Raw genomic sequence first — 57,671 nt, forward strand, 5'->3', positions numbered from 1 at the left:
CGACCGGTGTGCGGGTCAGTCTGGTGACCGATCCGGCCCGGGGACAGGAGATCGAGCGGCCTCGAACGGACCCGAACGGACCCGAACGGCGGGACCGGCCTTCGCCGCCACCCGCGCCGATACGGTTCGGTGTCAGCAGATCGAGGAGAACCTGGTGACCGAACGTGCCGCCACGTACGCCGAGGTGTTCGCGGTCCGCGAATACCGCCACCTCTTCACGGCGTACCTGTTGTCCCTGGTCGGCGACCAGCTCACGGCCGTCACGGTGGCGTATCTCGTCTACACCGGCACCGGCTCGGCGGTGCTGGCGGCCGCCGGCTACGCCAGCTCCTACCTGGCCTGGCTGACCGGCGGGCCGCTGCTGTCCGGCCTGGCCGACCGGTTTCCGCGGCGGCGGGTGCTGATCGGGTGCGACCTGGCCCGCGCGCTGCTCATTCCCCTGGCCGCGCTGCCCGGCGTCCCCGCTGCCGCCCTGGTGGCGCTGCTGTTCGTGGTGAACCTGCTGCGCCCGCCGTTCGTGGCCGCGCGGGCGGCCCTGCTGCCCGAGGTGCTCGACGGTGACCGGTACCCGGTGGCCAACGGCGTGGACAACACCGCCGCGCAGATCGTCCAGGTGGTCGGGTTCGCCGCCGGCGGCGGCCTGGTGGCGGCGCTGTCGCTGCGGGGCGCGCTGCTGGTCGACGCCGCGACCTTCCTGCTCTCGGCGGCGCTCATCTGGATCGGCGTACGCCCCCGCGGCGTCCCGACCCGACCCCAGGGGCCGACACGGGGCGGCCCCTGGGTCGGGTTGCGGGTCGTCTTCACCGACCGGCGGCTGCGGGCGTACGTCCTCGTCCTCTGGGTGGCCAGCGCCTTCACCTACGCGGCCGAGGGGCTGATGGCCCCGCTGGCCCGCCAGTACGGTGGGGGGCCGGAGACGGTCGGACTGCTGCTGGCGGCGGCGCCGCTGGGAACGGCGGCCGGCGCGGTGGCCCTCACCCGTTTCTGCCCGCCAGGCACCCGCCCCCGGCTCATCCTGCCGCTGGCGGTGTTCTCCGCGGCGACGTTGACCCTGGTCGCGCTCACGCCTCCCCTGTGGATGGTGCTGGGCCTGCTGGTGTTGGTGGGTGCCGGCAGCGCCTGGGCCATCCCGCTGAACGCCCTGTTCGGGCGGGCCGTACCGGTCGAATACCGGGGGCGCGCGTTCGGTATCGCCATCACCGGCCTGAGCGGACTGCAGGGCGCCGCGATGGTCGTGGCGGGCCTGGCCGCCGACCACTGGACGCCGACGTCGGTGGTGGGGGCGAGCGGTCTGCTGGGGGCGGTGGCGGTGCTCGCCCTGGCACCGCTCTGGCCACGCCGGCGCTCCGCACCGCCGCTCGAACACCTTCGAATGACCTCGACCGCCCCGGAGGGTTCCACCGCCCCCGCCCAAGCGGCCAACCTGAGGTGACCGGGCGGGCACGGGGCCGGCCCCGGCCAGCGGAGAGGAGAAGCTCATGCGCGGCGTCTGCAAGCGTGGTGTCAGCTGGACCTGATCGCCTCCGGCCTCAGGTACGTCAGGCCCCGTCCACCTGCCGGTGGGCGGGGCCCCGTCATGTGCCGGGTGGCCGCGCGCTCCACTGTGGTCGGTAGTCTTGTCCGGCACTGACATACTTGCCTCTGGTGCACCGGCAACGGCTACGTGACTCCTTGACGTGAAGGGCGCATGACCGCCTCCGACTTCGGCGTCGACCCCACCACCGCGTCCTGCCCCGCGCAGTACGTGGCGCTGTTGCGCCGTGTCCGCGACCAGTCCGGCCTCGCCTACCGGGCGATCGCCCGTCGCGCCCAGCGCAACGGACAGGTGCTCCCCGCGAGCACCCTGGCGACCATGCTGGGCCGACCGACGCTCCCCCGCCGGGACCTGGTGGTGGCACTGCTACGGGCCTGCGACGTGCCGGACGAGCGGGCGTCGGCCTGGTTGACGACGTGGGCGCGGCTCGCCGCCGCACGACCGGCGGGCCGCGGCGCCGCCCCGGGCGAGCGGACCATCGCACCGCGCACCGGCGCCCCGACGCCCCGCAGCGCCACCCCGCCACCCGACCCCGGGAACCCGGTCACCGACCCCCACCGCGGGTCACCGGTGCTGCGGCTCGTACCGGGCACCGGCGTGCCCCGCAGCGAACCGGCCCGACCCGGCCGGTCACGGGTCACCGGAGCGGGTGGGCCCGACGCGGAGCGGGCCGTGCCACGCGCGCAGCCGTGGCCGTCTCCCGATCAGGCGGCCGGCGGCACCCGGCCACCCGTACCGTTCCAACTGCCACCGGCACCACCCCTGATCGTGGGACGGGACGGGGAAACCGGGCAACTGCACGCCGCGACCGCCCAGGACGGCGCCGTCTGCGTCGTCGACGGCGCCGGCGGGGTCGGCAAGTCCGCGCTCGCGCTGCACGTCGCGCACCAGATCGCGGCGCGCTACGACGGCGGCTGCCTCTACGCCGACCTGCACGGCGCCAGCGCCGGAATCGCCCCGGCCGAACCCGCTGACGTGCTGGCCCGATTCCTGCGCGCGCTGGGCGCCCCGGCCGTGCCCAGCTCGGTGGAGGAAGCGAGCGCTCTGTTGCGCACCTGGGCCGCCGACCGCGGCATTCTCGTCGTCCTGGACGACGCCGCCTCCGCGGCGCAGATCCGCCCGCTGTTGGTCAGCGGCCCCGGCTGCGCCACCGTGGTCACCAGCCGGTGGACCCTCGCCGATCTCGACGCGACCGCCCGGATCCGGCTCGCGCCGTTGCCCGACGACGCGGCGCTCGCCCTGCTCGGCCGGCTCGGCGGCGCGGCGCGCGTCGCCGCGGAACCGGACGCCGCGGCCCAGGTCGTCCGGCACTGTGCCGGGCTTCCCCTGGCGTTGCGGATCATCGGCGCGCGCGTCGCGGCCCGACCCGACGCGCCGCTGGGCGGTCTGGCCGAACGGATGGACGACGAGGGACGCCGCCTCGACCTGCTGGAGGTCGGCGATCTGTCCATGCGGGCCAGCCTGCACCTCGGGTACCAGGCGTTCGCCGACGCGCCGCAGGACGAGCGCCGCCGGACCGGCCGCCTGTTCCGGCTCGCGGCGCTGCCCGACTGGGCCGACGCCACCGCGTACGGCTGCGCGGCGCTCGCGGACCTGCCGGTCCCGGTCGCCGAGCGGGCACTCGAGGCGCTGGTGGACGCGCACCTGCTCGAGTCCGCCGGCGACGGCCGCTACCGGTTCCACGACATCGTCCGGCTCTACGCCCGGGAACGCGCCCAGCACACCGACGACCCCGCCGATCGGGAGGCGGCGCTGAGCCGGCTGACCGGGTGGCTGTTCGCCACCACGGCCACCGCGGCGCGGCTGCTCTACCCGCAGGAGAAGCTGCCGTCCGCCCCGAGCGGCCCGGGCCAACCGTTGGCCGACACTGCGGACGCGTGGGCCTGGTTCGAGCGCGAGCACACGAACCTGCTCATGATCGCCCGGCAGCAGGTGTCGGCCGGCCAGACGCTGACCGAGGTACGCGACCTCGCGCTCGTGGTCGTCAAGTTCATCGACTACTCCGGGTACACCGCCGAGCAGCAGCAGTTCGGCCAGCTCGCCGTCGAGGCGGCACAGCGGCTGGGTGACCGCTCGGGCACGGCGATGGCGTTGAACATCGTGGCCGTGGCGCTGCTCCGGCAGGGTCGGCACGACGAGGCGATCCCCCTGCTGGCCCGAAACCTCGCCGTGCAGCGCGAGCTCGGCGACCGGGCGCGGGAGGCGGCCTGCCTCAACAATCTCGGCAACGCGCTGCGCGACAAGGGTGACCTCGACGGCGCGCTGCGGCAGCTGCGGGCGGCCCTGGCCATCCGGCGCGAACTCGGCGACCGACACAAGGAGGGCAGCGTCCTCGACAACCTCGCCCTGGTTCACCAGCGCCGAGGCGAGTTCCAGCAGGCGGTCGACCACCATCAGGCCGGGCTGGCGATCGCCGCCGAGGGTACGGATCCGCTCTGGGAGGCGCAGGCGCTGGTCAACTTCGCGGAAACGCTGCAGCTGGCCGGCGGGCACGAGGCAGCGGTCGGGCGGGCCACCGAGTCGCTGGAGATCTGCCGACGCTACCGGCACCAGCGGGGCATCGGCCTCGCCCTCCGGGTGCTCGGCGACGCGTACGCGAGTCTGGGGCGTGCGGCGGAGGCGCGCCGGCACTGGCGGGAGGCCCTTGCCCGGCTCGACGGCCTGGACCGGGAGGCGTGCGCCAAGCTGCGGGCCGCCCTCGGCGGCGACGGAGCGACCGGCGGGCCGCACCCGTCCTGATCTCACCCGCAGGCGGCCCGGCTGGTCGCCAGCCGGGCCGCCCGATCAGTCGTCCGGTCAGCCGCCCAGACTCGCGGCGGCCGAGGCGATCGCCGAGGCGAAGTAGCTCACCTGGGTGTAGACGCCCGGGTAGTAGGGCCGGGCGCAGCCGTTGCCCCAGCTGACGATGCCGACCTGGATCCAGGCGTTGCTGGCGTCGCGGCGGAACATCGGGCCGCCCGAGTCGCCCTGGCAGGTGTCCACACCGCCGCTGGTGTAGCCGGCGCAGATCTCCTCAGCCGTGATGATCTGGCCGCCGTAGTAGGAGTTGCAGGTGGAGTCGCTGACGAACGGCACGGTCGCCTTCATCAGGTAGCGCTGCTGCGGGCCGCCCTCGTAGGTGGCGCCCCAGCCGGCGACGGTGAAGGTGCCGTTGTCGTACGCCGTGGTGTTGGCGATCTTCAACGTGCTCAGCCCGGTGACCGGCGTGGCCAGCCGGATCAGGGCCCAGTCCTTACCGTTGCCGTTGTATCCCGGGGCGCGGTAGACGTAGTTCGACCTGACGGTGATCCGGCTGGACGACTGTAGGTCGACCACGCCGAGGGTCGCCGTGATGCTGGTGTTGGTGCCCGTGGCACCCACGCAGTGCGCGGCGGTGAGCACCAGCCGCGCGCTGTACAGGGCACCGCCGCAGCCCATCGAGAGCCGCACCATGAACGGGAACTCGCCCTGGGCGGCACGGGTGCCGCCGACGACATACGGCGAGACGGTGCTGTCGGACGCGGCGGCGGGTGCCGCCAGGGTGAGACTGCCCGCGGTCACCGCGGCGAGCGCGGCGGCCAACAGGCCAGTGAGGGTGCGCCAGCGAACCATGTGTTCCTCCGCATCAGGACCGGCACGCCTCGTGAGCGCACCTGATTCGAGACTGCGGACATCATATTGATACCGATGAATGAGAAGCGACATACCCTCTGGGTCGTATCCGCGCGTTATGTCGCCGCACCCGGCCCTTCTGCCGACAGGCGATTTCGTTGATACGAGGGATCCGCGTCGGGTCAGGTGGCAACATGCCATCCGACGCCGTGCCGCCCCGTCCGTTCCGTTCCTCGCCCTACTGGCCTGTGGTCAGCCATCCACTGCTGCGCCGCGTCCTGCCCGGACTGGCCGTGTCCGCCCTCGGCGACGGCATGGCGTTGATCGCGGTGACCTGGCTGGCGATCCAACTCGCACCGCCGCCCCAGCGCGGAACCTGGGTAGCCGTCGCGGTGGCGGCATACACCCTGCCCAGCGCGGCCGGCACCGTGCTCTTCGGCCGGCTGCTGAACGGCCGCAGCGGCGCCCAGCTCGCCGGCTGGGACGCGATCCTGCGCGCCGCCGCTCTCGCGGCCATCCCGGCCGCCCACCTCTTCGGGGTGCTCACCATCGGCTGGTACGTGGCGCTGCTCGCCGCGTCCTCGCTGCTGCACTCGTGGGGCGCCGCCGGGCGCTTCACCCTGATCGCGGAACTCCTCCCCCAGCGGCACCACCTGCCCGCCAACGCGATGCTCGCCATCATCGGCCAGGTCGCCACCGTCGCCGGGCCACCACTGGCGGGCCTCCTGATCAGCTGGGTCGGACCGGTGTGGGTGATCGCCGTCGACGCGGTCACCTTCGCCGTCCTGGCCGTCACCTACCGCCTCGCGATTCCGGCCACCGGCAGAAGAGAGCAGGCAGGCGAGCGCTTCTCCCGTACCGCGGGCTTCGCCGTCATCCGCCACGACCGGACACTGCTCGGCCTGCTGGCCCTGACCTGCGGATTCTTCTTCCTCTTCGGGCCGTTCTACGTCGCCATGCCGATCCACGTCGTGGCGGATCTGCACGCCGCCGCACCGACGCTCGGGCTCTACTACACGGCGTTCGGTGTGGGCGCCCTCGTCGGCGGTCTCGCCACCGGCTACCTGCGCCGCTGGTCGCTGTGGTCGACCACCGTCGGCATCGTCATCGGCTTCGGCGCCGCCATGCTGCCCCTGGGCCTGAACGTGCCCATCGCCCTGTCGCTGCCGGCCTTCGCCCTGGCCGGCCTCGTCTGGGCGCCGTACCTGTCCACGTCGATGGCGCTGTTCCAGCGGAGCACCACCGCGACGAGACTCCCTCAGATCCTTGCGGCCAGAGGCGCCGTCACCGTTCTGGCGGTGCCGCTGGGCACCATGCTCGGCGGCCCGCTGACGGCCACCATCGGCGCCCGCGAGACGTTGCGTTTGTGTGCCGCGGCGACCATCGTCCTGGGCGTCGTCGCCGCCGGGCTCACCATCGCGTCCCGCAAGCCGCCAACCGGCGACGATCCGCCCTCGGCAGACCCTGGGCCGCAACGACTGCCTCATCCTGATGCTCCGATCGGTTCGGAAGCGATCAGACCTTGATGCGGTCAGCGGAGGCACGCCCGGCCCTTGGTCGTCCAGACAGCGGCTCGATTACATTGACGGCCATCGCTTGTTTCTCTACGTTCGCTGTCATGATTATCAATGTTCGACGACTGGCGGCGATGCTGGCCGCCTTCGTGACGGTCACCGTCGTCGGCATGCCCGACGCGGTCGCCGCAGCCGTCCTGCCCATCAACGACCTCGGCACCGGCAGCTACCTCGGCTTCCAGGGCGGGCTGTATCCGGCCGGCCGGAACACCATGCCGGACAGCCACCGCGCCGCCGGGGTCACCCGAGCCCTGCGCGTACGCCCGCTCGACACCAGCGGCATGCCGAGCGCCAACGGCAAGTACGTGCTGCTCTCCATCGGCATGTCCAACACCACCCAGGAGTTCTGCTCAGGGGATGCCAACGGCAGGTGCGCGCCGTACTCCTTCATCGGTCAGGCCGCCGCGGACCCGCAGGTCAACCACGACAAGCTGGCCATCGTCGACGGCGCCGCGGGCGGCCAGACCGCCGGCACCTGGGACGCGCCGACCGACGCGAACTACGACCGCGTCCGGGACACCAGGCTGGCACCCCTCGGCCTGACCGAGCGGCAGGTCCAGATCGCCTGGGTCAAGGTCGCCAACGCCAACCCGTCGGTCTCCCTGCTCGCGACCAACGCCGACGCCTACCAGCTCGTGGCCCAGCAGGGCAACATCCTCCGGGCGTTGAAGAGGCGTTACCCCAACCTGCAGCAGGTCTTCTTCTCCAGCCGGATCTACGGCGGCTACGCCACCACCACCCTGAACCCTGAGCCGTACGCGTACGAGACCGGCTTCGGCGTCAAGTGGGTGATCCAGGCGCAGATCACCCAGATGTCGGGAGGCGGCACCGATCCTCGCGCCGGCAACCTGGATTACAACAGCACCACGGCGTGGGCGGCCTGGGGCCCGTACCTCTGGGCCAACGGCCTCCAGCCCCGCTCGGACGGGCTCGTCTGGGAACGGTCGGACTTCGGCTCCGACGGGACGCATCCGTCCACCTCAGGGCGGCAGAAGGTGGCCAGCCTGCTGCTCCGCTTCTTCAAGACCTCTCCCCACACGACCTGCTGGTTCACCGTCGGCGGCACCTGCGCCTAGAAAGACGGCTTATCCACCACGCCGCACCTCTGAACGGCATGTCCACGAAGGACATGCCGTTCATGAACCGGCCCGGCAGGTCACACGCGTGCGTTCTTACCCGGCCACCACGGGTGTGACCAGCCGGCCGCGATCATCAGTGCACCGACGGCGAGTAGCGCCGGTCTGTGCCGGCGCGCGCCGAGGGCGGTCACCGCATCGCCCGCGAGTCGCAACAGTTGCGCGGACGGTGGCATGTGCCGCCGCATCCAGCGTCCTCGCCGGGTCCCGGCGAGTGCATCGAGATCCGCCAGGCTGAGCACGGCCATTGAACCGGCCACCGGAAGTGCGACACGAACCGCGACAGCCGCCTTCGGTCGCCTCCGCCACAACAGGTAGTTCGACACCGCCGCCGCCGCGACGTCCGCCGCGATCTTGACCGGGTGCACCTGGTGAATCAGCACCCGATCGGCCAGTCGCATGTCGCCACCCTTCCACCCGCATTCGTCAGAGTTCAACGAGACTCCGGGCGTGGACGTGGCGTGACCTGTCGCGGCCGGCGCCGTTCAGGTGTTCGCCCAGGCTGGCGGGCGACACTCCTACGGCCGATCCGGAGGGACCCGGCGGCGCTGACTCCGTGGGCGGCGCTCCTCCTCCGCCACGAGGGCCTGGATTCGGCGCATGGTTGCGCCCGGCGCCAGAATCGCCTCCCGCCACCGGTCCAGCGTCCTGGACAGGTCCCACACCGTCGCCCGCAGCTCCTGCAGTTCCCGCTGAGACGCCGTCAGCTCTTCCCGGACGGCCAGCGCCTCGTTCTCCAACTCGGCGACCCGGGTCCGCAGCGGCTGCACCAGGGCCAGCGCGGCGTCGGTCAGCGCTCCGGCCGTGTCGGCCTTCAACTTCCGCCGCTGCACGGCGATCGTGGCGAGCACGCCGATGCCGCTGGCGCCGCCGAACAACCCGAGCGTGGAAATCAGGACCTGCGCCCAGTAAGGAGAGCCGGGAGTCTGCCCGATGATCATGTCTTCGCCTCCGGGCACAGGTCGAGGCCGGCGTGATGCATGCGGATGATCCACCGCAGTGACCGCACGATCTCCGCCGAACGCAGCCAGGAGCCGATTGCCACCGCACCGACGAACGAGGCCGCCACCAGCGCCTGCTGGCCGGCGACCACCAGTAAGGAGACGACGTACATTGCGGCGATCGCGCCCAGCATCAGCACCGCGGCGAGTTCGATGCCGAGCCCGGTGCCGAGTTGCCCCGGCCAGAACATGCCGAGCAGGCCCGCGACGCCAACCACGATCAGGCCGAACTCCCAGCAGACCCGGATGGCGTCGGGCATCGCCACCTCCACTGACTGCGGCCGGACGCGCAGCACGATCAGCAGGACGCCACACACCGGCGCGGTGACGAGGACGGCGAACTCGAAGACCCGCTGGCTGGTCCGTTCATGGATGTTCCCCACGATGTGCTCCTCTCCCGCCGGCGCGTCCGTTGCGACCCACGGACAGCAGATGACCGTCGTATCCGACCGGCCCTCACGACGCCGTCGGCGCGAGGAACACGAGGCCGGGAGGCCGCCGAGGGCTGGCCGGCGGCCACGGTGCGGACATCGGAGCGACCCTGCCTGCGGTCGCGCATGGCGGCAGAGGCCCTCCACCGCACTGCCGCTCCCTGCCACACAATCAAACATATGCCCAGGTCAGAGGCCTATGGACGGTCAAGACGGGCGGGACGATCACCACAGCGCTCACCACACCGCCTGTCGGATTGTCGACAGTGCCGCAAACGGTCGAGATCGATGAGTTGTCGCTGCCGCCAGCGGCTATGGTCGCCCCCGGTCAGCCCAGGCGTGCAGGGCGTCCCGATGGGCTGCGCCGTCCAGGTTGAGGGCCGCCTCGATCAGCGCAAGATGGGTGAACGCCTGCGGGTAGTTACCGAGCGCCGTGCCGTCGGCGGCGAGCTGCTCGGCGTAGAGGCCGAGCGGTCCGGCGTACCCGCGGAGTCGGTCGAAGACTCGCCGGGCCTCGTCCCGCCGGCCGGCGAGCACCAGCGCCGAGACCAGCTCGAAGCAGCAGAGCAGGAAAGCGCCCTCCTCGCCCGGCAGCCCGTCGTCCACCGCGTACCGGCGGACCAGCGCCGGCGCGACGGCCAGCTGCACCTGGATCCGGTCGACCGTGCCGATCACCCGCGGATCGTCGCCGGGCAGGAACCCGACCACCGGGATACGCAGCAGCGCGGCGTCCAGCTCACGCGACCCGTACGCCATGACGAAACTGCCCAGCTCGCGGTCGTATCCTCGCTCGCAGACCTCTGCATGCAGCGCCTCGCGCACCGTCTGCCACCGCCGCACCGGCGCACCGCGGTCGCCGAAAAGCTCTGCGAGGCGGATGCCGCGGTCGAGGCAGACCCAGGTCATCACCTTCCCGTTGACGTAGTGCCGGCGCGGCCCCCGGATCTCCCAGACGCCGTGATCCGGCTCCCGCCACCGGTCCGCCATGGCGTCGACGTGCCGGCGCAGCAGCCGCCACTGGTCGGCGGTCAGCTCGCCGGTAAGTTGCTGGTACGCCAACGCGGCGTCCAGGACGTGCCCGTACGTGTCGAACTGGACCTGGTCGGCGGCCTCGTTGCCGATCCGCACCGGGGCCGAACCGGCGTACCCGGACAGGTGCGGCAGCACCTGCTCGCCGGTGGTCACGCCGCGGATGCCGACCAGCGGTGCCAGGGTGTCCCCGGCCCCGGAACACACGTCGAGCAGGAAGTGGAGGTAGCGCCGCCCCTCCTCGGCGTGGCCGAGCCGGAACAGCGCCAGCAGCAGCAACGCGGCGTCCCGGTGCCAGGTGTAGCGGTAGTCCCAGTTCCGTACCCCGCCGATCTCCTCGGGTAGCGAGGTGGTCGGCGCGGCGAGCAGCGCGCCGGTCTCGTCGAAGGACAGGCCCCGCAGTACCAGCGCGCTGTGCCGCACCAGGTCGGCGCCGAAGCCGGCGTAGTCGCTGCGCGCCGACCAGTCCCGCCAGGTGCGGCAGGTCCGGTCGAGCAGCTCCTCCGGCGCGGCCGGGCCGGACAGCTCGCCGTAGCCGATCACCACGGTGGCCGTCGCCCCCTCGGTCAGCTCGATCTCGCCGTGCAGGGTGCCACCGTCGGCGGCGAGGGGCAGGGTGGCCCGCACGGCGAGCGGGACGCCTCGCGCCTGCCAGCGGTCGTCGGCGGCCGCCCACTCGGCGGCGACCGCGCCGTAGTCGGGGCGCGGCTGCACCCGGACCGCCAGCCGTACCGTGCCCCGCTCGGCCGTCACCCGGCGGACCAGCAGCTTCTCGGCGCGGATCGGCTGCTCGGGGTCGCCCGGCCGGATCGCGAGGAAGTCCTGCCCGACGGCCGTGCCGGTGGGCGCCGCGTACCGGCTCTCCAGCACCAGCGTGTCGGGCAGGTAGCGGCGGACCGGCTCCGGGCAATCGGCGACGGAGAGCGCGAACGCTCCGCCCCGGTGCCGGTCGAGCAGCCGCGCGCACACCGCGTCGCCCTCGGCGTACGGCAGGCAGAACCAGTCGACCGCACCGTCCGGCCCGACCAGCGCCGTCGTGTGGGTGTCGGAGAGGAAGGCGTACGAGTCGATGGGCGGGAAGGTCATACCAGCTCCGGCAGCACCCGGGCGCTGAACACGTCGAGGAACGCGTCCTGGTCGAGCCCGACCTGGTGCAGGTAGATCTCGTCGACGCCCAGGTCGGCGTACGCCCGCAACCAGTCCACGTGCCTGCCGGGCTCACTGGAGACCAGCACGTGCGCGCGCATGTCCTCCGGCCGTACGTACGTGGTGGCCTGGTCGAATTGGGCCGGTGTGGCCAGGTCCCAGCCGAGGTCGCTGCCGAGGATGGCGGTCCGCCACTGCTCGTGCGCGTTGCGCAGCGCGGTGGCCTCGTCGGCCGCCCAGGACAGGTGTACCTGAAGCAGCACCGGCCCGGCCCCGCCGCCCTCCCGGTACGCCTCGATCACCTGCCGCACCGCGGTCACCTCCTGGTTGATGGTGATCAGGCCGTCCGCCCAGCCCGCCGCCCAGCGGGCGGTCTCCGGTGTGACGGCGGCGGCGTAGACCGGCGGCGGCTGGTCCGGCCGGGACCAGAGCATCGCCTGGTCGACGGTGACCAGGCCCCGGTGGTCGACGCATTCACCGGCGAAGAGCGCCCGGATCACGTCGACGCACTCGCCCAGCCGGGCGTTGCGCTCCGGTTTGCTGGGCCACCGATCGCCGGTGATGTGCTCGTTGAGCGCCTGCCCGCTGCCCACCGCCAGCCAGAACCGGCCCGGGAACATCTCGGCCAGCGTCGCCGCGGCCTGCGCCACGATCGCCGGGTGGTACCGCTGCCCGGGCGCGTTGACGACCCCGAGCGGCAAGTCGGTACGGGCCAGCGCCGCGCCCAGCCAGGACCAGGCGAAACCGGACTCCCCCTGCTCGGCCCCGAACGGCGCGAAATGGTCCGAGCACATGGCCCGGGAGAAACCGACGTCCTGGGCTGCCTGGACGAGGCGAAGCAGAGCGCTCGGCGGGAACTGCTCGTGCGAGGCGTGGAACCCGAAGGCGGGCATGCGGTTCCTCCTGGCCGACGTCGGACACCCCCGGACCGGCGACTACCCGGCACGGCGGCGGGTAGTCGGCCGGATCTGCCGGAGGGAGGGGCGTGGTGACGAAACCGTTCGTCAACTGGTCCGGGAGCCTGACCTTCACTCCCGCGGAACACGCCGAGCCGGGCGACGAGGACGAGGTGCGCCGGCTGATCCAGCGCGCCCGGGAGGCCGGCACCACGATCCGCCCGGTCGGCTCGGGCCACTCGTCGAGCCCGCTGGTCCGCACCGACGGAATGCTGCTCAGCCTCGACCGGATGGCCGGCGTGATCGCCGACGAGGGCGGCCGCGCCACGGTTTGGGCGGGAACCAAGCTGGCGACGCTGGGCGAGGGCCTGTACGACGCGGGACTGGCCATGGACAACCTCGGCGACGTCGACTACCAGTCCATCGCCGGCGCCACCGCCACCGGGACCCACGGCACCGGACTCGGCTTCGGCAACCTGTGCACCCAGGTCGCCGGTGTACGCCTGCTCACCGGCACCGGCGAGGCGCTCGACGTCTCACCCGAGCGGAACGCGGAGCTGCTGCCGGCGGCGCGGCTCTCGCTCGGCGCGCTCGGCGTGGTCACCCGGGTCACCCTCGACGTGCAGCCCCGCTACCAGCTGCGCCGCCGGGCGTGGTGCGCGCACGTCGACTGGACCCTGGACCACCTGGCCGAGTTGCAGCACACCAACCGCAACATGGACTTCTACTGGTACCCGCGCAGCGACCTGACCCAGATCCGGACCATGAACCGCACCGACGAGGCACCAGACGAGCGGGCCTGGGCCGCGCGCCGGGTGCCCGGATCCACGCCGTGGGACGCGCCGCGGGAGATCCAGGTCGGCCCCACCCACCGCACCATTCCCCAGGCCCGGCAGCTGCGCTTCGAGGAGATCGAGTACATGCTGCCCACGGAGGCCTTCCCCGCCTGCTTCGCCGAGGTGCGCCACCGGATCACGCAGCGGCACCGACGGATCGCCGGCTGGCGGGTGCTGGTGCGCAGCATCGCGGCCGACGACATCTGGCTGAGCAACGCCTACGGCCGCCCGACCGTCACCATCGCCTGCCTGCAGAACACCGGCCTGCCGCACGAGGAGTACTTCCGGGACATGGAGGCGGTCTTCCGGCAGTACGGCGGCCGCCCGCACTGGGGCAAGAAGCACTGGCTGACCGCCCGGGAACTGCGACCGCTCTACCCCCGGTGGGACGACTTCCAGGCCGTACGGCGACGCCTCGACCCGGACGGCGTGTTCCTCGCCCCCGATCTGGCCCGCCTGCTGGAGGAGGAGTGATGCCGGAGATCGGCGCGCACGTATGGGTCGTCCCCGGCGGGCACATCCCGTTCCCCAGCCACGGGCGGGAGCCCGACTTCACCAGCTTCGACCAGCTCTGCGTGCTCAACGCCACGGACACCGAGGCCGAGCTCAGCCTCGACCTCTACTACGAGGACACCGACCCGGTCGGGCCGTACCGGATCATGGTCGGGGCCCGGCGGATCCGGCACGTCCGGATCAACGACCTGATCGACCCGGAGGCCGTCCAGCTCGACCGGCCGTACGGCTGTCTGTTGCGCTCCACGGTGCCGGTGGTCGCGCAGTTCCTCCGCCAGGACACCCGGCTGCCGGGCCTGGTGGCGCTCACCGGCACCATGGCCTACCCGGCCCCGCCACCCGGTTAGGTTCGGGCCCGTCCCGCGCGGGTACCCGCGCCCATGCCGTCCTCCGCCAGCCTGCGATCCGCGGCCGGCCCGGTACGCGGCCGGGCCGCCGGCGTCGGCCGGGACAGCTGGCGACGGCTGCGCACCTACCTGATCGTCGCGGTGCAGGCCGGGCTCGCGGCGGCGCTGTCCTGGGTGGTGGCCCGGCAACTGCTGGGCAACCCGGAGCCGACGTTCGCCCCCGCCGCCGCTGTCGGTGTGATCGCCGCGGCGCTCGGCGGCCGGGCCCGCCGGACGATCGAGCTGGTCGCCGGGGTGGTGCTCGGCATCCTCGTCGGCGACCTGCTCATCCTCCTGGTCGGTACCGGCCCTTGGCAGACCGCGGCGATCGTCTTCCTGGCCGTCACCACCGCGGCGGCGTTCCGCGGCACCGGCGCGCTGATGACCCAGGCCGGCGGCACCGCCGTCCTGATCGCCACGCTGACCCCCGCCACGCCGGACCTGGAGCTGCCCAGGACGATCAACGCGCTGGTCGGCGGCCTGGTGGGCATGTTCGTGGTGCTGGTGCTGGCCCCGCTCAACCCGCTGCGCACCGTCCGCCGGGTGGCGGACCCGACGCTCGACCTCTTCGCCCGGCAGATCACCGCCTCAGCCGAAGCACTCGCCCGCGGCGACGCCCCCCGCGCCGACGAGGTGCTGGACCGGATGCGCGACGCCGAGTCGGAACTTGACCGGCTCGACGAAGCGATCAGCGCCGCGCACGAGGTGGTCCGGCTCTCCCCCGTCCGCTGGCGCCGCCGTCGTACGCTGGACGCCTACCGCCGGGGCGCCGAGCATATGGACCGGGCGTTCCGTAACAGCCGAGCCCTGGTCCGCCGGATCGGCACCACGTTACGCAGCCGGGAACCCGTTCCACCCGACCTACCCGCCGCCGTCGAGCGGTTCGGGGAAGCGATCCGGCTGCTGCACCGGGAATTCCTCGACGCCCGGGAACCCGTACAGGCACGGGAACGGGTGCTGGCGGCGGTCCGCCACGCCGGCGCCGCCTGCCGGCAGGACATCGGCTTCTCCGGGACGATCGTCGTCTCCCAGCTGCGAACCGCCGCCAACGACCTGCTCCGCGCCACCGGAGTCCCTCGGGACGAGGCCCGCCGTCTGGTCCGGCGCGCCGCCGCCAACCAGTAAGCGTCACGCCTGGTCGACACCGCCCCACTCGGCCCGGATCAACCCGGCACGAACCAGACCGTGGCGTCCGGCGGCAGCAGGAAGGCGCGCTCGGCCGGTGGGACCGGTCCGCTGGTCAGCAGCACCCGGCCGACGCCGGTCAACCGGGCCGCCCGGTCGCCGACATTGACCGCGCAGCCGAACCCGTCGCCGCGGCGGAACGCCACCACGTCCGGCCCGGTGTCCCACCAGGTCAGCTCGTCGGCCGCGCCGTTGCTCAGCGCTCGGCGCAGCCGGATCGCCGTCCGGTAGAGCGCCAGGGTGGAGGCGGGATCGGCCGTCTGCCGCTGCACGCTCCAGGCGCCCCAGCCGTCGGGCTGCGGCAGCCACGGCGGGTCGGCGCCCTCGGGCGAGAAGCCGTACGTGCCACCGCCCGCCGTCCACGGGATCGGCACCCGGGATCCGTCCCGCCCGCGCACGGTCCGCCCGGAGCGTTCCCAGAGCGGGTCGCGCAACGCCTCGTCGGGCAGGTCCACCTGGGGCAGCCCCAGCTCCTCACCCTGATAGACGTAGGCGGCGCCGGGCAACGCCAGCATCAGCAGGGCGGCGGCCCGGGCCCGCCGCAGCCCGCGCTCCCCGCCGCCGTAGCGGGTCACGGTCCGGGCCGCGTCGTGGCTGTTCAACACCCACGCCGGGAGGGCACCGACTCGGCGGTACGCGTCGAGCGTGCGCCCGATGGTGTCGCGCAGCGCCGGGGCGGACCAGTCGCACTCCAGCAGCTCGAAGGTGAACGCCTGGTGAAGCTCGTCCGGGCGGACGTAGCGGGCCTGCCGGTCGGCGTCGAACAGGCACACCTCGCCGATCAGCGCCCGCTCCCCCGGCACCGCGTCGACCATGGCCCGCCACTGTCGGTACAACGCGTGCAGCGGCGCCTGGTCGAAGAAGGGCATCAGGTGGTTGCGGCGGAACTCGGTGTGCTGTCCGGGGCCGGCGTCGACCAGGTCGGGGTGCTTGAACAGGGCGTGCGCCATGTCGATGCGCAGCCCGTCCACACCCCGGTCGAGCCACCACCGGACGATCTGCGCGTATTCCGCCGGCACCCGCGGGTCGGCCCAGTTCAGGTCGGGTTGCTCGGGGCTGAACAGGTGCAGGTACCACTCGTCGGGCCCGCCGTCCGGGCTCGGCACCCGCCGCCACGCGCGCCCGCCGAACGCTGACCGCCAGTCGCTGGGCGGCCGGTCCGGATGGTCGTCGTCGACGGGACGGAAGACGTACCGGCGGCGGGCGGCGCTGCCCGGCGGTGCGGCGAGCGCCGCCCGGAACCAGGGGTGCCGGTCGGAGGTGTGGTTGGGCACCAGGTCGCAGACGACCCGCAGGCCGAGCCGGTGCGCCTCGGCGACGAGCGCGTCGACGTCGGCGAGGGTGCCGAAGAGCGGGTCAACGTCCCGATGGTCCACGATGTCGTATCCACCGTCGACCATCGGGGACGGGTAGAACGGGGTCAGCCAGACGGCGTCCACGCCGAGGGCGGCCAGGTGGGGCAGGCGGGCGGTCACCCCGGGCAGGTCCCCGGTGCCGTCGCCGTCGGAGTCGGCGAAGCTGCGGACGTACACCTGGTAGCAGACGCCGCCGCGCCACCACGGCTGCCCCGGCGTGGACCGGGTCACTGGCGGACCAGGGTGAAGCCGCCGGGCAGCACGGTGACCCGCGGCTGGGCGTCCGGGCTGGTGTGCCGGGAGCGGAGCACCCCCGCCGCGTCGTACGCCTCGACGGTGGCCGGTCCGGTGCCGCCGGCGGTGACCGCCACCGTCCGGGCGGTCCGGGCGGCGCTGCGCAGCAGCGTCGTGCGTTGCCCGTCGCCGGCCAGGGTGAGCCGCGAGACCAGCGGTTCCAGCAGGACCGCGTCGACGCTGGCCGGGTCTCCGGCGGAGGCCACGGCGGCCAGTTCGGTGGCGTGGGCGGCGAGCTCGCGGGGCAGGGTGACCGGGAGCAACGCGCCCGGGGCCGGGGAGTTGCCCTGGGCGCCGACCCGGGCGTGGTCGACCTCGCCGAGCGGTCCGGCGTCGCTGCGCCAGACGGTCCGGGCCGGTGCGCCGGGGCGCAGGTCCACCACCGGCAGCACCAGCCGCGGCTGGTCGGCCGGGGGGAGCTGCCAGCGCAGCCCGGCCCCGGCGGGCAGCTCGACGTAGCTGCCGCTGATCAACGATTCGCCGGTCCACGCCGACTGCGGGGTGACCACGGTGGCGCTACCTTGGCGGGCGGCGTCCTCGGCCTCCAGCGTCAGCGTGCCGACCCGTTCGATGATCTCGGTGCGGCGGGCGAGCGCGGCCAGGCCCGGCCGGGCGTCCAGGGCGAGCATGCTGAGCAGGGTGTGGATGGTCGACTCGGCGCCGGAGTTCCGGTTGACCTGCCCGTCGCCGTTGATGCCGTCGATCGCCCGGCCGGTGTGCGGGTCGTAGCCGGGCGTCCCGGCCGGGTTGGCGCCGAACCACCAGGCGGCGGTCAGCGCGGCGAGTTGCGCGAACCCGGACCGTCCGGTGGCGTCGGCGACGGCGAGCAGCGACTGCACCCGCGAGTCGACGCCGTAGGCGATCTGGGTCCGGTCGGTGCGGGTGGGCAGCCGGCCGTTGTCCGGGCCGCCGGAGGTGAGCAGCCACGGGGTGAAGACGGCGGCGTCGGTGACGGCGGGACCGAGCAGGGTCCGGTCGTCGAGGGCCTGCGCGGCCCGGGCGAGCGCGGCGGGCATCTGGGCACCCCAGCCGTGCCAGACCGAGCGGGACAGCGCCCAGGGGCGCACCGCGCCGAACGGCCATTCCCGCACGTCACCGTCGGCCAGGGCGGCGATGCCCTCGGCGAGTTGCCGCAGCGCCCGACGGGCGGTGGCGCCGCCGCCGGCCTCGACGTAGGCGGCGAGGCCGAGGACCGCTTCGGCGGTGGCGTCCGCGCCGTCGACGATCAACCAGGCCGGGGTACGTTCCCCGTCGATGAGCTGCCACTGCTGGTAGCGGACGAGCACCTGGCGCTGCACGGCTGCGATGGCCAGGTCGAGGCGGGTACGCAGGAACCCGGCGAACTCCGGGTCGGTGTCGCGGAACGCCGCGTACCCCTCGCCGAGCGCCCAGATGGTCCGGGCCAGCCAGTACGACGCGTCGCTGTCGGACGGGTCGGGCAGTTCCTTCGGCTCGGCGCTCGGGTTGAGGGTGCCGTCCGGCTGCATCCACAGCACCACGTTGCCGGCGTACGGGCCGTCGGCTGTCTGCAGGTAGGTCAGGCCGCGCAGGAGCTGGTAGGCGGCGTCCCGGCTGGCGGCGGCCCCGGTCAGCCGCCAGTGCCGCAGGTAGACCACGGCGGCTCGGGAGATGTCGTCGGCGTTGTAGGCGCCCTGCCCCCAGGTGTCGGTGTCTGGGTCGTACGCGCCACCGCCGACGCGGCGGAACGCGCCGTCCGGCCCGGGTTCGGCGTAGGTCCACAGCGCCCCGATCGCCGGGGTGTCGGCGAGCCGGTAGGTGGTGTGTCCGGGCTGCTGGGGCGGCGTGACGTCCTGCCGGAGGAAGTCCAGGTGGGTGAGGTTGGTCAGCGGGCTGGTGCTCGGGGTGCGGTCGGGAGCGGCGGCGCTGGCCGGGTTGGCGGTCAGCAGCGGGCTGGTGACGGCAAGGCCGCCCAGCAGCAGCGATCGGCGTTTCACGGAACCTCCTCGGTCAGGGACGGGCGGTCGGTGGTGGGGGGTGTGTTACGCGGATCGTCCGAGGTGGACGGTGCGGTCCTCGTGGGCGGAGCGGGCGGCCGCGGCGGCGACGGTGACCGCGGTGGCGCCCTCGGTGACTCCGGCGGCGGGCCGGTCACCGGTGCGGACGCAGCGCACCAGGTCGTGCATGGCGGCCCGCACGCTCTCGGCGTAGACGTACGGTTTGGCGGCCTCGCCGCCGAGGTCGAGGGTGATCCGGCAGTGGTGCGGCAGCTGCCGTTGCCGGCCCCGTTCCCGGGCGTCCGCCGGGCCGGCGTGCCGGTGCACCGTCACCGTGACGGCCGAGTCCCGCAACCGGTGCCCCTCGACGGCGAGCAGGTCCGCGGCCCGGGCGGGCAGCTGCTCGACCAGCGCCGCCCCGGCGTCGTCGGTCCAGAGGTCGAGGGTGGCGTGGACCGGGATCCAGCCGGTCACCCGCGCCTCCGCGGTGCCGAAGTCGATCCGCATCAGTTGCCGCTCGCAGCGGTGGGCGTGGCTGAAGCCGTGCGCGAAGGTCGCCACCGCGCCGTCCGGATAGCGGGTGGTGGCGACCGCCAGGTCGGCCAGGTCGGCGCCGGGGCGGTGGCCGAGCATGCCCTGCACCGACTCGGGGGGCGCGCCGACGAGGGCGTCGGCGGCGTCGAAGAAGTGCACGCCGTGCTCGACGAAGATCCCGCCGCTGACCCGCTCGTCCCAGAACCAGTGCTCCGGGCCGAGGTCCTCGTCGCTGGCGTCGTTCTCGAAGGCGAGCCGCCGGACCGGGCCGAGCAGCGGGTCGGACCCGGGCGGCACGGCGAACCGGTGGTCGCGCAGCCGGGCCAGCGCCCGCAGCACGGGGTTGTAGCGCAGCACGTGGTCGACCACGAGGACGCGGCCGGTGGCGGCGACCGCGTCGCGGATGGCGCCGGCCTCGTCCGCGGTGATGGCCAGGGGCTTCTCGCAGAACACGTGCCGGCCGGCGCGCAGCGCCGCGAGGGTGGTCTCGGCGTGCCCGGCCGGCGGGGTGGCCACCACCACGACGTCCACGTCGTCGGCGGTGACCAGCGCCCGCCAGTCGGGCACCGGCCGGGCGGCCAGGATCCCGGCCAGCCGCGCGGCCCGGTCGGTGTCCGGGTCGGCGACCACGGTCACCGTCACCTCCGGCAGGTCGCGCAGGGCGCCGGTGAGGAAGGTGGCGAAGCCGCCGGCCCCGACGACGCCGAGGCGCAGCGGGGCGGGGCGGGTCACCGGAGCGGCCCCGGCGACCCGGTCACGCGGGGCGGCCGGGCCCGGCTCACTGGACACGGTCGAGCCGGGCGACGCCGATCTTGGCGTCGGCCATGCCGTAGAAGACGTAGCGGACCCCGTCCACCTCCTCGATCGCGGTCGGGAAGACCACGTTCGGGACGGTGCCGGAGCGCTCGTCCTCGGTCTCGGGCACCAGGATCGGCTCGGCGGTACGGGCCAGCACCCGGCCCGGGTCGGCCGGGTCGAGCAGCATCGCGCCGGCCCCGTACTCGACCTGCTGGGTGCTGGGGTCGAAGGTGTCGGGGATGTGGCCGGTCACCCCGTGGTGGATGAGCAGCCAGCCCTCCGCCACCCGGACCGGCGGCGGGCCGGCGCCGATCTTCAGCTCCTCGTAGGGGAACTCGGACAGGGCGACGCAACGGTGGTCGCGCAGCCGCACCAGCGCGGTGATGTCCGCGTACACCTCCTCGGCGGGGACGTAGGAGATCCAGATGCCGGGGCGCTCGTCGGTGATCCCGGCTGGCAGGTGCACCCCCTCGCCGGGGCGGAACCAGCCGAGGTCCCACATCGGTCGGTGCAACATCGCGTAGCAGGGGCGGCCGTCCGGGCCGGGCACCGGCTCGGGGAAGAACACCGCGTCCTTGTTCGGGAACAGGTTCAGGTCGGTGTCCAGGCCCGGCTGGTACGCGAACTGCACCGGGCCGAGCCGCCGCCAGTTCCGCAGGTCGGTGGAGACGGCCAGGGCCAGGCGCGGGCCCAGCGGGCCGTAGGCGACGTACGTCATCAGGTGCCGGCCGAGGCCCGGCACCCAGGTGGTACGCGGATCCTCGACCCCGGCGTTGTTCAAGCCCCGCTCCCAGCCCTCGTCGGGGGCGAGGACCACGCCACGTCGGGTCACCCCGGCCGGTACGCCGTCGTGGAACTCGACCTCGGCGAGCCCGACCCGGGACACGTTCCCCGCGGCGACCAGCCGTGGCAGCAGGTGCAGCGTTCCGTCCGGGGTACGTCCGCTGGCCGGGTTGAGCACCCCCTCGGCTTCCAGCGGCTCCCCCGCTTCGGGCGCCATGACGACGCCCAGCCGGGTGAGGGTGTACGGGACGGCGGTGGAGACAGTCAACGATTCAACCCTTTACGCCAGATCCGATGTTGGTCGAGGTGAAGTGCTTCTGGAAGGCGACGAACAGCGCCACCGCCGGGGCGGCGAGGACGCAGGCGCCGGCCAGGACCGCCCCGTACGGGTTGGCGGCCCGCGCGGCGACGTTGCTCAGGTAGTTGGCCAGCGAGACCGCCAGCGGCTGCATGTCGGTCTGTTTGGTGATCAGGAACGGCCAGAGGAACTCGTTCCACGGGCCGATGAAGGTCAGCAGCACCACGGTCAGCAGGGCCGGACGGACCAGGGGCAGCGCGACCGACCACAGGATGCGCAGTTCGCTCGCGCCGTCCACGCGGGCGGCGGCGAAGAGATCCGGCGGCAGTTGCAGGAAGAACTGCCGGAAGACGAAGACCGCCGTGGTGTTGATCAGGAACGGCAGGATCATGCCGAGGTACGAGTCGGCCAGCCCGTAGCCGCGCACGATCAGCACGTACAGCGGGACCAGCAGGAGCTGGAACGGCACCACCTGGACCAACAGGACCAGGTTGAACAGCGCGCCGCGGCCGCGGAAGCTGAGCTGTGCCAGCGCGTAGCCGGCGAGCAGGCCGAACACGACCGTGCCGAGGATGACCCCGCCGGTGAAGATGCCGGAGTTGACCAGCGACCGGAGCAGGTGGATCTCGGCGTTGATCTCCCGGTAGTTGCCCAGGGTGAGGCCGCCGGTGGGGAACGCTCCGGCCGGCGAGGTGTCCGGTTCGGCCTGCAACGACCCGATGAACATGTAGTAGAAGGGGAAGAGGAAGGCCAACGCGAAGGCGGTCAGCGCCGCGGCCCGCAGCACCCGCCCGAGGGTGCCGGTGCGGCGGCGGGCCACGGGCTCGACGGTGGGCGCGGTCTCGGGTGCGCCGAGGGTCCGGGTCGACATGTCAGGACCTTTCCAGCAGCCGACGGTTGATCATCGATAGGGCGACGACGCCGACGACGAGCAGCACCCCGATCGCCGCCGCCACGTCCGGCGCGCCCTGCTCGAGTCCGCGCTGGTACATCAGCAGCACCGGCGAGGTGGAGGCCCCGTTGGGACCGCCGCCCCCGGTCAGCAGGTAGGGCTCGGTGAAGAGGTTCGCGCCGGTGACGGTCGCCACGATCACCACCAGGGTGGTGGCCGGGCGGACCGCCGGTACGGTCACCGACCGGAACCGCTGCCAGGCGCTCGCCCCGTCCACCGCGGCCGACTCGTACAACTCCTTCGGGACGTTCTGCAGCGCGGCGAGGTAGAGCAGGATGAAGAAGCCGAGCTGCTTCCAGGCCACGAAGACCGCGATGAGCGGCATCGCCAGCGTCTCGTTGACCAGCCAGGACGGGTCCGGGGCGAGCCGGCCGAGGAGCGTGTTGACCAGGCCGTCCGAGCTGAACAGGAACAGCCACACCCCGACCACGGCGACGCTGGCCGTCACGTAGGGCACGTAGTAGGCGACCCGCAGGAAGGTGCGCCCCCGGATGGCCTGGTTGAGCGCCACGGCGAGGGTGAGCGCCAGCGCCGCGGTGAGCGGGACGTTGATCAGCAGGAAGACCAGGATGTTGCCGAACGCCTGCCGGACCCCAGGATCGCCGAGCACGGTGCGGTAGTTCTCCAGGCCGACGAAGGGACGCTCGACCTGGGCTCCGGGCGCGGCGAAGAAGTAGTCGTGGAAACTCATCCAGACGGCGAACCCGAACGGGTACGCGAAGACCAGCAGGAGGTAGGCCGCGTACGGGGCCATCAGGGCCAGCCCGACCGGGTGACGGCCGAGCAGGGCCGTCACCCGTCGGTGGCCGGGGCGCGGCTGCGTACCCCGGGTGAGGTGGACGGTCATCGCTGGCCGGCGAGCCCGTCGACCTTCTTCGCGGCGTCGCCGAACGCGTCGGCCACCGGCCGCTTGCCGAAGATCACCGACTCCGAGTACGCGTCCCGGAACGTCTGCCAGATGGTGATGGAGTTCGGCACGTTCGGCACCTCGACGGTGCGCCCGGCCTGCTCGGCGAAGGTCTGGTAGGCCGGGTTCTTCGCGAAGTAGTCCGGGTAGGTCGAGGGCAGGTCGGCCCGCAGCGGCATCTGGCCGGTGGCGTCCAGCAGGGCGCCGTCCTGCTCCTTGCTGGTGGCGAACTTCAGCACCTCCCACGCGGTGGCGCGGTTCTTGCAGGCCGAGTACATGGCGACGTTCTTGGCGTCGCTGAAGGTCTTGACCTCGGCCGCGGGCTTGCCTGCGGAGGTCGGCACGGGGGCCGCCCCCCACTTGACCTTCTGGCCGTACACCGCGATCGCCCACGGGCCGACGATGGCCATCGCGGCCTTGCCGTCGGCGAACGAGTCGCCGTTGTACTTCTCCTTCGGCGCGAGGCCCTCGTCGTAGAGCTTCTTCCAGAACTCCGCGACCCGCAGCCCTTCGGGCGAGCCGAACTGGGCCTTGCCGTTCTCGACCAGTTGCTTGCCGCCGGTCTCCGCGGCGAACAGCGGGTAGTAGTCGAACCACGACTGGAAGAACTCGCTGCTCGGGGCCGGGTAGATCGCGGCGGGCGCGGCGCCGGACGACTTGATCTTACGAGCGGTGGCGAGGAAGTCGTCGTACGTGGACAGCGGCGGGTTCTCCGCGTCCACGCCGGCCCTCGCGAGGATCTCCTTGTTGTAGAAGATCATCACCGGGTTGGACTTCCAGGGCAGCTGGTAGAACTTGCCGTCCGGGGACTTGTACTGGTCGGCGGCGGCACCGGTGCGCTGCTTGATGTAGTCGGCGGCGCCGTCGAAGTCGTCCAACGCGACCAGGCCGCCCTGCTTCTGGAACTGCGGCACGGCGGCCGGCGCCGTGTTGAAGATCAGGCACGGCGCGTTGCCGGCGGTGATCGCCGCGCCGATGACCTCCTCGGAGGACTTTCCGGCCGGAAGCTCCTGGGCGGTGATCTTCTGGTCGGCGTGCTGGCCGTTCCACGCCTCGACCATGGCCTTGCCCCAGGCCAGCTCCTCCTTGTTGTTCGACAGCCAGATGGTGATCGGCCCCTTGGCCGAGGAGTCGGCCTTGGTGCCGGAGCCGCCGTCACCGCAGCCTGCGGTGAGGCCGAGGGAGAGGACCAGGAACGCGGCGGGGACGGTACGTCTCATATCGGTCTCCGATCTCGACTGCCGTGACGCTGCAGCGACCGGGCCTGGGCGATGCCCGGGCGGCGGGTCACGGCGACTGGTGTGGTGTGGGTGGTGGTGCAGCGGTGGAGGCGCGGACGACGAGCTGCGCGGGAGGCATCTCGACGTCCGGGCCGCCGGTGCCGTCGATGAGGTCGAGCAACGTACGGGCGGCGACGCCGCCCCAGCCGGACGGGTCGGTCCGGACGCTGGTCAGTGCCGGGCTGATGTGGGCGGCCAGCTCGGTGTCGTCGAAGCCGGTGACCGAGAGCTGGCCGGGGACGTCGAGGCCGCGTTCCCGGGCCACCGCCATGCCGGCCATCGCCATCACGTCGTTGGCGTAGATGACCGCGGTCGGCGGGTCGGCCAGGTCCAGCAGCTGGTGGGTGGCCCGGGCTCCCCCGGCCGCCGAGAAGTCGGAGGGCACACAGGGGCCGGGCGGCAACCCGGCGTCCCGCAGCGCGTTCTCCCAGGCGTCCCGCCGCGCCGCGCCGTGCAGGAAGTGCTCCGGCCCGGCGACGTGCGCGACGTGCCGGTGCCCCAGCCCCACCAGATGCCGTACGGCGGCGGTGATCCCCGGCCGGTCGTCGACGAGCACCGCCGGGAACGGGCTGGCCACGTCGGGGCGGCCGAGGGTGACGGCGGGTAGCCGCAGCTCCTCCAGCAGGGCGATCCGCGGATCGGCGACCCGCAGGTCCAGCAGGAACACGCCGTCCACCCGCCCGTCGGCGGCCAGCCGCCGGTAGCCGTCCTTCTCGGCCCGCCGGTTGGTGACGACCTGGAGGACCAGCGCCTGGTTCCGCTCGGCGAGGACGCGTTCCACGCCGGCGATGAAGGCGGGGAAGAACGGGTCGGCGCCGAGCAACTCCGGCGGGCGGGCGAGCACCAACCCGACGGCGAACGCCCGCGAGGCGGACAGGGCCCGGGCCCGGTGGCTCGGGGTCCAGCCCAGCTCCTTCGCCACCGCCAGGATCCGCCGTCGAGTCTCCTCGGCCACCCCGGGCCGGCCGTTGAGGGCGAAGGAGACCGCGCCCTTGGAGACTCCGGCGGCACGGGCGACATCGGTGATCGTCGGTCGGCGTTGGGTCACCAGCTCGACCTCCCTCCCGTACCCGCTTGGGCGACCACGCAGGTCGCTAAACCGGTTTGGGAGATGCTAGACCGGTTTAGCGAAGGGATCAATGGCTGGCCTCGTTACACCTGCGGAACGGCGGACAGCTGCCCTTCCCCGGGCTGTGGGAGTTACGCCCAGTCGTGGCGGGCCGCGTACCAGCCCAGCTCCATCCGGGTCTTCACACCGGCAAGGTCCATCAGGTGGCGCAGCCGACGCTGCAGGGTCCGCAAGGAGACGTCGAGCTGGCTGGCGACGACCTGATCCGTGAGCCCGGCCAGCAGCAGCGCCAGGATCTTCCGGTCCAGCTCCGTCGGACCATGCGGATCCACTGAGGTGACATCGCCATCGGTCAGCCCGCCCAGCGCCGACACGTCGAGCGGGTGGGCGTGGCGCCACACGATCTCGAACAACGCGTCCATGGCGGACAGCAGGCCGCTGCGGTGCAGGAGTACGGCGCCGGGCTCGCCACCCGACTCGACGGTCAACGGCACCAGGCCCAGTTCGGCGTCGGCCAGCACGAGCTTGATCGGCAGCGACTCGACCACCCGCACCTGGACGCCCTTGCGCAGCGACGCGACGGTCTCGGCGATCATGCCGGGTTCGGCGAGCGCCGCTCGTTCCAGCACGACCCGATACTCCACCCCGCGGTCCATCATCACGGTTTCCAGGGTGTTGGTGCCGGGACGCACGGCGACGAACGGCGCAGTGACGAAGTTGCGCACCTGCGTCCGGGCGGCGTGCTGCACCTGCGCGAACCGGTGCCGGACGCCGTCGACTCCGGTGACCACCTCGATCAGTTCGCTGATGCTCCGGCCGGCCATCGCCACGCGGTGTTCCTCGGCGAGGGTGACGAGCGCCAGCTCGGCAGTGTGCAGGCCGTCCCGGCGTTCGCTGATCAGCGCGCCGAGCGCCACCGCGGGCGGCGCGGCCGAGAATTCGCCACCGGGCGTGCGCTTCACCAGCCCGTCCGCCATCAGTTGCGACAACGCCGCTTCGACCGCCGCTTCGGTCAGGCGGGTGGCATCCGCGAGGTCGACCGAGCTGGCGGATGACCGCCCGACCAATTGGCGGTAAACGGACTCCTCATCACTGGTCAGCCCCAACGCACCCAGCATCGGCGGACGCCTCCCCTCCACCCGTTGCTGGTGTATGAGTATGCGCCACCGTGATAGATCTTGAACAGCTCCCGGAATCGGGCGATCAGCCGGGGTGGGCCCCGGGACGTTGCCGTCCCGGGGCCCCTCGAACGGTCTCACCGCAGGCCGTACGCCCGGATGATTTCCTGCTTGATGCTGAACCCGGCATCGGTCGTGGCGCTGGCCCGCACCGAGACGAAGCCGCCAGGCTGCTTCGCCAGCTTGAGTGCGCCGTTCCACCAGCCGGCGTCCTTGCTGAGCGTCACCTGCTGCCAGGTGGCACCGTCGTCGTACGACACCTCGAGGGTCACCGAGGTGACGTTGCCCGTGCTGGGTCCGCCGCCCGCCTGGGGGATCGGCTTGAGGCGGATCTGCTCGGTGGTGCCAGCCTGCACGTCACCGTGCAGGTCGGTGTCGAGGCGGTACTCCATCTGCAGCAGGGCGAACGGTTCGAAGTTGTCCGCCTCGTTGGAGCTGGAGACGAAGTCCCACTCGGTGTGCGTACGGGTCGACAGCCGCCACTGCTCCGCCGGGCGGGACGCATCCAGCACCAGGCGGTAGGGCAGGGTGCCGGCCGGCACCGCCTTCCACTGCAGGGAGGACGAGTACTTGTTCTCGTGCAGCAGCCGCTCGCCCTGGTACAGCTTCAGATTGACCGGCACCGAGCCGTACTCCAGGTTTCCGCCGTGCTCCAGCCCATCCCCGGACGGGCTCCAGGCCTGCACGTTGATCGTCATGTTGTCGCGGTAGCGGCTGTTCTGCACCGCGAACGCCCGGTTGAACGCCGGCCGGATCGCCGGGGCGAACCAGTCCTGCCGGGTGGTGCTGCCCTTGGCGTACGTGTTGCGGTTAGCCGTGTCCGTCCAGGTGCCCTGAACGTGCGACTCGTGCCAGACCTGGCCCGGGGTGACCCACTCGGTACGGGTGGCGGGGTGCCACTCCCGCTCCGCGAAGCCGAGCGACGGGGTGAAGGTGACGTCGTACCGGTAGCCGCCGCCCTCCATTCCCTCGGTGACGCTGTAGTAGCGCGCGTCGATCTGGGCGAGGTCCTGCCGCGTCGGGTGGTAGCTGAGCGACCGGTCCGGCACCTGCCCGGAGTAGTCGCGGGTCAGGTCGTAGAGGTAGCTCGCGTAGGGCACCTGGTTGGTGATCACCGGCGACGTGCCGGTCTTGGCCAGCGCGACCAGTTGCGCTCCGGCGTCGCGGTGCACGGTGGCGACCGGGATCGGCGACTGGCCGACCGACTCGTTGAGCACGCCGACGCCGTCGTTGACGACCAGCAGCAGCTTCGCCCCGGCGGCCGCCGCGGCGGCGGTACGGTCCTTGGCGCTGACCGCGTCGCTGCGCGTCACCACCACGGCCTTGCCCTTCGCGCCGAGCGTGGCGTACTCGCTCGCCGCACCGGTGCCCGCGTAGACCATGGGAAGGGTTTCCCGACCGGCGGTGAGCGTGCTGCCCGGCTGGACGGTGACGTCCACCGGCGGCAGGCCCGGGACGTCCACGCTCAGCTGCGGCTCACCCTTGCGCCACCGGGTGACCATCGTGAACGACCCCTGGGTGACCTTGTCGGTCGGCGAGACGTAGAGGTCGTCGTACATGATCGGCACGATGAACCCGTCGCGGAAGCTGTCGCCGTTGGCGTACTTGACGGTGTAGTCGAGCTTGCGCTGCCGGTCCTGGCTGCGCTGCGGCGCGACGGTGTCCAGCAGGCGCGCCTTGCTCGCGTCCAGCACCACCTCGGCTCCGGAGCCGTCGAGCACGGTCTCCGGGTCCACCAACAGGGCCAGACCGAGCGAGTCGGCCCGCTCACCGGGCACGTCCAGCGTCGACTCGACCGTGTAGGTGCCCGGCGGCATCCGCAGCGTGGTCTCACCGTCGATGTTGTACACCCACGGGTAGAACTCGCCCGCCTTCTTGATCACGACGGTCGAGGCGGCGGGCTTGCCGTCCCGGCCGATCAGCTTGACCTTCAGGTCGTAGCGCTCGTCCTCCTTGAGCAGCCCCAGCGAGGTACGCGTGACGGCGGTGCCGGTGGCGGCGTCGGTGCCGACGAGGTAGCCGGTGAACTGGCCGGTCCCGGGCTTGGTCGGGTCCCCGGTGACCGGCACGGTCGCGCTCCCGCCCGCGGGCACCGTCACCGAGGTAGCGCCGAGCGAGAACGGGCCCGCACCGGTGATGGCGAGGTTGAGCGTCACCCCGGCGCTGCCCGAGTTGGTGAACGTCACCTGCTTGGTCACCGGGGCGTCGGTGGGCTCGTGCGGCCAGTCGAAGTTGCCGAAGAAGACCGAGCCGCTGGACCGGACGCCGGTGCGTACGGCGGCGGCGACGTCAAGGCGGCCGGTGCCCACCTCGTACGGCGTGTATCCCGCAGCCAGCCCCTTCGCGCTGCTCATCAGCGCCTCCTTGAGCTGCGCACCGGACCAGTCGGGGTGACGCTGGGCCAGGATCGCCGCGGCGCCCGACACGTGCGGGGTGGCCATGGAGGTGCCGCTGATCGTCCGGTACGGGCCGGAGCCGGTGGTCATCTGCTGCGAACGCGCGGCGGTGATGTCGACGCCGGGCGCGGTGATGTCCGGCTTGAGCCCGCCGCTGCGCACCAGCGGACCGGTGCTGGAGAAGTACGCCAACCGGTCCTGCTTGTCGACCGCGCCGACGGTCAGCGCGCTGGCGGCGGAGCTGGGCGTGCCGATGCTCTGCGGCCCGGCGTTACCGGCGGCGATGACGAACAGCGTGCCGTACTGCGCGGAGAGCGTGTCGACCGCGACCGCCATCGGGTCGGTCCCGTCGGAGAGCGTCGAGTCGCTCAGACTCATGCTGACCACGTCCGCCCCGGACTCGGCCGCCCACTGCATACCCGCGAGCACCCAGGAGTCCTGGCCGAAACCGTCGTTGCCGAGCACCTTGCCGACGATGAGGTCCGCGCCCGGCGCGACACCCTTGTACGAGCCGCCGGAGGCCGCGCCGGTGCCCACGATCGTCGAGGCGACGTGGGTGCCGTGCCCGTTGACGTCGGAGGTGTCCTCGCCCGGCACGAAGCTCACCTTGCCGTCGATCTGGTCGACCAGGTCGGGGTGACCGGCGTCGATCCCGGTGTCCAGCACCGCTACCTTCACCCCGCGGCCGTCGTACCCCGCGGCCCACGCCTCGGGCGCGCCGATCTGCGGCACGCTCTCCTTGAGGCTGGCGGTGACCCGGCCATCCAGCCAGAGCTTCGCCATCCCGGCGCCGAGCGCCGGTCTGGACCCGGAGGCGACCGGCGCGACGGTGGTCCAGAACGTGCGGGCCTGCTTCTTGTCCGTCGCCAGCGCCGCGGCACCGACCTGCCGCAGGTCGCGGACCAGCTTGGTGCCCTGCGGGACGGCCGGCTTGGCCGCGCGCGCCGTTGCCGGCCCGTAGGTGGCGATGAGTGGGACGCTCGCGGTGTTCGCGTCGTCGTACCCCATCTCGATGAGGTCGGTGACGTTGAACAGCCGCCGGTCCAGTTTGTTGCTGGTCAGCAGGGGCAGTGCCTCGTCGGGCAGGACGAACAGGTCACCGCCGCTCTGCTGGAGGTGAACGCCGCCGGTGGCGTTGTCGGGCCGGTCGACATCGACCGTTTCCGCGCCGCCGACGGAGGTGGTCACCGTGACCACGTCGCCGGTGATCAGGGTGATGGTGTGCGTGGACCTGGTGGCGCTCTTGGGGGCCGTACCGGGGCTTGCCGCGGTGGCGGGCGCCGGGATCGCGGCAAGGCCGCCGGCGATCAGTCCGGCCGCTGTCGCCGCGGCGAGCAACCGACGCCGGGCCCGGCCAGAACCAGCGGGCTGTAAGGGAAATGACATGCGAAAGTTTCTATCGCCGCCGTCGCAGCCCGGTGAATAGTTGGCGCTGGCGGAGTCGCGCCAGGGCGTTACTCCGCCAGCAGACAAACGCCGCTGCTGGACGGTGGAGGAATCATCGTCGCGCCACTTCCGCCGGGTCGGTGTCGGCGACCTTGCCTCGCGAACGGAGCAGTTGGATGCCGATGGGCAGGACGGAGACCACGACGATGCCGACGAGGATGACCTCGATGTTGGCCTTGACGAAGGTGATCTGGCCGAGGAAGTAGCCGAGGACGGTGACGCCCACCCCCCACAGCACCCCGCCGAGAAGGTTGAAGATCAGGAACGTCCGGTAGTGCATGCGGGAGACGCCGGCGATGATCGGGGTGAAGGTACGCACGATGGGCACGAACCGGGCCAGCACGATCGACCGGGCACCGTACCGGGCGAAGAACTGGTTGGCCCCCTGCACGTTCTCCTGCCGGAACAGCCGCGAGTTGGGTCGGCGGAACAGGCTCGGCCCGACCCGCCTGCCGAACAGGTAGCCCACCTGATCGCCGGCGACGGCGGCGACCGCCACCAGCAAGCAGAGCAGCCACAGCGGCAGGTGCAGGTAACGGCCGTCGGCGACGAGCAGCCCGGCGGTGAACAGCAGCGAGTCGCCGGGGAGGAAGAACCCGATCAGCAGACCGGACTCGGCGAAGACCACCGCCAGGATGCCGATCAGCCCGAAGCTGGAGATCAGCCACTCGGGGTTGAGGACGGCGGGACCCGCTGCGAGCAGCACTGACACGGGCACCTGCTTCCTACTTCTTGCTCATTGCTGAGCAGTTCGGATAATTCGCTCTCCGCTCGGCTGGTGCCGCGCTGGAGTCCTGGACCGGCAGTCTGGTCCGGTGGCGATCGGTCCGGTCCTGCAGGATCTGCTTCACCCGATGGTGGGGGGTGTGCAGGGCGATGTCGGGGTCGCTGGCTCTTTGCAGGATGTTGATCGCGGCGTTCACGTCTGCCTGCCACACCACCCCGCACGTAGTGCAGTGAAACCGGTCCCCGCTGCGTCGCCCGAAGGTGCCGCAGCGGTGGCAGGTTTGTGAGGTGTAGGCGGCGTTGACGGGAACGAGCGCAGAACCTCTGCGCTCCGACACGCTTTTCAGCGCCTCGGCGGTGACGCCTTTGGTCCACGCGGCGAGACGCCTGTTGATGTTCTTGGGTAGCTTCTTGCGTGCGGTGAAGCGTTTGGTGAGGTCCTCGGCGATCACCGTGTTCGCTTTGTCGACGACCTCGTGCACGGCGGTGAAGATCTCCGTACGCACCCGCGCCCGATGCCGAGCGGCCTGCCGGTCCCGCTTCACCGTGCCAAGGTTGTTGGCTCTGATCCGGTGGGCTTTCGCGTGGTCGCCACGCAGGGCGGCGGTGTTGGCGATCGAGCGGAGCTTCGCCCGCCGCCGGTTGCGTTCCTTCAACCGGTCCGACTCACGGGTGAGCAGGTCGCCGAGCTGTTCACCGTGGGGCTGCCCGTCGGAGTCGGTGAGGGCTTCGGTGTAGCCCTTGTCCACACCGACCCTCTGGTCGCCGCACGGCCGCTGCGACGACCGCATCCCCGCCGCGTCGATCTGATAGTGCACCTGCACCCGACCCCGGCGCAGGATCAGCCGCAACGTCCCCGTCGGCGCGACCGTCGTGGACAGCGGGATCTTGACCATCTTGCGAGGTTCGAGGCCGGGGATCGCCAGCCACAACCGGCCCCGCCCATCGACGAGGGTGTTGTAGTTGTCGGCGCGCACCACGATCTGATCGTGGATGCGGTTGCGGCCACGCTTCCAATGCTTGCGCATCTGCCGTGCCAGGAACGGATCAGCGGCCCACTGGTCGGCCTTCAGCGCGCCGAACATTCGCTTGCGCTCGGCCGGATCGCTCGTGCGTCGGATGATCGCCCGCCGGACCTGCACTTTGGCCGCCTCCAGGTTCGCTCCGATGTCGGCCATCGCGTCGCGGACGGTTTCCTTCCACGCATTCGCCAACACACCAAACAACGCGTGCGTGCCGTCAGCCAGCCACCGGTCCCGCACCTGCCGATCCCGCAACCCCGACCCCACACCTGTGATCGACCCGTACCGCTGCCACACCTCACTACGCACCCGACCCAACCGACGGGCCTGCTCCACCAGCGCGGCGTACTTCCCCGGATTCAGCCGAACCGAGTAGGCGATCCGGGTGACCTTCACCGATCATCCCCCACGGTCAGATCCGCCCCTCTGAATTCCTTCCCGTAGCGGCGCAGACCGTCCAGCCGGCCAGAGAAGGTGTGCACGACCGAGCGGCCCACCCGCTTAGCAAACACGCCGATCCGATACACAGTACCCACAACAGTCCATTGTCGACAGCTCTAGAAAGGGAAGCAACCACCAGTCGCTGCTCCATGAGGGGCAGGGAACGTGCGACTACTGACCGACGGTCGGACGCGGACGCCGCTGCTGCGCCCACCGGTCGTACGCCCGCCCACCGGCGTGGACGACGGCGACCGCGGCGGCGGCGATGAACACCGCGGCGAGAATGTCCGCCGGGTAGTGCACCCCCGCCCAGATCCGGGCGAACCCGACGACGGCGGCCAACACCGTCAGCGCTACCCCCCACCGCCGGGACAGAAACGCCCCCACCGCGAACGCCACCGCGAACGCCGCCGTGGCGTGGTCGCTGGGCAGCGACGGCCCCGCGGCGTGCGGGATCAACTGGTGCACCGAGTGGGTCTGGAACGGTCGCACCTCGGTGCTGACGGCGGCGACGACCTGCCCGACCACGAAGGCCACCGCGAGCACGGCCGCGACCCGCACGACGGCGCCCGGTCGGGCCCGAAGGGCCCGCAGCACGGGCACCGCCGCCACGGCGCCGAGGACGAAGATCAGCCACACCGCCGACCATTCGAAGATGTCGTCGATGGTGTCGCTGCGCCCGGCTGCGGCGTTGATCAGCTCGAACAGGTGGTAGTTCATCGCTCAACGCTTCCTGGTCAACCCGGCTCCCCCGCACGGCCGGCTGCCGCCAGCCTGCCCGCCGGCACCTGAGAGGAGCCTGAAACGGTCGGTCAGTGCGCGGTACGGCTGAGCGGCAGGAGGACGCGGACGGTCATGCCCGGCCCGGGCACCACCTGCACCGTTCCGCCGTGCGCCGCGATGATCTCCCGGGTGATCGGCAGTCCGAGGCCGCTTCCGCCGTCCGCGCGGGCACGGCTGTCGTCCAGCCGGACGAACCGGTCGAAGATGCGTTCCCGCTGGTCCTCGGGGACACCCGGCCCGTCGTCGCCAACCTCGACGCAACCCCACCCGCCACGTATCGAAACCTCCAACGAGACCTGGGAGCGCGCATGTCGGGCGGCGTTGTCGGTCAGGTTGCGCAGGGCCCGGCTGAGGTCGTGGGCATCGCCAGCGACCCGCACCGGGGCGAGATGGGCGCGGACGGTCAGGTCGGGCCGGCGGGCGGCGATCCGGTTCCGCTCGGTGTAGGCAAGGTCGTCCAGGTCGACGTCGTCGTGCCGGCGGGTGGGTCCGTGCTCGTCGATGCGCGCGAGCAGCAGAAGGTCGGACACGAGGCGGCCGAGGCGTTCGGTCTCGTCGCGCAGCAGCCCGACCAACTCCGGGGTGGTGCCGGTCAGCGGGGCCAGCGCCAGCCGGTCCAGGCCGGCCTGCAGGGTGGCCAGTGGGCTGCGCAGCTCGTGGCTGGCGTCGGCGACGAACCGCCGCTGGCTCGCCGCCGCCGTGTCCAGCCGGTCGAGCATGCTGTTCATCGTCTCGGCGAGCGCCGCCACCTCGTCGTGCGCGGTCGGTACCGGAACCCGGGCGTGCAGGTCGCGGGCGGTGATGCCGGCGACCCGGCGACGGATCGCCTCGACCGCCTGCAGCGACCGACCGACGAACAGGAAGACCGCCGCGCCGACCACGAGGAGCATCGGTGGCAGTCCGGCGGCCAGGATGGCGGCGACCGCCTCGGTGCTCTCGTTCACCGGTCGCAGCGATTGCGCCACCAGCACGGTCGTCGTACCGGAGCCGACGGCGACCCCCTCGGCGACGACCCGGTACGGGTCCTCGTCGGCGAACGGCAGCATCCGCTGCTCGTGCAGCACCTCGCCGGGGCGGGGGCGCAGCGGGGACAGCGGCGCGGTACCGGCGAGCGCGGCCGAGGCGGCCGCAACCCGACCCGAGGAATCAAGGACCTGCACCAGGGTCTGCTCCCCCGGGCTGGGCTTCAAGGTCTGGGCAATGGCCGTCTGGTCGCCGGCCGCCACCGCCGAGGCCACCTCGGCGGCCCGCTGCCCGGCGGCGGCGTCCACGTTGCCGGCGAGGTCCGCGCGGGCCACGTAGACGAACGCCGCCGCGCCCACGGCGAAGGCCAACGCCACCACCACGGCGGCGGCCAAGGCCGAACGCAGGCGTACCCCCAGGCGGCTGCGCACCCACCGAACCGTGCGCCGGAACGACCTGCCCGCCATGACAGTGCTGCCCCCGTCAGCCGCCATCGGACGCCAACCGGTACCCCATCCCCCGCTCGGTCTGGATGGCCGACCGGCCGAACGGCTGGTCGATCTTGCGGCGTAGGTAGCCGATGTACACCTCGACGATGTTGGGGTCGCCGTCGAAGTGAGCGTCCCAGACGTTCTCGATGATCTGGGTCTTGGACACCACGTCCCCGCGATGGCGCATGAGGAACTCCAGCAGCGCGAACTCGCGGGCGGTGACCCGGACCGGTTGTCCCGCCCGGGCGACCAGCCGCCGCGCGGGATCCAGCGTCAGGTCACCGGCGGCCAGGACCACCGGGCGCGCGGGGGCGCCCCGGCGGACCAGGGCGCGGAGCCGGGCCACCAGCACCACGAAGGAGAACGGTTTGGTCAGGTAGTCGTCGGCGCCGAGGTCGAGGGCGTCGGCCTGGTCGTACTCGCCCTCCTTCGCGGTCAACATCAGCACGGGGGTCCACACCCCGCGCGAGCGCAGTTGGCGGCACACCTCGTAGCCGCTGAGACCGGGCAGCATGATGTCGAGTACGACGACGTCGTAGGTGTTCTCGCTGGCCGCCCAGAGCCCGCCGGGGCCGGTGTGCTGCACGTCGACGGCCAGCCCCTCGTCGACCAGCCCCGCGCGGATCACCTCCGCCAGGGCGGTCTCGTCCTCGACGACCAGCACTCGCACCGGTTCCCCTCCCTCCCTCCGCAGACCCGCGGTTCCCCATCGGGTCGGCGTCGCCGTCGCCGATCCGGGCACGGCGGGAGGCGGCGACGCCGGCGCTCACCGCCGCGCTGCCAGGTCCTTCTCGCCGCGCGTGAGAAGCGGTAGTGGCGCGTCCCGCTTCGTCACGGCCAGGTAGCTGACCAGGACAACGATCGTGGCCAGGAACAGACCGCTGGTGATCACGGGGCCAACCCCGAGGCCCCCGTCGTCGCGCCCCTGCGAGAGGTAATCACCGAGCGACGCGCCGAGCGGGCGGGTCAGCACGTAGGCGATCCAGAACGCCAGGATCGGGTTCAGCCACGACCAAGCGTACGCCGCCCCGACCACGGCGATCAGCGCGGCGAAGATCAGCCCGGACCGCCAGTAGCCCAGGTCGAAGCCTTCGGACAGCAGATCGCCGGCTGCGGTGCCGAGCGCGAAGGTGAACAGGATCGCCGCCCAGTAGAAACCCTCCCGGCGGGCGGTGACGATCGAGTGGATGGACAGGGTGCCCTCGCTGCGGTACCAGACGGCGAAGGTGACGCCGAGGGCCGCGGCGAACACCGCGGTGCTCACCTCGAGCGGGACGCCGAGGCCGTCGGTCAGGTTGTCCGTGATCAGCGTGCCGACGATGCTGACCAGCACCACCGCCAACCAGTAGACCCCCGCCACGTAGCGCCGGGTCCGGAACTGCCAGACGAGCACCGCGACCAGCGCGACGGTCATGACGAGCGTGGTGCCGGTCAGGCCGAGATGAAGGTTGACGTTGAGAAAGTCCGCCGCCGTCTCGCCCACCGTAGTCGAGAGGACCTTGATGACCCAGAAGTAGACCGTGACCTCGGGGACCTTGTTGAGCATCTGCCGTATTTGCGGCGACTCGTACCGTTTGTGGATTGTCATGTGCCGCAAACTTCCACGCCCAGGCTGAGAGCAGGCTGAAGCCCAGCCCGGCAGGTCGTGGGTGCTACCGGCCCGGCGACCCGGTCAGCGGGGCGAGACCCGCGCGCGGAACAGCGCCATGACGGCGTAGCCGAGCAGCAGCAGGCCGACGCCGGTGCCGACGACCTGCCCCACCAGCGCGGTCGAGCCGAGCCCGACGAAGAGGCCGACCAGCGCGACCAGGCACACCGCCAGGCCGAGCGGCCGCAGCAGCGGATCGCGCAGCACCGGCGCCAGCGGCAGGAAGTGCAGGCCGACGACGGCACCGACGAGAACCGGAATGAAGGCCGACCCACCCACGAGCGAAAGCAGCCAAGCACCGAGCCCGGCCAGGGCGAACTCCACGACGACGATGAGCAGGTAGCGCCGGTCGGCGGCCCGGTCTCGCGGCGTCGCATCGGCCTCGCGGGCACCGCGACCCCCGGCCACGACAGCGCCGACGACCGCGGTCAGCAGGGCTGCCACACTGAGGATGACCAGCAACATGTGCAGCGGCGGCTCCGCCTTCGGCACGCTGAACCAGAGGGCCGCGAAGACCCCGAGATACAGCGCGCTCAGGCCCGCCTGGCGACGGGTGCCTGTTCGTGCCGTCATCGCCGCCCCCTCAGGTCACCCCGCCGCCCGGCCACGCGCCCGACAGCTGCCATGATCATATTGGCAGTGGGCGGGGCATTCGGCAGCGCCTCGATCATGAGGCGAAGGGCCCCCGCTCGCAGCGGTGCGCGGGGCCGCGCCGAGCCGGCCGAGCAACTAGGTTGCGGTCATGGACTTTCAGGATGTGGTCCGGCGGCGACGCATGGTGCGCAGCTATGACCCGGATCGGTCGGTTCCCCCCGAGGTCGTCGAGCGCATCGTCCACAACGGGCTGCGGGCGCCGTCGGCAGGTTTCTCCCAGGGCTGGGGCTTCCTGGTGCTCGACAACCCGGCCGACATCGCACGGTTCCGGGACGCCGTACGGCCCGAGGAAGGGCCCGAGAACTGGTTCGCGGCCCGGGTCGAGTCGCCACTGCTGATCGTTCCCCACTCGAACAAGGACGCCTACCTGGACCGCTACGCCCAGCCCGACAAGGGCTTCGTCGATCGGTCGGACGCCTGGTGGCCCGCCCCCTACTGGGACATCGACACCGGCATGGCGTCCCTGCTGATGCTGCTGACCGCGGTCGACGCCGGGCTGGGCGCGTGTTTCTTCGGCATGCCGGTGGACCGGATCGAGGCGTACCGCGAGGCGTTCGGGGTGCCGCCGCAGTTCACCCCGATCGGCGCGATCTCGATCGGCTACAGCGACGAGCCGCCCCGTGACCTCCGCAACCGGCGCCGGCCGGTCGACGAGGTCGTGCACCGGGGCCGGTGGAGCTACCCGGCGGAATAGCCGCCGCTGAGGCAGCGGCGACGGCGGCGCAGTGCGGGCGAGTTGAGCGGCCCGCACCCGCCGCCGGTCACACGTCGACGGTGAGGCGGACGGTCACCACCTCGCCCACCTCGATCCCCTCGGCCTTCCGTACCGACGCCTTCACCGGCACGAGGTACCGCCCGTCCTTCGGGAACAGCGACGTCCGCCAGCCGGTGGCGCCGACGCGCGCCGCGACCGGAATCATCCCCCAGCCGTACGTCACCGAGGGGGACGCCGCTTCCAGCTCACCGCACTGCTCGTCGGGGACGGTGACGAAGTGCCACGGCGCGGGCCCCCGCCAGAACCACAGCTCGCCGCTGAACTCCAGATCCATCCGGTCAGCATAGGAGCCGACCGGTCCCCGCCGACGTGCGCGTGAGCCGCACCGCGACCACGACGGTCCAGGCCAGCAGCGGGAACACGGCCACCCGTTCCATGCCGCCGACGCCGAAGCCGAGATCGACCTGGGCCAGGAACAGCACCGTGCCGGCCAGGCCGGTCAGCCCCAGCGCGAGGCTGTCCTCCCGCATCGCGCCGAGGACCGGCGACCGCCGGGCCAGCGACGCCACCAGCATCCCGACGTTCCCCAGTACGAAGATCAGCAGTGCCGCGAGGAAGTGGTTGTTCTCGTCCACGTCCGCCGGATACGCCCCGGCCAGCACGTACCCGCTCGCGCCGGCCAGGGTCAGCAGCTGCGCCGCCCGGGTGGCGGCACCGCGGCCGAGCGCCGACCAGGTGAGCAGGACCCCGAGCGCGAGCAGCAGACCGGTGACGATCATGGCGCTGTTCATCGCCGCATGCCACGGCGAGCAGACCTGGCGGGGACGGGTGGTGTCCCACACCCCGCAGGTCACATTGCCCAGATCGCTGATGTTGTTGTCGGCCCAGCTGAACCGCGGCTGCCGCCACGCCAGCCCGGTGATCACGTTCGCGGCCAGGAACAGCGGTGTGGCGAGCAGCCAGCTGTACGAGGCCAGACGATGGATAAGCATGCGGCCACTTCACCGGACCGCAGCGGGCGCCGCACTGGGCTCAGTAGGTCAATGTCGGGTAGGGCTGGGCATACCCGAGGAGTGGATCCAGCCGGCTGGGCCGGGCCTCTCCGCCTGGCTAGCGTCTCCGGCATGACCTTGGACAGACCATCGCACCTGGCGGACGCGCTTCGCCGGCGGGACTACCTGCTCTCCGCATGGCCCTGGCGCGCCCTGGCGTACGCCGTCACCACCGTGCCGATCGCCGGCGTGCTGGCCGTCGGGCTGCTCGTCGTCGGGGCGCCGCTGCTGGCGGTGGTCAACGCGGCCCGGCAGGGCCGCCCGGTCGGGCTGCCCATCGTCCTGTTCCTCACCGTCGCCGGTCTCGCCATGCTGGCGCTCGCCCCGATCGCGAGCATCCCGGTGACCGCGTTCGAGCGGTGGCGGCTCGGCGTCGTCGACCCGCGCCCCCTGCCCGGGCAGCGCATCCGGGGCCTGGCGGCCCGCTACACCAGCGCCGCGGCCTGGCGGGAGGTCGCGTACGCCTTCTTCCTGGGCGGGGTCGTGCCGATCGCGTACTGGCTGCTCACGCTGCTCGCCCTGCTGGACCTCACGCTGATCGCCAGCCCCTGGCTGGCCGACGACGCCGACCAGGTCGTCGTGGTCTGGAGCACCGTCGACACCGCCCGCCAGGCGATCCCGTACGCGATCGTGGGCCTCCTCCTCATTCCGGTGCTGTGGTATCTGGCCGGGCTGCTCGTCGCCGTCCAGGCGGCGCTGGCCCGACGGCTGCTCGGCGGGCCGCCCGACGACGGGGCGGCGCTGCGGGAGGTCACCCGCTCCCGGGCCCGCCTGGTCGACGCGTACGAGGCGGAACGCCGCCGCATCGAACGCGACGTGCACGACGGCGCGCAGCCCCGGCTGACCAGCCTCACCCTGCAACTCGGGCTGGCCCGGCTCGACGTGCCCGAGGACTCACCCGCCGCCCGGCCCCTCGCGGTCGCGCACGAACAGGCCAAGGACCTGATGGTCACGATCCGGCAGATCGTGCAGGGCATCCGCCCGCAGAACCTGACCGAGCTCGGCCTGGCCGGCGCCGTCCGGGAACTGGCCGGTGAGGCCACCATCCCCGTCGACGTACGTGCCGACCTCACCCGGCCGGTACCGGAACTGCTGGAGACCACCGCCTACTTCGTGGTGTCGGAATCGCTGGGCAACGTCGCCCGGCACGCCCACGCGACCCGGGCCGAGGTACGGCTGGCCCAGACCGACCGCCACCTCGTCGTGGAGGTCGAGGACGACGGCCGCGGCGGCGCCGATCCGACCCGCGGCACCGGCCTGACCGGGCTCGCCGACCGGGTCGCCGCGGTCAACGGGCGGTTGCTGCTCGCCAGCCCGACCGGCGGCCCTACCCTCGTGCGGGTGGAGCTGCCATGCCGCTGGTGACCCGTGTCGTGCTCGCCGAGGACGAGGTCCTCCTCCGCGAGGGCCTCGTCGGTCTGCTGACCAGGTTCCAGTTCGAGGTGGTCGCCGCCGTCGGTTCGGCACCGGACCTGCTGGACGCGGTCCGCACGCACCAGCCGGACCTGCTCGTGACCGACATCCGCATGCCGCCCCACCACCGCGACGACGGCCTGCGCGCGGCCGTCGCCCTCCGCGCGGAGCGGCCGCACCTGGCCGTCGTGGTGCTGAGCCAGTACGTGCAGACCGAGTACGCCTCCGCGCTGCTCGACAGCGGCGACGGCCGGCACGTCGGCTACCTGCTCAAGGACCGGGTGGCCGACGTCGCCGAGTTCGCCGGCACCCTGCGCAGGGTCGTCGACGGCGGCACGGCCATCGACCCGGACGTGGTCCGGCATCTGCTGCACCGCCCTCGCGACCCGCTCGCCGCCCTGTCCGCCCGTGAACGCGAGGTGCTCGCGCTGCTCGCCGAGGGCCACTCCAACGCGGCCATCGCAGCGCGGCTGCACGTCACCGAGGCGGCGATCGGCAAGCACGTGGGGAACATCCTGACCAAGCTCGACCTGCCGCCCAGCGACGACACCAACCGGCGGGTGCTGGCGGTCCTCACCTACCTGCGTACCGATCCGTCCCTGCGGGACCGGTGACCGATGGCCCGCATCGCTACCGGATGACGCCGCGGCGGCGGCCCTCGGCGACCGCGGCGGTGCGATTGTCGACATCAAGCTTGCTGAACACCTGGACGAGGTGGGACTTGACGGTGGCCTCGGTGATGAACATGGCCCGGGCGATGCCCTGGTTGCTGTGGCCCTCGGCGACCAGCTGCAGGATCTGGATCTCGCGTGGGGTCAGTGCCCGCCCGGGTGTGCGTACGCGGGTGACCAGGCGGGTGGCGATGGCGGGGGCGAGCACGGTCTCGCCCGCCGCGGCGGAGCGGATGGCGGCCAGCAGGTCGTCGGGTTCGGTGTCCTTGAGCAGGTATCCCGTGGCGCCCGCGGTGATGGCGGGCAGGATGTCGGCGTCGCTGTCGTAGGTGGTCAGCACCAGCACGCGTGGTGGCCGGGCGTGGGCCAGGATCCGCCGGGTGGCCTCCGCGCCGTTGATCCCCGCACCCAGGTGCAGGTCCATCAGGACCACGTCAGGAGTGGCGGCTTCGGCCTGTGCGATCGCGTCGGCTCCGGTGGCGGCCTCCCCGACGACGGTGATACCCGGATCGGCGTCCAGTGCCGCGCGCAGCCCGCGACGGACGATGGGGTGATCGTCGACGATGAGGACGCGGATCTGGTCGGCAGGACGGGGCGCGCGGGTCACGGCATTTCCCCTTCCGTCGGGATGGAGGCGCTGATCGCGGTGCCCTGTCCGGGAGCGGATTCGACGACGAGGGTGCCGCCGACGGCGGCGAGTCGGCGGCGCATGGTGGCCAGGCCCAGACCCGTGCCGGTCGTCGAGGTGAGCGGCTGGTCGGGGTCGAACCCGCGCCCGTTGTCGACGACGTCGAGGCTGACCGTCCCGGGCAGGTAGGTGAGGGTGAGGTCCACCCGATCGGCGGCGGCGTGCGCGCGCACGTTGGCGATGGCCTCCTGCCCGGCGCGGAGCAGGGCGACCTCCACCGGGGTGGGCAGTGCGTAGGGAAGGCCGTCGACGGTGACGCGGGCGTCGAGGCCGAGGCGGCGGCTGTCGTCGACCAGGTGACCGAGGGCCTCGGTGAGCGGCCGGCCGGCCAGCGGGGCGGGGGTGAGGGAGCGGAGGAGCCGCCGGGTGTCCTCCAGCGCGGACTGCGCGGCCTCGACGGCGGCGTCCAGGTGGTGGTGGGCGGCCATCGGGGCGTCCGGCCAGCGGCCGGCGGCCGACTTCACCAGCAGGATGATCGTGGACAGGCTCTGGGCGACGGTGTCGTGGATCTCGCCGGCGAGCCGTTCCCGCTCGGCGAGCGTGCCGGCGCGGCGCTGGGCGGCGGCGAGCTGGCCCTGCGCGGCGGTGAGGTCGGCCAGCAGCTGCGTGGTCAGCTCGTTCTGCTCCCGGAGGTCGCGGTAGACGGTCATGATCACGATGGCCACCCCGGCGCCGATGACCGGGCCGAGCACCGCGGGAACACTCAGCCTTCCCTCGTGGAGCGAGAACGCGGCGACGGCCACCGCCGCCAACCCCGCGACGACCACCGGCCCGACCACCCGCGGGAGCAGCTGCATGGCCAGCAGGAACAGGGCGAACGCCAGCCACACGAAGTCCACCGACAACGCGGCCAGCCCGATCCAGCCGGCGGTCAGCCCGGCGAACCACAGCCCGGCCACCGCTGGTCGCCGGGAATGCCGGGCCAGTACGACGCCCAGCAGGTACCAGAGGGCCACCACGGCCACCACGGTGATCAGCACACCGACGGGTGGACGGCCGGACCGTGCGGCGCGTACGGCGCCGACCAGCAGCAGTGCGACGAACAGGACGTGTTCGGCCCGACGGAGCAGGGTCAGCGTGACCGCCGCGACACGCGGCTGCTGGTGATCCATGACCCTGTCGACCGTAGTGGCCGCCGGGCGGCTCGGCCTCCAACTTTCGACGGGTTCAGCCGTGCCTCGTTCGTCTCCGCAGGTCCCAGCCCTCGTGCGAGGGCACCGCCGATGCTGGCGGGAAGGCTTGCGGCATGTTCATCGCAGTACGTGACCTTCGATTCGCCCGGGGCCGGTTCGCCCTCCTGGGCACCGTCATCGCGCTGATGACACTGATGGTGATCCTGCTGACCGGGCTGACCGCGGGACTGGGGGCGGCCAGTGTGTCGGCCGTGGCGGCGCTCCCCGTCGACGACATCTCGTTCCAGCGGCCGGCCGACGGTCAGCAGGTGTCCTTCGCCACCAGCAGCCTACCGGCGGAAGCGGTCGCCACCGTGGCGGCGCAGCCAGGGGTGACCGCCGCGTGGCCGCTCGGCGCGTCGACCACCCGCCTGCAAGCCGACGGCGGCGCCGCGACGGTGGCGCTGCTCGGCGGCGATCCCGCGCTGTACCCGGCACTGCGGGAAGGTCAGGCACCAGCCGGGGCCGAGGTGGCCCTCACCGCCGACCTGGCCGAGGCGCAGTCGGTGTCGGTCGGCGACACCGTCGCCGTCGGCGGTCAGCAGGTCACGGTGACGGCGATCGTGGCCACCACCTCGTTCAACCATCTGCCTGTCGTGTACACCCCGATCGACACCTGGCAGCGCCTGGCGCGGACGGAGGCCATCACCGCCGTGGCCGCCACCCGTGACGACGGGGTCAACGCCGCTGCCGACCCCGCCGGCCTCACGACGGTCAGCCGTGACGAGGCGTTCACCGCCGTCGGCGGCTACGCCTCCGAGCAGGGCTCGCTCAACCTGATGCGGGGCCTGCTGTTGGCGGTCTCCGCCCTGGTCGTCGGCGCCTTCTTCACCGTCTGGACCATGCAGCGCGGCACCGATCTGGCCGTGGTCCGGGCGCTCGGCGGCGGCCGCGGCTACCTGCTGCGCGACGCCCTCGCCCAGGCCGGGATCGTCCTGCTGGTGGGCGCCGCCGTCGGCGCCGGCGCCGCTGCCGGTCTGGGTGTGGTGGCCGCCCAGGTCGTGCCGTTCGTCCTGGACACCACCACGGTTGCCGTCCCGCTCGCGGCGATGCTCGCTGTCGGCGCGCTCGGCGCCGCCTTCTCCGTCCGCCGGGTCAGCACCGTCGACCCGCTCACCGCCCTGGGAGCAGCCCGATGACTCTGGCCCTCACCGACGTCCGCCTCACCTACCCCGACGGGGACCGCCGCCTGGTCGCTCTCGACGCGGTCAACCTGCGGGTCACCGGAGGTGAACTGGTGGCGGTGACCGGTCCGTCCGGGTCCGGCAAGTCCAGCCTGCTGGCCGTCGCCGGCGCCCTGACCCGGCCCGAATCCGGCACGGTACGCATCGCGGACACCGACGTCACCGCGCTTGATCAGAAGGGTCGTGACCGGCTCCGCCGGGAACGCATCGGATTCGTCTTCCAGCAGGCCAACCTGCTGGCCTCGCTCACCGCCCTCGACCAGCTCCTGCTCGTCGCACACCTGTCCGGCGCATCCCGGCGCTCGGCCGAGGCCCGCGCCCGCGGGCTGCTCGATCGGGTGGGCCTCGGCGGCAAGGCGGACAAGCGTCCCCACCAGCTTTCCGGCGGGGAACGCCAACGGGTCGGCATCGTCCGCGCGTTGATGGGAGACCCTGCCCTGCTCCTGGTCGACGAACCCACCTCCGCTCTTGATCATGAGCGTGGTGAGGCGGTGGTCACCCTGCTGCGCGACATCACCCACGAGCAGCCGTTGGCCACCGTCATGGTCACCCACGATCTGCAGTACCTGCACCTGGCGGACCGGACGGTGGCGATGCGGGACGGCCGGGTGTGCCCGCCGGCTGAGTTCAGCCCGCGCTCACCCGCCGCCGTCCCGGGCCACTGAGGCCACGTGATCGGTCCGGGTGATGCGGTCATGCGGCAGACGTGATGTCTGCTCACGCCGTGGCCGACGCGCGGCGGGCCAACCACAGGCGGTGGGCGAACAGGACCAGGTAGCCGGCGAGGACGGCGCCGAGCACGGCCAGTGCGCCGGTGTCGGCGGAGTGCCGCGCCGCGTCCAGGATCACGCCGAGCATCGCCGCCGCGACGATCAGGGACACGTGGTTGGAGGCCCAGAAGACCACCGGCGTCATCCGCGTGGCGTCGAGGTCGCGCATCGCGCCGCGACGCAACTGCCGGACGAGCCAGACCGAGAGTGGCGCGGTGGCGGCCATGGCGATCCAGACGAGCCAGGGTACCCAGCCGAGCAGCGCGAAGGCGGTGAGCATCGCGTACGCGATCGGCTGCGCGGCGACGATCAGGCGCACCGCCGGCTGGTAGCCGACGATGACCGGCAGGGTGCGCTTGCCGACCATCGCGTCCGACCGGCGGTCGCCCAGGTTCATCACCATCATCCGGGCGACCTGCAGCACCGCGGTGGGTGCCAGCACGGCGAGCAGCAGCATCGGTACGGTGCCGGTCTGGAGCACCACCGCGACGGCCGGCCAGAGTCCGTTGAGGATCGCGGCGACGGTCAACTCTCCCGCGCCCCGGTAGTTGAGCCGCACCGGCGGGGCGGTGTAGAACCAGGCCAGCACCACGGCGGCGGTGGCGAGCAGGCGCGCCTGCCCGGACGGCATGATCGCCACCATCAGGGTGGACACGCTGAAGAGTACGAACGCGGCGCCGAGCGACACCACGGGTGCGACCAGCCCGTCCACCAGTGCCCGGCTGCCGCCGGTCCACGGGGTGAAGTAGACGTTCGCGCGGTCGGCCTCGAGGTCGAAGTACTCGTTGCAGTAGTGGGTCATCACGTGGACGGTCCACGCGAACAGTTGGGCGACCGCGTACCAGGTGATGTCGAGCGGGTGACCCTGGTGCACCGCGACCGCCACCGCGAGGCCCACCGGCAGGAGGTTGTAGAGCAGGAAGCGGAGCCGGGCGAGTCGGAGGAAACCCTTCCAGTGAACGCGGTCCGGCCCGTTGGTGGGGCCGGTGACCGCAGGCCGGGTTTCCGGCCGCAGACTTGGTTCCAGCATCGCACCCATCGACATGCGCCTCCCCGTGGTCAGTCCGCTACGGAATCTATGTGCCGGCGGCGGCAAGCGACAGGTTGTGTCGGGAAGGTAACTGCCTGCGAGGCCTGCGACCCGACGGTGCGGGCGATGAGCTACGCACCGTCGGGTCGAGTCGTGCCAGCGCCGGTCCGGCTTTCGCCGCCACGGCGGGCCGGGGCCACGGTCGCCCTGGCGACGACCGTGGCCCACGGCCCGGCGGTCAGCAGTACCCGTTGACGGTGCCGCTCACGCCGGTCCAGAGGTAGGCGTCGGAGACCCAGGTGCCGTCGGTGAGCTTGTTCCACAGCGAGGTGGTGCCCCACCGGCCGCTGTGCGTGGTGCCGTTCGCCGAGCAGGCGATGTTCACGGTCGCCCCGTCGCCGACGGACCCGACGACCGCGTACCCGGTGCCCGGCCCGGAGCGCTTGTTGACCGAGCCGCCTCCGTTGGCGTCCACCACGCCCTGGGTGAAGCCGAGCGCGCCGTAGTTGTAGAGCGCCCCGCCCACGTTCACCTGGGCTGAGCCGTGCAGCGCGTACCCCTGGTAGGTCGCTCCGCCGTTCATGATGACCCACTTGCCGAAGTTGTGTCCGGCGATCGGCACGTACGCGCTGTTCTGCCGCAGACCGAAGTGCACGTGCCGGCCGCTGGCGGCGCCGCCGCACGTCACGTCGGTGCCGGTGTAGCCGAGGTAGGCGCCCTCGCCCACACCCGCGCCATTGACGTTGATGTTGCTCCACAGGTGGTAGTAGTCGGTGGAGTAGCCCCGGTCGTGGATGACCCGGATCCAGCCCTGGCACATCGTGTACGCGGTGCCGCCGCGCGCCGCGACGACGACCTGGTCGCCGCCGGACAGGTCGATGGAGCTCCACGGGCTCTCGCTGCCGCCCCAGCCGTGCGGTCCGCCGGTCAGGTACCAGGACTGGCCGATTCCGTACGGCAGTCGCATGCCGGTGCGGTAGTCGCCGCCGGCGTACATCGGCGTCACCGCGGTGAACACCTGCTTCTCGCGGTCGGAGACCACCGCCGCGGGCGCCGCCGCGGCCAGCTCGGCGAAGGCCGGTTCGCCGTCGAAGGCGATCTGCCAGCCGCGGTCCTGCGCCCGGGCCACGAACAGCCATCCGGCCGGGTACGCGCCCTCCTGGTGCGGCGCGACCACGACGGCGGTGCCGAAGGCCCAGCGCTGGCCGGCCCGCCGGGTGATGTTCACCCGGGTGTCCGACGCGTCGGCGGCGCGCAGCGCCGGCTCCGCCTTCGTGGCCTGCTGGAGCAGCTTCGCGGTGACGGCGGTGGTCACGTCGGCCGATGGCGCCGCCTGGGCGACGCCGGGACTGGTGAGCATGCTCGCGCCGAGCAGTGCCGCGGCGGCGACACCGAGCGCGATCCGGAGACGGGGCATAGGTCCTCCTTCACCAACGGGTGGGAGGGAGGCTAGCGATTCTATCGATATCTGTCTACGTTCATGTCCTGTCGGCCGCGTCCGGCCAGGCACTCACCCGTTGGTGCCGACGTCCGGCCGGCTCGGCGGAGACGCCGGGCCGTTCGGGGCGATCGAGAGCGAGCCGTTCGGCCAGGACGGCTGGCGGCTGTCCGACAAGAGCGCGACTCGCCCCGTACCCGCACCTAACTTCGCCGGTATTCACAACCTTCTGCGGTGGGGGCTTCACTGTGAACAGAACACATGTCGTCACCGGCGGCACCGGCTTCGTCGGACTGGCGCTCGTCCTGGAACTGCTGCAGCGTACCGACGACGACGTGGTGTGCCTGGTGCGGCCCGGTGCGCAGGACCCCGACGCGCGGCTGCGCGGCCTGTTGGCCGCGGCGGCGCGCGCCTACGACCGACGCGTCGACCTCGACGGGCGGGTGCGAGCCGTCGCCGGCGACGTCAGCCGGCCGGACTGCGGGCTGCTGGAGCCGATCCACGGCCCGATCGCGGGCTTCTGGCACAGCGCCGCCTCACTGCGCTACGAGGAGTCCGCCGCGGCGGACATCTTCGCCACCAACGTCGACGGCACCCGGCATGCGCTCGACCTCGCCGACCGGCTCGGCGCCGCGTCGTTCAACTACGTCAGCACCGCCTATGTCGCGGGCACCCGGGACGGGGTGATCAGCGAGCGCCTGATCGCGCCCGACAGCAACAACAACGCCTACGAGCGCAGCAAGGCCACCGCCGAGGCGCTGGTCCACGGCCACGCCGGGACGGCGACCGGCATCCTGCGGCCCAGCATCGTGGTCGGCCACCGCGCCACCCGCGCGGTCGTCGGCAGCTACACCGGGATGTACGGCTTCCAGCGCCGGCTCGCCGCCTTCGCGCAGAGCCTGTCGGTACGGGCGCCGGAGCGGCTGCACCGGCCGGTGCGGATGCTGGTCGATCCGGGTACGCCGCTGAACTTCATCCCCGTCGACGTGCTGGTCGAGCAGCTGGTCGGCATCGCCGCCTCGGGCAGCCCGGAACGGATCTTCCATCTCACCAACTCGACTCCGCCGGCCGCCGGCGACGTGCTCAGGCGGATCTTCGCGCTGGCCGGGCTGCCGGAACCGGAGTACGTCAGCGACCCGTCCGAGCTGGACGACACCGATCGGGCGTTCGCCAAGGGCATCGAGTTCTACCGCTCGTACCTGGTCGGCGAGAAGCTCTTCGACCGGGTCAACAGCGACCAGGCGCTGGGTCGGACCGACGCGGGGCGGATGCCGTTCCCCGACGCCGAGATCACCGCCTACGCCCGCTGGTACCTCGACAACGTCCAGCGCCGCCGAGGGCCGGGGCGGCACCGGGCGACGCCCGCCCACTCGGCCCCACCCGCGCCGGCCGCCGCGCCGCGGCCGGCCGATCCGACCCGGATCGTCCTGCTCGGCGCCGGTTACACGTCGGTGTGGGCGTACAAGTCGCTACGGCGGCGGCTGGGCCGGCAGTTGCGCCGGGGCGACGTGGAGCTCGTCTTCGTGGACCCGCTCGGCTACCACTCGTACCACGGCTTCACCGCCGAGGTGCTCGGCGGCCTCATCGCCGAGGGGCACGAGCGGAGCCCGCTGCGGACCACCTGCCCGCGGGCGCGGCTGCTCCGGGGCACCGCGGAACACGTCGACCTGGGCCGCCGCGAGGTCGCCGTGGCGCTGGCCGGCGCCGCCGGGGAGACGCTGACGCTGCGCTACGACCACCTGGTCGTCGGCTGCGGCAGCCACGACGACCTGGCCCGGGTGGCGGGGCTGGCCGAGCACGGCTGGTCGCTGAAGAACCCGGGCGGTTCCGCGGCCGTGCGGGAGCGGCTGCTGACGCAGGTGGAGCTGGCCGACGCGAGCCCCGACGAGCAGACCCGACGGGAACTGCTCAGCGTGGTCGTCGTCGGGGGCGGCTTCACCGGCGTGGAGATGTCGGCCACGGTCGCCGAGGTCTTCCGCAGCCTGCGCCCTCGCTACCGGGTGCTGCGCGAGGTCGAGCCGCAGGTGCACCTCGTGCACGGCGGTCCCGACCTGCTGCCGCAGCTGCGTCCCCGGTTCGCCCGGCTGGCCGGGTACGCGCACCGCCAGCTCGTGCGCGCCGGCGTGCGGCTGCACCTGGACACCCGCGTGGTGCGGGTCGCCGCGGACGGCGCCCACCTCGACGACGGGTCGGTGCTGGCCAGCCGCCTGGTCGTGTCGACGTTGGGCCAGGCGGTGGCCCCGGTGCCGGGCACGGAGTCGCTGGAGTCCCGCCACGGCCGCCTGGTCACCGACGACTACCTGCGGGTCCGTGGCGGCGACGGGCGGGTGTGGTCCGGTGGCGACCACGCCCACCTGGTGCATCCGGTCAAGGGCGAGCCCTGCCCGGCCAATGCGCTGTGGGCGATCAAGCACGGCGGGTGGATCGGCGGGAACATCGCGGCGACGCTGCGCGGCCGGACACCCCGCCGGTTCACCTACCGGGGCCTCGGGCAGGCGGCGAGCCTGGGCGTCGGCCGGGGCGCCGTCGAGCTGTACGGGGTGCAGGTCACCGGCTGGCTGGGCTGGCTGATGCGGGCCGGGTTCTTCCTCTGGTTCATGCCCTCGCGGCGGCAGGCGGTACGCAGCCTCGTGGACCTGCTCGGCGCGCCCGTGCTGGGCCGGCGCCTCACCGCGTTGGCGGCGTCCGGCCGCCCGATCCGGCCGGGCAGCCCGGAACCGCTCGCGGTGCCGAGCCAGCCGCCCCGTCCGCCCCAGCAGCGCGATCGGCAACTACTCCGCCAGCGGGACCCGGGCCCGCACGAGCAGGTCCCCCAGCCGGAGCCCCGGTAGCGGGGCTGCCGGGCAACGATGCGGCATGACCTGACGGGAGGCGCCGTCGCGGTTCCGCGGTGAGCGCGACAACACGAGAACGAACCGGCCGGAGGCCCGGGGTTCGGTGACCCCGGGCCTCCGGCCGCGTCACGTCTGCCGCACGTAGGAAATCTTCCCTCAAGCCGTTGACTTCGGTGATTTTTAACACAACAATCGCCATCAATATCGACGGCTGTCGTTGTCGATCGGCACCTCGAGAGGGAGGTATCCATGGCAGCTGTGACAGGCGAGATGTCGTGGTTCTGCTGCGGTAGCGCGTGGGGCCCGTGCGGCACCACGGGCGGCGGCGCCTGCGGCACCTGCAAGTCCGGCAACTACCAGCACGCGTGGCCCAACGCCTCGGACGCATGCTGGTCCATCACCCGCCCGGACACGTGCGGGATGTCACTGTCCCGCCGCACCTGCGGCTTCCGGCACTACACCACCAACCTCTGCAGCGGCCTCCGGGTCGGCACCACCATCGCCGACTGCGGTCCGCAGACCGACCTCTGGTGCGGCGAGCGCAGCTGCTGCGGCTCGGCCTGCGGCACCAACCGCATCATCGACCTGACGCCCGCGGCGTACAGCGCGATCGCCAGTCTCTCCACCGGGCTGCGGCCCGTGTCGGTCGACATCGTCTGAGGGGGAGGGCATCATGAACCAGTCCCTGAACCGCCGCCGGCTGCTCGCCACCGCCGCGCTCGGTGGCCTCGTCGGCGCCACCGGCCTCGGCTCGCTCGCCCCCGAGGCGGCCTTCGCCGCCGAGGCCGTGACCGTCGAACCCGGCGCCCCGGACCCGAACTTCGCCGAGGGCCGGATCAGCAAGATCTCCGGCAACATGCTGCTGGTCACCGGCTCGGACACCGTCCTGCACTCGATCCGGATCACCAACGGCACGAGCATCTGGAAGCTGCACCCGACCACGTTCGACCAGGTGGCCGTCGGCGACGGGCTCTACGCCCGCGGCGTCCGGCTGCCCGACGGCACGCTCGCCGCGGACTCCGTGTGGGTCAACATCGTCAACCTGCACGCACACATCGCGTCGGTCGGCCGCAACATGCTGCACCTCGACCACAAGGGCCAGCGGATCGTGGCGCACGTGGTGCCCGGCCGCTCCGCCGCGGTCTACAACGGCACCCCGGCGGTCAGCGACATGTCCCTGCTGCGGGTCGGCCGGCACGTCCAGGTGCTCGGTGCCTGGCACCCGGACACCAACGAGATCAGCATCGCCACCGTCTACGCCGCCGCCTGACCGGCACTACCCCCGGGCGGTGCGCCGCCGCGTACCGCCCGGGTGCCGCCCGCCGGACAACCCGTTGGAGGAACCCATGATCGAAGTACTCGCGGCGCTGCAACCGCTGGTCCTCGGTGCGGTGCTGATCTGGTCCGCGCGCGTCAAGCTGTTCAGCCGGCGCGCCGCCGCGGCCGCCAACCGCTCGGCGCTCGTCCGCCTGATCGGGCAGGACCGGGCGCTGCCCGCGTACCGGGTGCTCGGCGGCGTGGAACTGACCCTCGGCGCGCTGCTCCTGGCGCCACCCGCGCTGCGGCTGGAGGCGATCGCCGCGACCGGGCTGGCCGTCGGCTTCCTCGCCTACCTCACGTACGCCCGCCGAGTGGCGCCGACCTCCTCCTGCGGCTGCCTGAGCGCCCAACCGATCCCCGTCTCCGGCCGCAGCCTGGCTCGGGCCGGCCTCCTGGTGGCGGCGGGCGTCCTCGCCGGCCTGGCCGCCGGCGGTTGGTGGACCGCGCTCGCGGCGCGGCCGCTGGCCGGCGCCGCGGTGCTGCTCGCCGAACTGGCGCTGGTGGTGGCGCTCTCGCCGGAGCTGGACGCGGCCTGGCTGCTGCCGCTGCGCCGGCTGCGCGCCTGGCTCACCCACCCGCTGCGGGGCGGCTCCGGCGTACCCCTGCTCGCCGCCGTGCAGCAGATCCAGCTCAGCGACGCCTACCGGCGGGTGGCGCCGCTGCTCCGCTCCGACGTGCGGGAGCACTGGGACGACGGCGACTGGCGCTTCGTCGGGCACGCCGCGCACTACCAGGGCCGTCCGGTGACCGCGGTGTTCGCCGTGCCACTGGCCGACCCGGAGCCGGACGCGGTGCGCGTCGCCGTGGTGGACGACGCCTCCGGGGAGACGCTGCTGAGCCTCGCCGGCACGCCCCGGCCCGCCGGCCCCCGACTCACCGTCGTCCCGGCCTAGCGGCTACGGAAGCGCAACGGGTCGTCGGCCCTCTCGTCGGCCAGGCGGGATCACCAGCTCCCGGTGGTCCCGCCTGATGCGGGCGGCGGGCGATCGGCTTCCGTGACGTCAGGGGCCAACGCGGCGGGCCGGGCCGGGGACCGCCCGGCCAGGTGGGCGCGGTAGATCTCGACGCCGACCACGAGATCCTGCCACGGCATGCCAACCCCCTTGAACAGCCGTGGTCCGCCGGCCGGCAGCCGCGTGCGACCGGTCACCAGGTCCCGCAGCGGATACAGGTCCTCGGCGCGGACGACGCCGGCGGACAGCGGAATGACGATGTCCCCCGCCTCGCGCCGGGTGCCGGCGAGCGACTCGACGACGACCCGGGAGCGGGCGACCAGCCTGTCGTCCACCTCGCGATGGTGCGGCGAGTGCGCACCGATCGCCACGACGACGGCGTCGGCCTTCACCAGCGCGCCGTCGAACAGCGGCGTGGCGGCGCTGGTGCAGCAGCAGATGAGGTCCGCCTGGGTCACCGCCTCCGTGCACGAGCCGGGATCGAACAGGCGTGCCGGCACGCCCCGGCCGTCGCACCACGCCGCGAGCCGTTCGCGCCGCGGGCCGTCCCTGCCCACCAGCGCGACCTCGCTGATCTCGTACAACGCGAGCATCGCCGCGACGTGGGCACGCGCCTGCGGACCGGTGCCGAACACCGTCAGCCGCAGCGGCGCGCCGGCCGTCGCGGGCAGCAGGTGCCGCACCGCGAGTGCGGACACCGCGGGGGTACGCAGGTTCGTCAACGCGGTGCCGTCGATGAGGGCCGCCGGCCGCTGCCCCGGTCCTTCGAACAGGACGAACGCTCCCTGGATCAGCGGCAGGCCCCGGCCGGCGTTGTCCGGGGTGCTGGTGAGCAGCTTGCAGCCGGTGTACCCGCCCCGCGTGGCGGGCATGACCAGCAGCTCGCCGGCCTGCGTGGCCACCCGCGAGCGGGGTGTCTCCCGTTCCGGGTCGAGCCCCTCGCGAAGCGCGGCCGCCAGGGCGTCCACCGCGGCCCGGATCGGGACCTCCGCGACGGCCGCCCCGGAGATCAGCCGCAGACCTCCGAAGGAGCCGATCGGCTCGGTCACGGTGGCCTCCGACGACGAACGGGTGACGGGACCCCAGCAGGTTACGAGGTAGGCCGTCGTGGGGTCACGCGCAGGTCCCGTCGCGTCGGCAGCCTCGCCCCATGCCCGCTTCGGCGCATAGCTCACCGTTGTCCGATCTTCTTGGCAATCCGGCCGACAGGCCAACCTGCTCCATACATCTGGCGGCTCCTCCTCGGACACCGATTGCCGATAGGTTGCACCAGTCCATCCCCCTATCGAAGGCCCCAGCTTTGAAGCTCCGAAGCACGCGCAGACCCCTCAGTGTGTTGGGCGTACTCGTCACGAGCGGTGCGCTCGCCCTGACCAGCAGCGCTCCAGTCCTCGCCGCCGAAACGGCGACCCCCTTCATCAGCGAAATTCACTACGACAACGCCGGTACCGACACCGGCGAGGCGATCGAGATCGAGGCGCCGGCCGGCTTCGACCTGACCGGCTGGCAGATCGTTCTCTACAACGGAGCGAACGGTGCGGCGTACAACACCCGCACGCTGAGCGGCCCGGTGCCGGCGGCCGGTGTGGTCGTCGCCAACTACCCGACCGACGGTATCCAGAACGGCTCCCCCGACGGGGTCGCGCTGGTCTCTCCCACCGGGACGGTGGCGGAGTTCCTCACCTACGAGGGCACGCTCACCGCGGTCGGCGGCCCCGCCAACGGGATGACCGGCACCGACATCGGGGTCGAGGAGACCTCCACCACCCCTGCCGGCCAGTCGCTGCAGAAGATCAACGGCAGCTGGAACCCCCCGGCGGCCAACACCTTCGGGGCCAAGAACGGCGGCGGCAACCCCGACCCGGGCCCCGACCCGGCTCCGGGCTGCACCGTCCCGGTCGACCGCACGATCGCGGAGGTCCAGGGCGCCGGCACCGCCACGCCGCTGGCGGGCACCCGGGTCACCGTCGAGGGCGTGGTGACCGCCGACCACCGCACCGGCGGCTACAACGGCATCTACGTGCAGACCGCCGGCAGCGGCGGAGACCGTCCGGTCGCCGCCGGCACCGCCTCCGACGGCCTCTTCGTCTACCTCACCACCAACACCGCGAACCACCCGTCGATCGCCATCGGCGACCGGGTACGGGTCAGCGGCACCCCGAGCGAGTTCAACGGCCTCACCCAGCTGAGCATCGCGGCCAAGAGCGACGTGCAGATCTGCGAGCACGGCGCGGCGCTGCCCGCCCCGGTCCCGGTCAGCCTGCCGCTGGCCGACGACGCCCGCGAGTCGGTCGAGTCGATGCTGGTGGCGCCGGTCGGCCAGTACACCGTCTCCGAGGTGTACAACACCAACCGGTACGGCGAGGTCGTGCTGGCCGCCGGTGACCGCCCGGCCCGGAACGCGACCGATGTCGCCCGCCCGGGCTCGGACGCCGCCAAGCAGGTGATCGCCGACAACAAGCTCCGCCGGATCCTGGTCGACGACGGCAAGACCACCAACCTGGCCACGGCCGGGCAGCTGCCGCCGTACCTGTCCAAGGAGAACCCGCTGCGGGTCGGCGACTCGGTCGAGGCGTTCGGGCCGTCGGTGCTGTCGTACGGCTTCAACGAGTGGCGGCTGCAGCCGACCACGCCGGTCAGCGCGGACACTCCGTCGGCGGGCCGGACCATCTTCAAGGCCACCAACCCGCGTACCTCCGCGCCGGCGAACGTCGGCGGGGACGTACGGCTGGCCAGCTTCAACGTCCTCAATTACTTCGTCCACTTCGGCGGGGACGCCCGTGGCGCGGCGAACGAGGCCGAGCTGGCCAAGCAGGAGGCGAAGATCGTCGCGGCGATCAGCGCCCTGGGCGCCGACGTGGTGGGGCTCGAGGAGATCGAGAACTCGGTACGGTTCAACGCCGGCGACCCGCAGCAGGCACTGAAGCGCCTGGTCAACGCGCTCAACGCCAAGGAGGGCGCGGGCACCTGGGACTACGTCCGCAGCCCGGCCGAGCTGCCCGCCCCGGCCCAGCAGGACTTCATCACCACGGCGATCATCTTCAAGCCGGCGAAGGTCCAGCCGAAGGGACCGTCGCGCTCGGTCAACGACGAGACCGTGTGGTTCAACGCCCGCGAGCCGATCGCCCAGACCTTCACCGCGGGGAAAATCTCCTTCACCGTGGTCGTCAACCACCTGAAGTCCAAGGGCGGCACCGGGACCGGCGACAACGCCGATGCCGGTGACGGTCAGGGCAGCTGGAACGGCGACCGGGTCCGGCAGGCCACCGCGCTGACCGCCTTCGTCGACCGGGTCAAGGCCGACAGCGGCACCGACGACGTGCTGCTGCTGGGTGACTTCAACGCCTACACCCAGGAGGACCCGATGCAGGTCCTCTACCAGGCCAAGTACCAGGATCTGAACGACACCGGCAAGGCCACCTACGTGTTCGGCGGCGAGTCGGGATCGCTCGACCACGCGCTCGTCTCCCCGTCGCTGGCGTCGCGGGTGACCGGGGTCGACGTGTGGCAGATCAACGCGGTCGAGTCGTTCGCCTTCCAGTACGACGGGCTGTCCGCCTTCTACGAGGCGAACCCGTACCGGGCCAGCGACCACAACCCGGTCGTGGTGGGCATCAGCACCAGCGCCAAGCCCGTCAACCTGCAGCTGCTGAGCATCAACGACTTCCACGGTCGGCTGGAGTCTCCGGCCACCGTCGGTGGTCAGCCGGTCGGCGGCGCCGCCCAGCTCGCCGGCCTGGTGGGCCAGCTGCGGGCGCAGAACCCGAACACCGCGTTCATCTCCGCCGGTGACAACATCGGCGCGTCCACGTTCATCTCGGCGATCGACGGGGACACCCCGACGATCGACGCGCTGAACGCCGCCGGGCTGGCCGCCTCGGCGGTCGGCAACCACGAGTTCGACAAGGGCATGGCCGACCTCACCGGCCGGGTGTCCGACCGCGCCGACTTCCCGTACCTGGGCGCCAACGTCTACCGCGGCGACACCCGGGCGCTGCCGGCGTACTCCGTCAGCACGGTGGGTGGGGTCCGGGTCGGCTTCGTCGGCGTCGTCACCGAGCAGACCGCGTCGCTGGTCAGCCCGGACGGCATCGCCGGCCTGACCTTCCGCGACCCGGTCGCCGAGGCCAACCTGGTCGCCGGGCAGCTCAAGGACGGCAACCCGGACAACGGCGAGGCCGACGTGGTGGTCCTGCTCGCGCACGAGGGCGCGGCGACGGAGCACATCAACTCCGCCGACGCGCTGGCCAACGACCCGGTGTTCGGCAAGTTCACCCGGGTCAACGCCACCATCGACGCGATCTTCAGCGGCCACACCCACCAGCCGTACGCGTTCAAGCTCCCCGTGCCGGGGTCGGACAAGCTGCGTCCGGTGGTGCAGGCCGAGGACTACGGCAAGCGGCTGGGCAAGGTCACCCTCACCTTCGACCCGAACACCGGTTCGGTGACCGGCGCCGACGCGCAGCTGGTCGACGTGGTCGGCGCGCCGCAGGACGCGGCGGTGGCCGACATCGTGGCCGCCGCCAAGGCCAAGGCCACCGAGCTGGGCAAGCAGCAGCTCGGGTCGATCACCGCGGACGTCAAGCGGGCCTACACCAACGGCAACGAGGACCGGGGCAAGGAGTCGGCGCTGGGCAACTTCATCGCCGACGTGCAGCTCGCCGGCACCAAGGACGCCGGCCGGGGCGGGGCGCAGATCGCGTTCATGAACCCGGGCGGCCTGCGCGCCGACCTGCTCTACCGGACCGACGGCACGGTGACCTACGCCGACGCCTTCGCGGTCCAGCCGTTCGCCAACGACGTGGTCACCAAGAGCTACACCGGCGCCCAGATCAAGCAGGTGCTGGAGGAGCAGTGGCAGCCCGACGGCGCGTCCCGTCCGGTGTTGTGGCTGGGTGTCTCGAAGGGGTTCAGCTACACCTACAACCCCGAGGCGCCCAAGGGCTCCCGGATCACCTCGATCAAGCTCAACGGCACGCCGCTCGACCCGTCGGGCACGTACCGGGTCACGGTGAACTCGTTCCTCGCCGCTGGTGGCGACAACTTCACCACCCTCGGCCAGGGCACCAACCCGGCGACCACCGGTGACAACGACCTCACCATGCTGGTGAGCTACTTCGCCGCGAACTCGCCGGTCACCGCGGACACCCAGCCGCGCTCGGCGATCGGGCAGGCCGGGCCGCAGTGCACCACGACCATC

General features: G+C 72.4%; 47 protein-coding genes (1 of these 47 only partly in view). 17 read left to right on the plus strand and 30 right to left on the minus strand.

Annotated features, from left to right (window positions below):
* The first annotated feature begins 154 nt into the window (after positions 1-154).
* The gene (locus ACY34I_RS00480; protein WP_462751330.1) at positions 155-1,432 is read left to right on the plus strand and encodes an MFS transporter; all 1,278 of its coding nucleotides are present in this window, start codon (positions 155-157) and stop codon (positions 1,430-1,432) included.
* A 255-nt stretch (positions 1,433-1,687) separates the two neighbouring features.
* The gene (locus tag ACY34I_RS00485) at positions 1,688-4,273 is read left to right on the plus strand and encodes an ATP-binding protein (protein ID WP_462751332.1); all 2,586 of its coding nucleotides are present in this window, start codon (positions 1,688-1,690) and stop codon (positions 4,271-4,273) included.
* A gap of 57 nt (positions 4,274-4,330) precedes the next feature.
* On the opposite strand, the gene ACY34I_RS00490 is transcribed toward ACY34I_RS00485, so the two are convergent.
* Positions 4,331-5,125, minus strand: coding sequence for a S1 family peptidase (locus ACY34I_RS00490; protein WP_148798420.1), 795 nt, complete (start codon positions 5,123-5,125; stop codon positions 4,331-4,333).
* Positions 5,126-5,319: 194 nt separating this feature from the next.
* On the opposite strand from ACY34I_RS00490, the gene ACY34I_RS00495 reads away from it, so the two are divergent.
* On the plus strand, positions 5,320-6,651 hold the full coding sequence (locus tag ACY34I_RS00495) for an MFS transporter (RefSeq protein ID WP_462751334.1): 1,332 nt from the start codon (positions 5,320-5,322) through the stop codon (positions 6,649-6,651).
* Positions 6,652-6,743: 92 nt separating this feature from the next.
* Positions 6,744-7,775 (plus strand): hypothetical protein, encoded by a 1,032-nt coding sequence (locus tag ACY34I_RS00500; RefSeq protein ID WP_462751335.1) that lies wholly within the window; start codon positions 6,744-6,746, stop codon positions 7,773-7,775.
* A gap of 80 nt (positions 7,776-7,855) precedes the next feature.
* On the opposite strand, the gene ACY34I_RS00505 is transcribed toward ACY34I_RS00500, so the two are convergent.
* From ACY34I_RS00505 to ACY34I_RS00525, 5 genes are all read right to left on the minus strand, one after another.
* On the minus strand, positions 7,856-8,236 hold the full coding sequence (locus ACY34I_RS00505; RefSeq protein WP_462751337.1) for a hypothetical protein: 381 nt from the start codon (positions 8,234-8,236) through the stop codon (positions 7,856-7,858).
* A 117-nt stretch (positions 8,237-8,353) separates the two neighbouring features.
* On the minus strand, positions 8,354-8,776 hold the full coding sequence (locus ACY34I_RS00510; RefSeq protein WP_462751339.1) for a hypothetical protein: 423 nt from the start codon (positions 8,774-8,776) through the stop codon (positions 8,354-8,356).
* The gene (locus ACY34I_RS00515; RefSeq protein WP_462751341.1) at positions 8,773-9,219 is read right to left on the minus strand and encodes a hypothetical protein; all 447 of its coding nucleotides are present in this window, start codon (positions 9,217-9,219) and stop codon (positions 8,773-8,775) included. The genes ACY34I_RS00510 and ACY34I_RS00515 overlap by 4 nt, the downstream gene beginning before the upstream one ends.
* 360 nt (positions 9,220-9,579) lie before the next feature.
* Positions 9,580-11,382: a glycoside hydrolase family 15 protein gene (locus ACY34I_RS00520; protein WP_462751343.1), complete on the minus strand. Its 1,803-nt coding sequence runs from the start codon at positions 11,380-11,382 to the stop codon at positions 9,580-9,582.
* Positions 11,379-12,335, minus strand: coding sequence for a TIGR03885 family FMN-dependent LLM class oxidoreductase (locus ACY34I_RS00525; protein WP_462751345.1), 957 nt, complete (start codon positions 12,333-12,335; stop codon positions 11,379-11,381). The genes ACY34I_RS00520 and ACY34I_RS00525 overlap by 4 nt, the downstream gene beginning before the upstream one ends.
* Positions 12,336-12,430: 95 nt before the next feature.
* On the opposite strand from ACY34I_RS00525, the gene ACY34I_RS00530 reads away from it, so the two are divergent.
* The 3 genes from ACY34I_RS00530 to ACY34I_RS00540 are packed head-to-tail and all read left to right on the plus strand — an operon-like array spanning position 12,431 to position 15,198.
* Positions 12,431-13,648, plus strand: a complete 1,218-nt coding sequence (locus ACY34I_RS00530) for a D-arabinono-1,4-lactone oxidase (protein ID WP_462751347.1) — start codon at positions 12,431-12,433, stop codon at positions 13,646-13,648.
* On the plus strand, positions 13,648-14,034 hold the full coding sequence (locus ACY34I_RS00535) for a sensory rhodopsin transducer (protein ID WP_462751349.1): 387 nt from the start codon (positions 13,648-13,650) through the stop codon (positions 14,032-14,034). The genes ACY34I_RS00530 and ACY34I_RS00535 overlap by 1 nt, the downstream gene beginning before the upstream one ends.
* Before the next feature lie 33 nt (positions 14,035-14,067).
* A complete protein-coding gene (locus ACY34I_RS00540) occupies positions 14,068-15,198 on the plus strand; it encodes an FUSC family protein (protein ID WP_462751351.1) in 1,131 nt (376 codons plus the stop codon).
* 38 nt (positions 15,199-15,236) lie between these two features.
* Here ACY34I_RS00540 and ACY34I_RS00545 read toward each other — a convergent pair whose 3' ends face one another.
* From ACY34I_RS00545 to ACY34I_RS00625, 17 genes are all read right to left on the minus strand, one after another.
* Complete coding sequence (locus ACY34I_RS00545; RefSeq protein WP_462751353.1) at positions 15,237-16,844, minus strand: glycoside hydrolase family 13 protein; 1,608 nt, start codon at positions 16,842-16,844, stop codon at positions 15,237-15,239.
* Positions 16,841-18,862: a hypothetical protein gene (locus ACY34I_RS00550; protein ID WP_462751355.1), complete on the minus strand. Its 2,022-nt coding sequence runs from the start codon at positions 18,860-18,862 to the stop codon at positions 16,841-16,843. The genes ACY34I_RS00545 and ACY34I_RS00550 overlap by 4 nt, the downstream gene beginning before the upstream one ends.
* Before the next feature lie 45 nt (positions 18,863-18,907).
* Positions 18,908-20,185 carry a Gfo/Idh/MocA family protein gene (locus ACY34I_RS00555; protein ID WP_462751357.1) on the minus strand — a complete coding sequence of 426 codons (1,278 nt, stop codon included), beginning with the start codon at positions 20,183-20,185 and terminating at the stop codon, positions 18,908-18,910.
* Positions 20,175-21,245 (minus strand): glycoside hydrolase family 130 protein, encoded by a 1,071-nt coding sequence (locus ACY34I_RS00560; protein WP_462751359.1) that lies wholly within the window; start codon positions 21,243-21,245, stop codon positions 20,175-20,177. Before ACY34I_RS00560 ends, ACY34I_RS00555 begins: the two co-directional genes overlap by 11 nt.
* Before the next feature lie 4 nt (positions 21,246-21,249).
* Positions 21,250-22,146: a carbohydrate ABC transporter permease gene (locus ACY34I_RS00565; protein WP_462751361.1), complete on the minus strand. Its 897-nt coding sequence runs from the start codon at positions 22,144-22,146 to the stop codon at positions 21,250-21,252.
* 1 nt (position 22,147) lies between these two features.
* Positions 22,148-23,074, minus strand: coding sequence for a carbohydrate ABC transporter permease (locus ACY34I_RS00570; protein WP_462751363.1), 927 nt, complete (start codon positions 23,072-23,074; stop codon positions 22,148-22,150).
* Positions 23,071-24,354 carry an extracellular solute-binding protein gene (locus ACY34I_RS00575; RefSeq protein ID WP_462751365.1) on the minus strand — a complete coding sequence of 428 codons (1,284 nt, stop codon included), beginning with the start codon at positions 24,352-24,354 and terminating at the stop codon, positions 23,071-23,073. The genes ACY34I_RS00570 and ACY34I_RS00575 overlap by 4 nt, the downstream gene beginning before the upstream one ends.
* 67 nt (positions 24,355-24,421) lie before the next feature.
* Positions 24,422-25,462 carry a LacI family DNA-binding transcriptional regulator gene (locus tag ACY34I_RS00580; protein WP_462751367.1) on the minus strand — a complete coding sequence of 347 codons (1,041 nt, stop codon included), beginning with the start codon at positions 25,460-25,462 and terminating at the stop codon, positions 24,422-24,424.
* A 152-nt stretch (positions 25,463-25,614) separates the two neighbouring features.
* Positions 25,615-26,742 carry a helix-turn-helix domain-containing protein gene (locus ACY34I_RS00585; protein ID WP_462751369.1) on the minus strand — a complete coding sequence of 376 codons (1,128 nt, stop codon included), beginning with the start codon at positions 26,740-26,742 and terminating at the stop codon, positions 25,615-25,617.
* Positions 26,739-30,443 carry a S8 family peptidase gene (locus ACY34I_RS00590; RefSeq protein ID WP_462751371.1) on the minus strand — a complete coding sequence of 1,235 codons (3,705 nt, stop codon included), beginning with the start codon at positions 30,441-30,443 and terminating at the stop codon, positions 26,739-26,741. The genes ACY34I_RS00585 and ACY34I_RS00590 overlap by 4 nt, the downstream gene beginning before the upstream one ends.
* Before the next feature lie 112 nt (positions 30,444-30,555).
* Positions 30,556-31,209 (minus strand): DedA family protein, encoded by a 654-nt coding sequence (locus tag ACY34I_RS00595; RefSeq protein ID WP_462751917.1) that lies wholly within the window; start codon positions 31,207-31,209, stop codon positions 30,556-30,558.
* 19 nt (positions 31,210-31,228) lie between these two features.
* Positions 31,229-32,647: an RNA-guided endonuclease TnpB family protein gene (locus ACY34I_RS00600; protein WP_462751373.1), complete on the minus strand. Its 1,419-nt coding sequence runs from the start codon at positions 32,645-32,647 to the stop codon at positions 31,229-31,231.
* A 216-nt stretch (positions 32,648-32,863) separates the two neighbouring features.
* A complete protein-coding gene (locus ACY34I_RS00605) occupies positions 32,864-33,412 on the minus strand; it encodes a phosphatase PAP2 family protein (protein WP_462751375.1) in 549 nt (182 codons plus the stop codon).
* A 92-nt stretch (positions 33,413-33,504) separates the two neighbouring features.
* A complete protein-coding gene (locus tag ACY34I_RS00610) occupies positions 33,505-34,869 on the minus strand; it encodes a sensor histidine kinase (protein ID WP_462751377.1) in 1,365 nt (454 codons plus the stop codon).
* Positions 34,870-34,921: 52 nt separating this feature from the next.
* Positions 34,922-35,599: a response regulator transcription factor gene (locus ACY34I_RS00615; RefSeq protein ID WP_148798455.1), complete on the minus strand. Its 678-nt coding sequence runs from the start codon at positions 35,597-35,599 to the stop codon at positions 34,922-34,924.
* Between the two features lie 96 nt (positions 35,600-35,695).
* Entirely contained in the window at positions 35,696-36,517 is an 822-nt protein-coding gene (locus tag ACY34I_RS00620) for a COG4705 family protein (RefSeq protein WP_462751379.1), read from the minus strand.
* Between the two features lie 84 nt (positions 36,518-36,601).
* Positions 36,602-37,150 (minus strand): hypothetical protein, encoded by a 549-nt coding sequence (locus tag ACY34I_RS00625; protein WP_462751381.1) that lies wholly within the window; start codon positions 37,148-37,150, stop codon positions 36,602-36,604.
* A 169-nt stretch (positions 37,151-37,319) separates the two neighbouring features.
* On the opposite strand from ACY34I_RS00625, the gene ACY34I_RS00630 reads away from it, so the two are divergent.
* Complete coding sequence (locus ACY34I_RS00630) at positions 37,320-37,925, plus strand: nitroreductase family protein (RefSeq protein ID WP_462751383.1); 606 nt, start codon at positions 37,320-37,322, stop codon at positions 37,923-37,925.
* Positions 37,926-37,992: 67 nt separating this feature from the next.
* Here ACY34I_RS00630 and ACY34I_RS00635 read toward each other — a convergent pair whose 3' ends face one another.
* Both ACY34I_RS00635 and ACY34I_RS00640 read right to left on the minus strand, forming a co-directional pair.
* Positions 37,993-38,280 (minus strand): DUF1905 domain-containing protein, encoded by a 288-nt coding sequence (locus ACY34I_RS00635; RefSeq protein ID WP_148798459.1) that lies wholly within the window; start codon positions 38,278-38,280, stop codon positions 37,993-37,995.
* Between the two features lie 4 nt (positions 38,281-38,284).
* Positions 38,285-38,938, minus strand: a complete 654-nt coding sequence (locus ACY34I_RS00640) for a DUF998 domain-containing protein (RefSeq protein WP_462751386.1) — start codon at positions 38,936-38,938, stop codon at positions 38,285-38,287.
* 132 nt (positions 38,939-39,070) lie between these two features.
* On the opposite strand from ACY34I_RS00640, the gene ACY34I_RS00645 reads away from it, so the two are divergent.
* Entirely contained in the window at positions 39,071-40,363 is a 1,293-nt protein-coding gene (locus tag ACY34I_RS00645) for a sensor histidine kinase (RefSeq protein WP_462751388.1), read from the plus strand.
* On the plus strand, positions 40,351-41,025 hold the full coding sequence (locus tag ACY34I_RS00650; RefSeq protein ID WP_462751390.1) for a response regulator transcription factor: 675 nt from the start codon (positions 40,351-40,353) through the stop codon (positions 41,023-41,025). The genes ACY34I_RS00645 and ACY34I_RS00650 overlap by 13 nt, the downstream gene beginning before the upstream one ends.
* A 16-nt stretch (positions 41,026-41,041) precedes the next feature.
* Here ACY34I_RS00650 and ACY34I_RS00655 read toward each other — a convergent pair whose 3' ends face one another.
* Both ACY34I_RS00655 and ACY34I_RS00660 read right to left on the minus strand, forming a co-directional pair.
* Complete coding sequence (locus tag ACY34I_RS00655; RefSeq protein ID WP_462751392.1) at positions 41,042-41,689, minus strand: response regulator; 648 nt, start codon at positions 41,687-41,689, stop codon at positions 41,042-41,044.
* Positions 41,686-42,882 carry a sensor histidine kinase gene (locus ACY34I_RS00660; protein WP_462751394.1) on the minus strand — a complete coding sequence of 399 codons (1,197 nt, stop codon included), beginning with the start codon at positions 42,880-42,882 and terminating at the stop codon, positions 41,686-41,688. The genes ACY34I_RS00655 and ACY34I_RS00660 overlap by 4 nt, the downstream gene beginning before the upstream one ends.
* Positions 42,883-43,016: 134 nt before the next feature.
* Between ACY34I_RS00660 and ACY34I_RS00665 the strand changes: the two genes are divergently transcribed.
* Together ACY34I_RS00665 and ACY34I_RS00670 are read left to right on the plus strand one after the other, a co-directional pair.
* Positions 43,017-44,081: an ABC transporter permease gene (locus ACY34I_RS00665; RefSeq protein ID WP_462751396.1), complete on the plus strand. Its 1,065-nt coding sequence runs from the start codon at positions 43,017-43,019 to the stop codon at positions 44,079-44,081.
* Positions 44,078-44,791 carry an ABC transporter ATP-binding protein gene (locus ACY34I_RS00670; protein ID WP_462751398.1) on the plus strand — a complete coding sequence of 238 codons (714 nt, stop codon included), beginning with the start codon at positions 44,078-44,080 and terminating at the stop codon, positions 44,789-44,791. The genes ACY34I_RS00665 and ACY34I_RS00670 overlap by 4 nt, the downstream gene beginning before the upstream one ends.
* Positions 44,792-44,843: 52 nt before the next feature.
* On the opposite strand, the gene ACY34I_RS00675 is transcribed toward ACY34I_RS00670, so the two are convergent.
* Both ACY34I_RS00675 and ACY34I_RS00680 read right to left on the minus strand, forming a co-directional pair.
* Positions 44,844-45,926 (minus strand): prenyltransferase, encoded by a 1,083-nt coding sequence (locus ACY34I_RS00675; protein ID WP_462751400.1) that lies wholly within the window; start codon positions 45,924-45,926, stop codon positions 44,844-44,846.
* 238 nt (positions 45,927-46,164) lie between these two features.
* Complete coding sequence (locus ACY34I_RS00680) at positions 46,165-47,343, minus strand: peptidase M23 (protein WP_462751402.1); 1,179 nt, start codon at positions 47,341-47,343, stop codon at positions 46,165-46,167.
* 269 nt (positions 47,344-47,612) lie between these two features.
* On the opposite strand from ACY34I_RS00680, the gene ACY34I_RS00685 reads away from it, so the two are divergent.
* From ACY34I_RS00685 to ACY34I_RS00700, 4 genes are all read left to right on the plus strand, one after another.
* Positions 47,613-50,195 (plus strand): SDR family oxidoreductase, encoded by a 2,583-nt coding sequence (locus ACY34I_RS00685; protein WP_462751404.1) that lies wholly within the window; start codon positions 47,613-47,615, stop codon positions 50,193-50,195.
* Between the two features lie 252 nt (positions 50,196-50,447).
* Complete coding sequence (locus tag ACY34I_RS00690; RefSeq protein WP_148798481.1) at positions 50,448-50,858, plus strand: RlpA-like double-psi beta-barrel domain-containing protein; 411 nt, start codon at positions 50,448-50,450, stop codon at positions 50,856-50,858.
* 13 nt (positions 50,859-50,871) lie between these two features.
* Positions 50,872-51,468, plus strand: coding sequence for a cell wall protein (locus tag ACY34I_RS00695; RefSeq protein ID WP_462751406.1), 597 nt, complete (start codon positions 50,872-50,874; stop codon positions 51,466-51,468).
* A 76-nt stretch (positions 51,469-51,544) separates the two neighbouring features.
* Positions 51,545-52,411, plus strand: coding sequence for a MauE/DoxX family redox-associated membrane protein (locus ACY34I_RS00700; RefSeq protein ID WP_462751408.1), 867 nt, complete (start codon positions 51,545-51,547; stop codon positions 52,409-52,411).
* A gap of 50 nt (positions 52,412-52,461) precedes the next feature.
* Here ACY34I_RS00700 and ACY34I_RS00705 read toward each other — a convergent pair whose 3' ends face one another.
* Positions 52,462-53,520: an ornithine cyclodeaminase family protein gene (locus ACY34I_RS00705; protein ID WP_462751410.1), complete on the minus strand. Its 1,059-nt coding sequence runs from the start codon at positions 53,518-53,520 to the stop codon at positions 52,462-52,464.
* 284 nt (positions 53,521-53,804) lie between these two features.
* Here ACY34I_RS00705 and ACY34I_RS00710 point away from each other — a divergent pair, with 284 nt between their 5' ends.
* Positions 53,805-57,671, plus strand: the 5' portion of a protein-coding gene (locus tag ACY34I_RS00710; RefSeq protein ID WP_462751412.1) for an ExeM/NucH family extracellular endonuclease. It continues 468 nt past the right edge of the window; only the first 3,867 of its 4,335 coding nucleotides appear in the window; its start codon is at positions 53,805-53,807; the stop codon falls past the right edge of the window.

It is taken from the genome of Micromonospora sp. RTBAU3-60, assembly GCF_054963695.1.

Excerpts from the sequence above, each read along its gene's own strand:
- ACY34I_RS00485 (WP_462751332.1), top strand. The coding sequence starts at position 1,688 with ATGACCGCCTCCGACTTCGGCGTCGACCCCACCACCGCGTCCTGCCCC.
- ACY34I_RS00490 (WP_148798420.1), bottom strand. The coding sequence starts at position 5,125 with ATGGTTCGCTGGCGCACCCTCACTGGCCTGTTGGCCGCCGCGCTCGCC.
- ACY34I_RS00495 (WP_462751334.1), top strand. The coding sequence starts at position 5,320 with ATGCCATCCGACGCCGTGCCGCCCCGTCCGTTCCGTTCCTCGCCCTAC.
- ACY34I_RS00500 (WP_462751335.1), top strand. The coding sequence starts at position 6,744 with ATGATTATCAATGTTCGACGACTGGCGGCGATGCTGGCCGCCTTCGTG.
- ACY34I_RS00505 (WP_462751337.1), bottom strand. The coding sequence starts at position 8,236 with ATGCGACTGGCCGATCGGGTGCTGATTCACCAGGTGCACCCGGTCAAG.
- ACY34I_RS00510 (WP_462751339.1), bottom strand. The coding sequence starts at position 8,776 with ATGATCATCGGGCAGACTCCCGGCTCTCCTTACTGGGCGCAGGTCCTG.
- ACY34I_RS00520 (WP_462751343.1), bottom strand. The coding sequence starts at position 11,382 with ATGACCTTCCCGCCCATCGACTCGTACGCCTTCCTCTCCGACACCCAC.
- ACY34I_RS00525 (WP_462751345.1), bottom strand. The coding sequence starts at position 12,335 with ATGCCCGCCTTCGGGTTCCACGCCTCGCACGAGCAGTTCCCGCCGAGC.
- ACY34I_RS00535 (WP_462751349.1), top strand. The coding sequence starts at position 13,648 with ATGCCGGAGATCGGCGCGCACGTATGGGTCGTCCCCGGCGGGCACATC.
- ACY34I_RS00540 (WP_462751351.1), top strand. The coding sequence starts at position 14,068 with ATGCCGTCCTCCGCCAGCCTGCGATCCGCGGCCGGCCCGGTACGCGGC.
- ACY34I_RS00565 (WP_462751361.1), bottom strand. The coding sequence starts at position 22,146 with ATGTCGACCCGGACCCTCGGCGCACCCGAGACCGCGCCCACCGTCGAG.
- ACY34I_RS00570 (WP_462751363.1), bottom strand. The coding sequence starts at position 23,074 with ATGACCGTCCACCTCACCCGGGGTACGCAGCCGCGCCCCGGCCACCGA.
- ACY34I_RS00575 (WP_462751365.1), bottom strand. The coding sequence starts at position 24,354 with ATGAGACGTACCGTCCCCGCCGCGTTCCTGGTCCTCTCCCTCGGCCTC.
- ACY34I_RS00590 (WP_462751371.1), bottom strand. The coding sequence starts at position 30,443 with ATGTCATTTCCCTTACAGCCCGCTGGTTCTGGCCGGGCCCGGCGTCGG.
- ACY34I_RS00605 (WP_462751375.1), bottom strand. The coding sequence starts at position 33,412 with ATGAACTACCACCTGTTCGAGCTGATCAACGCCGCAGCCGGGCGCAGC.
- ACY34I_RS00620 (WP_462751379.1), bottom strand. The coding sequence starts at position 36,517 with ATGACAATCCACAAACGGTACGAGTCGCCGCAAATACGGCAGATGCTC.
- ACY34I_RS00625 (WP_462751381.1), bottom strand. The coding sequence starts at position 37,150 with ATGACGGCACGAACAGGCACCCGTCGCCAGGCGGGCCTGAGCGCGCTG.
- ACY34I_RS00630 (WP_462751383.1), top strand. The coding sequence starts at position 37,320 with ATGGACTTTCAGGATGTGGTCCGGCGGCGACGCATGGTGCGCAGCTAT.
- ACY34I_RS00635 (WP_148798459.1), bottom strand. The coding sequence starts at position 38,280 with ATGGATCTGGAGTTCAGCGGCGAGCTGTGGTTCTGGCGGGGGCCCGCG.
- ACY34I_RS00640 (WP_462751386.1), bottom strand. The coding sequence starts at position 38,938 with ATGCTTATCCATCGTCTGGCCTCGTACAGCTGGCTGCTCGCCACACCG.
- ACY34I_RS00645 (WP_462751388.1), top strand. The coding sequence starts at position 39,071 with ATGACCTTGGACAGACCATCGCACCTGGCGGACGCGCTTCGCCGGCGG.
- ACY34I_RS00650 (WP_462751390.1), top strand. The coding sequence starts at position 40,351 with ATGCCGCTGGTGACCCGTGTCGTGCTCGCCGAGGACGAGGTCCTCCTC.
- ACY34I_RS00660 (WP_462751394.1), bottom strand. The coding sequence starts at position 42,882 with ATGGATCACCAGCAGCCGCGTGTCGCGGCGGTCACGCTGACCCTGCTC.
- ACY34I_RS00665 (WP_462751396.1), top strand. The coding sequence starts at position 43,017 with ATGTTCATCGCAGTACGTGACCTTCGATTCGCCCGGGGCCGGTTCGCC.
- ACY34I_RS00670 (WP_462751398.1), top strand. The coding sequence starts at position 44,078 with ATGACTCTGGCCCTCACCGACGTCCGCCTCACCTACCCCGACGGGGAC.
- ACY34I_RS00675 (WP_462751400.1), bottom strand. The coding sequence starts at position 45,926 with ATGCTGGAACCAAGTCTGCGGCCGGAAACCCGGCCTGCGGTCACCGGC.
- ACY34I_RS00680 (WP_462751402.1), bottom strand. The coding sequence starts at position 47,343 with ATGCCCCGTCTCCGGATCGCGCTCGGTGTCGCCGCCGCGGCACTGCTC.
- ACY34I_RS00690 (WP_148798481.1), top strand. The coding sequence starts at position 50,448 with ATGGCAGCTGTGACAGGCGAGATGTCGTGGTTCTGCTGCGGTAGCGCG.
- ACY34I_RS00695 (WP_462751406.1), top strand. The coding sequence starts at position 50,872 with ATGAACCAGTCCCTGAACCGCCGCCGGCTGCTCGCCACCGCCGCGCTC.
- ACY34I_RS00700 (WP_462751408.1), top strand. The coding sequence starts at position 51,545 with ATGATCGAAGTACTCGCGGCGCTGCAACCGCTGGTCCTCGGTGCGGTG.